Below are 56,128 nucleotides of genomic sequence, written 5' to 3' on the forward strand. Positions count from 1 at the left end.
TCCCGCCAGCACGTCGGTCGGACCTGATCCGGTCATGTCGTTACCTTCCTCGCGCGAACTCCGTCATGACCATGACGGGCCCGAAGGCGCCGAGGTAACCGTTCGGCATGCGGCCTGTTGTCGGCGAAGGAGCTGGTTCTCGGTTGTCGCCTGGTGCAGGGCGCCGACGAGGGCCTCGACGTCGGCTTTGAACCGGGCGATCTCCTCGGCGTCAGCTGCCCGGATGGCCTTGTTCGCGAGATCGGACAGCAGATGTTCAGCAGTTTGAGCAGTAGCGGGCCCGGGCGTCGTTCGATTCCGCGCTGGTGGTTGCTGTGTGGCTGCAGCTGTCATGGGGAGGCGGCGCGGCGGGCGTATGCGCGAGCGGCGCGGGCACGATCGCCGCAGCGGGTGGAACACCAGTGGCGGCGGCCGTAGCGAAGCAGGTAGCGGTTGCAGGGAACAGAGCCGCAGGCGGTGAGGCGGTCCGCGTCGGGGCCTGTGAGCAGGTCTGAGGCGTCAGCGGCGAGGGTGGCCAGGGCGTGGTCCACGATTGCGGTGGTGGGGTGAGGGCTGGCGCGGTAGGGGCCGGATTTGTCGTCCCACTGGAGCAGCGGGGCGGTGGGGACGCGGGTCATCGCGTCGTTGACGGCTCTGACCGCGGCGGGGAGGGCGGGCAGACCCTCATCGCGAGAGGCGAACAGCGACCTGATCTGCTCGCGCAGCGAGCGCTGACGGAGCGTCACCGGCGCACAGTGGCACAGCCCCGCTTCACGAAAATCTTGCCAGGGCCACGATTCTCCCCGGTCGCGTACGAGTGAAAAGGGACGCTTGATGGTGCGGTGAATCGTGGTGCCCGGCACTCTGCTGCTCTGCGGCGGTTCCGTGCTCTAGTCGAGTCAGGAGCGGTCAGTCTGACGGAGGTGGCCAAGGAGACGGGGCTGGACAGCAGGACGGTCCGCAAGTATGGGCTGATGTCCCGCCCCGCACGGGAGCTTCCACCGACCGGGGGAAGGGCCAAGTCCCTGCCGCCCTTCTCTCCGCCCCCACCGCACACATGGCCAGGTGCGCCCGCTGAACGCGGTCGTCGTGTCACAGCGGGGACGGCTGACCTGTCTGTTGTTCTGACCGAACAAGCGCCTGTCGAAGCGGCGCAGGTATGACGTGAGGAGCTGCCATGCGAGTGGCCGTGCTCGATGACGGTAGTCCCCTCGGTTCAGGGACCGTAGAACAGTTGCAGAATCACGGATTCGATGCCGCAGTGGTCTTCAACCCGCCAGGATTCGACTTCGTCACCCAGGCCGATCTGGCGGACAAACTCGCTGGCTGTTCCGTGGTGATCGACCTTTCCGGGCCACCAAGTCTTGGCGACGGCACGCTGACCGAGGAGTACGGCCTCGTGATCGACGAAGAGTCCCTCCTGTCACGCATCAGGCACTCGGCATCGATGCTGCTCACCGCCGAAGCTGCGGTCGGAGTGCACCACCATGTTGCCCTGTCCGTAGTGGGTGTCGACCGGATGGGAACGGAGGGGGCCTTCCGGGCCCTGCGATGGAAGGAACAGATGGTGGCGCGCTCCGGGGTCCCGTACTCCATAATTCGGTCCACCCAAGTGTTTGAAACGGTCGACGATGTCGCTGAGGCCGCCACTGAGGACTGGATCGTGTGGCTGCCGCCGGTTCGGACGCGACCGGTGGCAGGAGAGGAAGTGGCCACGCTTCTGGCTCACACCGCAGCGTTCTCACCGTTGCAGCGTGTGAAGGAGATTGCCGGTCCCGAACAGTTCAGGCTGGATACCTTCGTGCGGCAGGCGCTGACCGCGGAGCACGAGCACCGCCAGGTCTTCACCGACTGGCGCAGCACCTTCTTCGGTAGTCGGGTGCGCCGCGATGATCTGCTTCCGGTGCCGGACGCCTACATCGCACAGCGACTCTATGGGGAATGGCTCATTGACCGGATGGGGGAGAGGCACAGGACGTCCTGACCAGCGGGCGGTCGCAGTCGTGCACGAATCGGTGCTGGCGAGGGGCCGAGCACGACTTGCAGCGGTTGCCCGGTCGATTCGACACGGGCACCTACTCAAGAGCCTCGGGTGCGCAGCCGTGGGCGCCGTTAGTTCCCCCGCGAGCGAGCGTCGAGGCTCGTTCTGCCCGCTCGGTGGGCGAGAGGAGCCGACGCGGCTCTACTTCCTCGCGTCACCTGGCGCGATACAGCTCCCCGGCTGGCCTGCGGATCCGCGAAACGCCGACGAGCCGGTCGAGTGCGACCGGCTGCGACAACCGGCGCAGCACCTGGCAACCATCCCCCGCGGGCGGGAGCAGCTGAACCTGTTCATAAGACTGCCGCGGGGCTGGGAATATCCCGGCCAGCCGGGGGCAGGTGCGCGTCGGTCGAGTACCACGTGCACCACCGGGACCATCCCCACGGGCGCGGGGAAGCGAGCGGCGACCAGGTCATCGGCGGCGAGAAGACGGGGCATCCCCGCTGGCGCGGGGAACAGGGCATCAACAGCGTAAGCAGGGAGGTCCGGGCTGGGGCCACCCCTGGAATCGCCCGGAATCGAGGGGAGAGACCTGATGCTCACCGCTATGACTCTGCTGCTGGGGCTCATCGGCTACGCGCTGTTGTGCTGGGTGAAGCCGTTCGCGCCGTGCCGCAGGTGCCGCGGCCTGGGGCAGATCGAGCGCTTCCGGATGGCCGCCCATTCGTCGAGTGGACGGAGAGCGTGACCGAGTGGCATGGCGGCTGAGAAGCTGCCGACACCGACGCCCAGCACACCCCTAGCGGGGGCTGACAGACCGTTATCCGATGGCGAGCGCAAGAGGAAGGCCAGCGCCGCCATGGTGCCGTGACCGCACGCCGACGTCATCCCGGCCGTCACGCCCAAGAGCGAGACGCCGAGCGCGATGAGCACAGCCAGCAATGGTGCATGATGCCCCGCCAGGACCGGAAGCAGGTCAGCACGCACAACGCCGGGCTCGGGATCCGGGCCGCGCAGTTCATCGGCGGGGAGCTGGCCCTGTCCGCTCGAAGGATGGGAGGGCGGGATTGTGCATGGGCGGTGCGCCGGCACTCCGCTGGCGGGGATGGTGCAAGGGACGGCCGTCCTCGCGGCCGCCAGGACGGCGAAAGTCGGCCGCCGCGCGAACCGGACGCGAGTGCAAGGGCCGGGGCTGCCGCGGCTCCCCCTGCGGGAGGCGGCCCCGGGTCCGCAAGAAGACGCCTGCTCCGTGGTGGGCCGACGCCCAGCACGCCGGCACGCGGCAGATGACGGAAGCGTCCTCGGGGTCAGGGTGCCGAGTGACGCGTTGCCAGGGGGGCGAGTTCGACGACGACCGCGGTAGCTCGCCGGTTCTGAGGTGATGTGCAGGTCGGGGTCGTCGAACATGCGCTGCAGCCAGGCATGCCACTCGGGATTGTCGGTGGCCTTGTCCAGCGCGGTCCCCGGGTGATGCTCCTCAGAGGAAGAAACATGGGTGTCAAGGTGCGCCAGCGGCATGTGCCGCTCGTGGGGAAGGCCCGGACGACAACTCGATGCGCGGATGACTATAGGGCCATGTTTGTTGCAGTGGCCACGGAAAGGGTAACTGTTTCCGTCACACGTGTGTTGGGTCAGCGCTGTGTGGAAAGGGCATAACAGCCCGTTCAGAAAGGCAAGTTGCCGGAAAGTTCAGGTGGGGAGGGGTCGCCGCGAAGGTGAAGGGCCAGGCGTGATCCAGGGCATCCGGGGAGGAGTGCACCCGGGAGCGGGACGTCGGATTCAAAGACGATGTGGATTGCTATACACTCTTCACAGCGACTCCAGCACCGTGTGACACGCTTAGTCGCCGGTATGGGAGCGCTCGCCCACCCGCGGACCGTCCGTCAGGGGGGTGCGTGCCTCGGGCGCCTGTTCGATCCCCCGCGGGCAGGTGCCCGAGGCATCTTTGTGACTTTCAATGCACGGAGCCGAGGGGGCTCCGGTCAGGACTTCTGGGCGCGGTAGAGACCGCGGCCGGCTCGGCGTACGCGGGAGGTGCCGACCAGACGGTCGAGCGTGCTGCGCACCGCATTGATGCTCCCGGAGTCGGTGTCGCGGCCTAGCGCCGCGGCCACGTCGCGCGCGCGGACCTCCGCGTCACCGACGCCTGCGAAGTACTCCAGGATCTGTTCGGTGAGCGCGCCGTAGCTGCGCGATTCGTCGGCCTCCGCATGCGAGGAGGCCGTCGGCTTCTCCTTCTGGGTGGGCTCCGCCTGTCGCGGCGCGGACTGCTTTCGCGCCGTGCGGGCGGCGGGCGCGACGACCGGTGTGTCGGCCTCCGACTGTTCGGGCTGCTCGGCTGTTCGGCGGCCGGATGGCTCGGCCATGAGGACGGTCAGGGCGCTCAGGGCGCGCTGGACGGAGTCGAGGTGGGCGGCCACGGCGGCCAGTTCCCTCTCCAGTGCCTGCTTCTGAATCTCCAGGCGGGCGAGGTCCTCCTGGAGGCTCTCCGCAGTGACCTCAATCTCATGCGCTGCGCGAGTTGCCGAGACCATGTCTTCCTCTCATCCTCAACCCTCCGTGCCGCGCCTCGCTGAAGTCAGCTGCGGTGCCGCTCGGCTCGGACCCGGGGAGATGTGTGTGGGTGCATCGTATGTCACAGCGTACGAGGTTTGGACCCGGAAGATGCAAGAAGGTGATGCGAGGTCCCGTCCAGCCAGGGGACTACCACTGTCCTTTCACCCTTTCGTGAGCGGCACCTCAGCGGTGCGGACACGGTGCAGACAGGTCAGGTCGTGGGTGACCGGGCTCCGGGTCGGATAGGGGCGGAATCGGCCGTGGTCGGCGGGTGTTCCTCGGGAGTTCGGCCGGGTTCCCGTCGGGACTGCTCGCGAAGGTGGCGCAGTCGATGCGCCGATCGTTGGATGCGCGTGCCGACGTCGTCAAGAGCTTCTTGAAGGATGCGGATCCGCGCCTCGAAGTCCTGGCCCACGCGTTGTCCTCATTTCTCCTGCGTGGCGTCCCGGTTCCAGTGGCGGAGCTTGTCAGGGTTGAGGACCGCCCAGATCTGCACGACGCGGTCGCCCGCGACGTCCAGGCTGATGACCGCGGCGACCTCGTTGCCGTAGCGCACCACTAGCCCGGTGCGGCCGTTGACGGACTGGCAGTGCAGCGTGGTGCGGGGCCGGCCAGCTAGGAGGGCCAGTAGGCTGCGGGTGACGCGCCGTGCGCCGTGGACGGGCCGGGTCAGGGTTCTGACCTTGCCGCCTCCGTCGAAGAACACCGTGGCGTCCGGTGCCAGGAGGGACGTCAGGCGGGCAGGGTTCTCCGCCACGCAAGCCTGTCGGACCGCTCGCACCACACGGTCGTGCTGCTGTGGTGTCGTGGGGTGTGCCCACATGGTCCCAAGGCTGTGCCGGGCCCGGGCGGCGAGTTCGCCGCATTCCTGTTCCGTCTGTCCGACGATGGCGGCGACCGTCCGCGGAGCCATCCCGAACACGTCGTTGAGGACGAATGCCGCCCGCTCGGCCGGTGACAGCGTGTCCAGCGCCTCGAGGAGGGCCTGGCTCACCTCTTCGTCCAGGTCCTGAGGGGGCGCCGCGCCGACCGGGCCCGGGTGCGACCGCCCGGTCGGCGCCAAGCGCTCCAGACAGATGCCGCCGACGGTCGTCACCAGCCAGGACCGGGGTTCGGCGATGCGGTCCCTGTGGTCGTCGGACAGGCCGTACCAGCGCCGGTAGGCCTCCGCCACGACGCCGTCGGCGTCCTGGCTCCGGCCCAGCATCCAGTAGGCCACGTTGAGCAGTCGGCGTCGCTCGTCGAGCAGTTCCGCGATCGGTACCGTCTCGTCGTCCTGTACCCAGTCCATCTGGCATCACCCCTTCGCACAGCACCCGACAAGGCGGTGCCACCCCTGATTCCGGCCGATGTCCGCCGCGGCTCCCGAGAATGGGGCAGTCCGCTTCCGTCCGGCGGGTCCAACCGATGCACTGGTGACCGGACAGGAACATGTCGTGTGACACGGTTTCCCGGTCGTACGCAGCGGCGCCCCCCAGCCCGGCGGGCCGCGGTCGCCTTCGCGGCGGTCGTCAGAGCAGGAGGCTTTCCAGGGGCGTCTCGGGATCGGACAGGGCCGCGTCCGCCACGGAGGCACCGGACTCGACGAGGGCGCGGACGGAGTCGATGACGTTCCACACGTTCACACTCATGCCCGCCAGGACCCGGTCCCCGGACAACCAAAAGGCGATGAACCGCCGCTCGGCCGGGTTCCCGCGGAAGACGACGCGGTCGTAGCCGCCGGGCTCGGTGTACCCCGTGTACTCCATCCCGAGGTCGTACTGGTCGGTGTAGAAGTACGGCAGCCGGTTGTAGGCCGCCTCCTTGCCGAGCATGGTCAATGCCGCCGTGCGGGGCTGGTGCAGGGCGTTGGCCCAGTGCTCCACCCGCAGATGCCGGCCGAGCCGGGGATGGTAGGCGTTGGCGACGTCCCCTGCGGCGTGCACGTCCTGGGCCGAGGTGCGCAGACGCTCGTCGGTGACGATGCCGTTGCGCACCTCCAGTCCCGCCGCCTCGGCGAGCTGGACGTTGGGGGTGATGCCGATGCCCACCACCACGGCGTCGGCGCGCAGTCGGGTTCCGTCGGCGAGCTGGACGCCGTCGGCGCGGGTGCCGTCACCGGTGATGCGCTCGACGGCGGCGTGGGGCCGCAGGACGACCCCGTGATCCCGGTGCAGGTCGGCGAAGACCTCGGCCGTCTCCCGGCCGAGCACCTTCAGCAACGGCAGCTCGGAGTGCTCCAGGACGGTCACCTGCGCCCCGGCCGTCCGGGCCGCCGCGGCGGTCTCCAGACCGATCCAGCCGCCGCCGACGACCACGATCCGGGCCCCGGGGGTGAAGGCGTCCTTGAGCCGCTCGCTGTCTCCCACGCGGCGCAGGTACAGCACGTTGTCCAGGTCCGCCCCGGGCACCGTCAGCCGGCGGGGGGACGATCCGGTCGCCAGGAGCAGCTTGGTGTACGACATCTGCCGTCCGCCGGTGAGTTCGACCTGGCGGGTGTGTGCGTCGACGGCCGTCACGCGCGTTCCGGTCATCAGATCGACGTCGTGCTCGCGGTACCAGTTCTCGGAATGCACGAATATGGACTCGCGGTCCTCCTTGCCGAGCAGGTACCCCTTGGACAGCGGCGGTCGGATGTAGGGGCGCTCCGCTTCGTCCCCGATGAGGACGAGCGGGCCCTCGTAGCCCTGTTGCCGGAGTTCCTCGGCGGCCTTGCCCGCGGCGAGGCCGCCCCCGACGATCACGAACCCGTTTTCTCGCGACATGATTTTCCCGTCTCCGCTCGCGCGCACCGGACACTGATGTGCCCTCGTTCGGAGAGACTGTGAGAACCCGCAGGTTGTGACACCGGCCCGCGCCGCGGAGGCAGCGTGCGGGCCTGCGAGGGCAGAGCGGAGCGGTGCGACGAGGGCGCGGACGACGTCCGTGTTCCACGACCGTGGCCGAGGCGGTCCGCAGATCCGCGCCCCTCGTCGCTTGCCGGCGCGGGCTAGCGTCCGGTGCCCTGCGCCCAGTGCGCCTCGAGGGCGGCGGCCACCTCCGCGGGCCGCTCCAGCACCGTCCAGTGGTTGCAGTCGAGATGGAGGACGCGGGTGGCGCGCAGGGCGGCGCCGAGTTCATCGCCGAACTCGATCTGGCAGGCTGGGTCGCGCTCACCCCAGAACACCAGCGCGGGTGCGGTGACGTTCGACAGGGCCGGTTCCCACTCCGTCCCCATGGTCACGGCGGACCGGTACAGCCGCAGAATGCTGTCCTTCATCGGGCCGTCGACGTGCCGGACCATCTCCTCCACCGGTTCGGCGGGCGCGTCGAAGCCGTTCACCAGGTCCTTCGCGAAGGCCTCAGGGTCCAGTTCGGCCATGAACCGCTCGCCGGCGACGGGGTCCTGCCAGGTCTCGGCCAGCGGGTGCCAGGTGTAGCGGGAACTGATGGGTCCGTTGCCACCGGCCCAGGTGCGGACCAGGTCGGGCCGGAGGGAGGCGACGCGGGCGGTGAGGATGCAGCCCCAGTCGTGACCGACCAGGTCCACGGGCTCGCCGACGCGCTCGAGGCGTTCGACGAGCCAGTCGACGTACTCCTCCTTGCTGGAGCCGAAGCCGGTGGGGCGGGGGGTGCCGAATCCGGGCAGGTCCCAGGCCTCGACGTCGGAGCGGGTCAGGTGACGGCGTACGCCGTTCCACGCGCGGTGGGTGTCGGGAACGCCGTGGATGAGGATGGCGGGCATGGTCGGTACATCCCTCGTGATAAGGGCCGCGGCCGGGATCCGGGGAGGCTGTGCGGCCGCGGCGGGCCGGGACGACGAGCATCATGTGCTGCGCCGGATGCACCCAGCATAGTGGCACACAGTGTCACGGGCGTATGCCGCTCAGCGCGGTGGGAGGGGACGGCAGGCGGAAATCCCGCGCGCGGGCATGTGTTACCGGTCCGGGACCCACCTCCCGTCACAGGTGGGGCGCCGGACCTCTCATATTCACCCCGATGCCCGACGCGGGCGATCTCGCGGTGCTGACCGTACGACGCGCGTAACGGCGACTCGTTGCCCCCTCGACACGCTGTGACACACAGAACGCCGTCCCGGCGGCGATCCCAGTGTCACAGGCGCGGGCCCTCCCCTGTCTGTCCTTCTGCGAACCCTGCCGGGCCTCCTCGGCTGCGGTCCGCTCCACCACCGGCAGGCACACGGCGACGGCTCGCAACGACTGATCGTCGTGACCAGCGATCGCAAGGACCCACATATGTCGACCGTCGTCCCGTACACAGCGCTGACAGGTGTCTACACCATCGACCCGGCACACAGCACCATCGGCTTCTCCGTCCGGCACGCCATGATCGCGAACGTGCGCGGGCGCTTCGGCGCGTTCGAGGGGGTGGTCAAGCTGGACGGATACCAACTCAGCCGCTCCGAGGCCTACTTGAGCGTCCAGACCGGCAGTATCGACACCAGCAGCCCTGACCGGGACACCCATCTCGCGGGTCCGGACTTCCTCGACGCGGCCACCTATCCGTTGATGGTCTTCCGCTCCGCCAGCCTCGCCGACCGCGGAGACGGCCAGTTCCGTCTGATGGGCCACCTCAGGATCAAGGACGTCGAACTCCCTCTCCACATCCACCTCGCCTTCGGCGGGGCCACGCAGGACGAGAGCGGAGACCACCGTGTCGGCTTCTCCGGCACCGCCCTGGTGCGCCGCTCCGACTGGGGACTCGGCGGGAACACGAGCGACGAAACCGGCGGCGTCCTCATCAGCGACAAGGTCAGGCTCAACTTCGACATCTCCGCCGTCCGCCTCTCCCGCTCGTATGCCGCCTGACCTACGCCGCGCCACAACAGCGACCGTCCCGCGCGGTCCCCGCCGGCAGCGACGCCGGTGACCACAGGTCGGTCCGCAACCGCGGCCGCACCGTACGCACGAAACCCAGGTGAGACCCCCCATGAATCATCAAGACCCCACCGGCCAGACCCGGTTCCGCTCGATCACGACGATGGAGGACCTGCGAGAGCACCTGCAGTGGGCCATCGAGCTGGAACACGCCACGCTGCCGCCCTACCTCACAGCCCTCTACTCCCTCGACCCCGAGCGGAACGCCCACGCCGTCGAAGTGGTCAGCAGCGTGTTCGTCGAGGAGATGATCCACCTCGCGCTGGTGGCGAATCTCCTGAACGCGGTCGGCGGTCAACCTCGCGTCGACACCCCGCAAATACTGTCGCCGCATCCGCGGCCCATGCCGCACGCCGACCCCTCCATGCAGCTGTCCCTGCTGCCGTTCGGTCAGGAGGCGGTCACCATGTTCCTCCGCCTCGAACAACCCGCCCACCCGGGCGACCCGGCCGAGGGAGACGCCTACATGACGATCGGCCAGTTCTACGACGCGATCGAGAAGGGCCTGCGACACCTGTGCGCCCAGCTCGGCGAGGAACAGGTCTTCACCGGTGATCCCGCCCGCCAGGTGGCCGCAGGACCGTTCGGGCACACCGGCGGGCGGCTGGGCCCGGTCACCGATCTCGCCTCGGCGCTCTCCGCCCTGGAGGAGATCGTGGAGCAGGGCGAGGGCGCGGCCCGCGTCGACGTGTGGGACAGGGACATGGACATGTTTCACCCGCAGACCAAGGCGGTCTCGCACTACTACCGCTTCCAGGAGCTGGCACAGGGCCGGCGCTACCAGCCGGGGGACACACCGGAGACAGGGCCCACCGGCGAGACGCTCACCGTCGACCGCGCCGGGGTGCGCCCGATGCGGCCCAACCCGCGGCTGGAGGACCATCCGGAGGGCAGTGCGATCCGCACGGCGCAGGAGGCGTTCAACATCGCGTACGGCAAGCTGTTGCAGCTCCTGGAGCAGGCGTTCAACGGCAATCCCGCGATGCTCGGGGTGTCGGTGGGCACGATGTACGCGCTCAAGGGGCAGGCACAGAGCCTGATGTCGATGCCCGACGGCGAGGGCCTGACCGCGGGCCCGACCTTCGACTACGTCGCTCCGGAAGACCGCGGCTGACCCCCCCCGCACACATGGTGGCCCCCTGGACCGACGGTCCAGGGGGCCACGACGTTTGATGCGGGTCAGGGGGCGAAGCGTGCCTGCACCCCCTGACCCGCGGCACCGGTGGGTCAGCGCACGGTCCGAGCGGCTGCCTCAATCACCCCGGCGACGTCGGCGGGGTGGGAGACGCTCACGGCGTGCGATGCCCGTACGCGCGTGATGTGGGCGTGTGCGCGCTCTGCCATGAAGATCTGGGCCTGCGCCGGTATGTTGCGGTCCTGGGTGGCGACCACGGCCCAGGACGGGATGTTCTTCCAGCCGGACTCGGAGGCGTCGTCCGCCAAGGCAGCGTTGGTGATCGGGCGCTGTGTGACGGACATGAGGTCCGTGGTGTTGCGGGGGACGTCAGCGGCGAACTGCTGGTGGAACTTGCTCGGTTCGATCGTCAGGTCCGCGTCGCGGGAGCCGTCCGGCAGGGTGACCGGCACGGAGTGCAGGGCATCGCCGAGGGTGCTGCCGGGGAACTTGCCCGACAACTCGACGGCGCTCTCTCCCTCTTCGGGGAGGAAGGCGGCGACGAACACCAGGGCCTTGACGTTGTCGGCGTCGTGGGCGGCGTTGCTGATCACCGATCCGCCGTAGGAGTGTCCGGCCAGGACCACCGGGCCCTCGATGCCGGCCAGGACCTCTTTGAGGTAGGAGGCGTCGTTGTTCAGCCCGCGCAGGGGGTTGGCCGCGGCGACGACGGGATAGCCCTCGTGCCTCAGCCTCCTGATGACGCCGTTCCAGCTGGTGGAATCGGCGAACGCGCCGTGCACGAGCACCACCGTGGGCTTCTTCTCGCTGTCCGGTGCGGACGTGGTTCTGTCCGCGTGGGCGGGGGCGACTGCCGTGGCGATGAGGGCGGTGGCGACGGAGGCGGTGGCCAGGAGGGAGAGGGGGGTGCGGACCCGCTGGTAGGTGGAACTGCGGTTCATGGGAGGCCCTTTCGGGAAACGGTGTGCTGTCACCTTCAAGGACCGGGCGCGTGTCGCAAGCGTGACACTTTGTATCTTCTAGTACTTTTTGCTGGTGGAGTGATGTTCGCCGGTGATTCCCCTGTACTCCTGGACGGTGGGCTTGAGGATCTGTGTCCCCTCGCCGTAAAAGCCGCGGCTGAGCCGCGCCCGCAGCCGTCGCGCCCTGCCGCTCGCGTGGCCGTCTCCGTCGCGTTGTCCCGGGTCGAGGGGCCGGTACTGCTCGTGTGCCGTGAGGGCGTGGAGTTCGTAGGGGTCGAGGGGCTGGTGCACCTCTACGTACTCGCCGTGCGGCAGGCGCTTGATGATGCCTGTCTCGCGGCCGTGCAGGACCTTGTCGCGATCGCGTCGTTGCAGACCCAGGGCGATGCGCTGGGTCACGAGGAAGAGGACGACCGGTACGACGAACAAGGCAATGCGGACCGTCCAGGTGACCGTGTTGACCGACATGTGGAAGGTCACGGCGATGATGTCGTTCGCGGCTCCGAGCAGTGCCACCAGGTAGACGCCGAGCCATGCCACGCCGAACGCCGTGCGCACGGGCCGGTTGCGTGGGCGTTCCAGCAGGTGGTGTTCGCGGTCGTCGTCGGTGACCCACGCCTCGATGAACGGGTAGGCGCCCATGACGAGGAAGAACCCGAGGCCGGCGAGAAGAGGGATCAGATTGTCCAATGCCAGGGTGTGGCCCCAGAAGTTCACCTCCCACCCGGGCATGACACGCAGCAGCCCGTCTGCGATGCCCATGTACCAGTCGGGCTGGGATCCCGCGGAGACCTGATCGGCGCGATAGGGGCCGAACTCCCAGACGGGGTTGATCTGCGCGATCGCGGCGATGGTGAAGACGACCCCGGCGACCATGCAGAAATAGCCACCCGCCTTGACCATGTACACCTGCATCGGCAGGCCGACCACGTTTCGCTCCGTACGGCCGGGCCCCGGGTACTGGGTGTGTCGGTACCGGTGCCCGAGGAAGGCGTGGAAGGCGACGAGCGCCAGCATCAGCGCCGGAATGACCAGGACGTGGATCACGTGGAAGCGGGGCACAAGGTCGTGTCCGGGGAACTCGCCGCCGAACAGGAACATCGACAGGTAGGTGCCCACGATCGGTACCGACAGAAGTGTTCCGTTCACCACGGCGAGCCCGGTTCCCGACAGGAGGTCGCCAGGGAGGTCGTAGCCGGTCAGACCACCGAACATGCCGAGGACGAGCAGGGCGAAACCGGCCACCCAGTTCAGCTCGCGCGGCTTGCGGAAGGCGCCGGTGAAGAATACGCGCATCAGGTGGGCCAGCAGGGCGGCGACGAAGATCAGTGCCGCCCAGTGGTGGGCCTGACGGATGAGCAGGCCGCCGCGTACGTCGAAGGAGATGTGCATCGTTGAGTCGAACGCCTCGGACACCAACTGGCCACGCAGCGGTGCGTAACTGCCGTCGTAGACGACCTCGTTCGACGACGGGTGGAAGTAGAACGTCAGATACACGCCGGTGATGAGGAGGACGACGAAGCTATGGAGACAGATCTCGCCCAGCAGGAACGACCAGTGCTCCGGACGGGCCCTGCGTGTGCCGGTCGTGCTCGTAGGCCCGATGCCCATCCGTGTTCTCGCCCAGTCGGCGATTTTGTCACCGCTGCGGCTGCCCGCCGTGGTGACCGGTTCGATTGCGTCGCTCATGTCATTACCACCATCAACACGTCACCGGGAGCGCCTTGCGGCCGGGCCTGCGCAACGAAACGGTGCATGGCGACGAGTTGCCGCGCCGGGTTTCGTTGCCCTCATCAGAAGGGACCGAGAAAGTGGTGAAGTTGTGACATGGCCGTAAGACAGGATCATGCCGGGATTGTCCGGGTCAGGACGCCTTCGCAACTATCCGCTCGACGTCCTTACGCGCCGAGCCTCGTCGCGTCGCGCGGCGCTCGCTCTCCGTCGTGCCGCCCCAGATGCCCTCGACCTGCCCGACGTCCAGCGCCCACTGCAGACACCACTCCCGCACGGGGCACCGGGCGCACACGGCCTTCGCCTCGTCGATTTGGACCAGCGTCAGACCCGCGGTGCCGATGGGGAAGAACAGGTCGGGGTCGACCTCCCGGCAGGCCGCTCTCTCGCGCCAACTCATGGCAGCGTCTCCTTACTCGTCGCGGATGCCTCTCATGTATCTGACCGTCCGAAGGGAGTTCCTGTGACATTCCATGGCGGAGAGCAACGGTGTGAAATACAGTGTGACAACAGACACAATGTCTTGAGCGGGGCTCCGGGCCGTCGCACCATCTGTGAGTTGTGAACGCCACACAGGGCCCGAGGCCCCTACCCAGCCCAGCCGTCGATCCCCGGGACCCCCTCTCCCCGGGCACCCACACCCTCGTCGTCCAGCACGGCACGGCCGCCGTTGACCAGCGCTACCACGTCGCCGGAACCGGCCCGGTGTGCGTCGCCCACTCCGGAGGGCCGGGCATCGGCTGGGAATACCTGCGCATGCCCGAGCTGGAGCGCAGCATGACCGTCGTCTACCTCGAGCCGGTCGGCACGGGCGAGTCCGGCCGGTTGGCCGACCCACGCGACTACACCCTCGCCACCTACACCCACTTCCTGCACGCGGTGGTCGAGCAGCTGGGCCTCGCCGAGGTGGCCCTGCTGGGCCACTCCCACGGCGGCTTCGTCGCGCAGCGCTACGCCCTCGACCACCCCGAGCGCCTGGCGTCCGTCGTCCTGTACGACACCTCACCGATGACGGGAGAGGAGTTCTGGGCGGCCGCCGTGGCCAACATGGAGAGCTTCGTCCAGCGGCACGCCGACGAGCGGCCGGAAGTGGCCACCTACGTCGCGGGTCTCACCACGCGACTCGACCGGTCCGACGACGAGGGCGCCACGAAGGTGCTGCGCACCATCTCGCCCGCCTATTTCCACGACTACTGGGGCCGCGAGGAGGAGTTCGCCGCGGGGCGGGCAGCTCTGCGGATGTTCGCGGCACCGGCCTGGGGGGTGGAGCCCCCGTTCGACGTCCGCGAGGAACTGCCCCGGCTCACCGTCCCGACCCTGGTCCTGGTCGGCGGGGACGACTTCATCTGCGGGCCGCGCTGGGCGCACATGATGCACCAGCTCCTTCCCGACGCCAGGCTGGTGATCCTGCAGGAGACCGGCCATCTCGGGCACATAGAGCGTCCCGAGAGGTTCACGGCGGCCGTGCGCGACTTCCTCAGCGGATGACCGTGCGGGCGTCACTCTCGCCGATGAGGAAATGCCACAGGAGGGGATCCGCGTCCTGGGAGCCGAGATCGCGGACCGCGTCCCGGACGACCTGTTCGTAGCGGGACCCGGTACGGCGCAGCGCGGCGTGCCCCGCCGGGGTCAGCAGCACCTGCACGCCGCGCCGGTCGTGGTCGACGGCGCTCGAGATGATCAGGCCCTGTCGGCGCAGGCGTCCCATCAGCCTGCTCGTGGCGGACTGGCTCAGGCCGAGCCCGTGGGCTACATCTCCGAGCCGCATGGGTTCGGCGCCGGCGGAGGTCCTTCCCACGTAGCGCAGGGCCTGTACTTCACTCAACCCGAACCCGGTCTCCTCGCGCAGCCGCCGCTCCACCGTCCCCTGGACCCGGCGGTGGAGGCGATCGAGGGCGTCCCACCGGTCGGTCGCGCAGGACTGCGTGCGGTCGTCGGCAGGGTCGGTGCGCACCTCGCGCACCACGTCCCCGTGCGACGTGCCGGTCATGCGGTGGCCCGGTGGGAAGGCGCGCCGTCGCGTGCGGCCGTCCCCTCACCGGAGTACGGCGCGTCCTGGCCGGTCAGCACGTGCTCCAGGCGGTCGAGGTCTCCTGCGCGGGCGGCGGTGAAGATCGCTTGAACGAGCCGCCGATGGGTGGCCGCGTCCACGTGCTGCCGGTGCCGCCGGTTGTTCAGTCTGTCCTGCGCGCGGGAGACCTGCTGCCGTGCGTTCGCCACGGACAGGTGGAGCAGGTCGCCGATCTGGTCGTAGGAATAGCCGAACGCCTCGCGCAGCACGTACGCCGCGCGCTGGTTGGGGGTCAGGGTCTGCAGAAGCAGCAGGACGGCATGCTCCACCGAGTCCTGGCGTTCGGCCAGGGCCTCTGGTGTCATCCCGGTGTCCGTGGACTCCGGCAGCCAGGGGGTGGCACTGGACTCGCGGCGTCTGCGTGCCGACTGCAGCACGTTGATGGCGAGCCGGACTGTCGTCGTGCGGAGCAGCGCACCGGGGTCGGCGACGACGGTGCGGTCCGTGCCCTGCCAGCGCAGCCACGCCTCCTGGATGACGTCCTCGGCTTCGCCGGGATCTCGGAGGATCCGGTTGGCGATCTTGAGCAGTCCTGGCCGGACGCGGCCGAACACGAAGACCGCGTCGTTGAGTTCCACGGGCGCGGCAGTGATGGTCACCACCACCGACTGCGGGCTCTGCCGGGTTGCGATCACAGATGTGTCCACGATCGGCTCCTCTGTTGGCTGGGGATCGGCGGCTTCCCTCGCCGCCGACACCAACTTCGCGCCGACAAGGGCACTGCCGCGCCCCTGGTTGACCGTGGGGCACCCCGTGGTCGTACCGTGGCCGCTACGTGGCCAGGGCCTCCCACCCCCTGGTCGGCAGGCCCCGGGGCCCGCCACCCCCTGGCCCCGGACGCCCCGGGGCCTGCCCCCGCCCCCACGCCCCTGGGGCCCGCCCCCCGGCCCTCACGCCTCGGCCCCTGGCCGGGGCCGGACCTCAACGGGACCGGACCTCGACAGGGCCTGCCCCGGACGGCCCGGAGCCACGGGCCATGGTCAGAGGAGTTCGTGGGCGCACCGCGAGGCGGGGAAGCCGCCTGTGCGGCCAGCGCGGGCTCCCGACTGGGCGCGGCGCGGCACGCGGATCGCACCCTCGCCGACGGCGCCGCCCCGGGGGTCAGGCGGGGGTCGCCGCCCCGCCCGGCAGCACGGCGCCCAGCTGTTTGCGGGACCGGATCCCGAGCTTCGTGAACACCTTCCGCAAATGCCATTCGATGGTGTGCGGGCTGAGGAACAGCTGCGCGCCGATCTCGAGGTTGGTCAGCCCTTCGCCGGCCAGCCGGGCGATCTGGGCCTCCTGAGGCGTGAGCGGCTCGTCGGTGCCGGTGTCGCGCCTGCGCACCGTCTCCCCGGCGGCCTCCAGCTCCCGGCGGGCGCGCTCGGCGAAGGCCTCCGCGCCAGCCCGGTCGAGGATCTGGTGGGCGCGGGTCAGCTGGTCCCGGGCCTCGGCGCGGCGGTTCTCGCGGCTCAGCCATTCGCCGTACAGCAGCCGGGTGCGTGCGAGCGCCGTTCGCACCGGGGTGCTCTCCAGCCGGGCGATCGCCTCCCGGTACAGGGCGTCGGCCGTGTCCCCCTCACTGATCAGGGCACGCCCCGCCGCGGAAGTGCCCGTCGCCCAGGCCGTGCCACTGGCCTGGCAGATGGTCGCGAGGCGACCGGCGGCCTCGATGGCGAGTTCCCGCTGCCCGCTGCGGGCCGCCGCCTCCACAAGCTCGACCAGGGAGGAGAGGGCGAGCCCCAGCTCCTGCGGGTACTCGCAGCCCTTGGCGGCGGCGGCGCAGGCCTCTTCGTACCGCCCGAGGCCGTTGTACAGCACGGCCAGCGCCCACTGGGGAGCCGTGAGCGCCTTTCCCTCGCTGCTGAGGGTCCGGTCGCCGGTGATCGTCCCGATCGCCCGCAGCGTCTCGGTCTCGCGGCCGCGCCACGGTTCGATCACCAACGCCCCGTAGTGCGCGAGGAAGTGGCTGCCGGTGGCCTCGCCGATTGTCACCGCTTCCGCGGCGAGCGAGTCCGCGTCGTCCAGATCACCGGCGAAGACCCGGTTCGACAGCCGCAGCAGGAGCGCCGAGGGCAGCACGGACAGCGTTCCGGTCTCCCGTGCCAGACGGACGAGCTTGGCCGACAGGGTGCTCCAGCTGTCGAAGTCCCACACGCTGTGGGCCATGCGGCAGGCGAACGGGAGCCAGCCCAGCGACTGTTCCACCGTGAAGCCGCCGCACCGCAGCGTGTTCAGAGCGCGGCGCAGAATCGGGGCGCCCGCCGTGTAGCCGTCCGTGGTGGCCAAGGCCAGGCCGTCGAGGAAGAGGTCGGTGGGTCCGGGGTGAGCTGTCGGGGGCGCGGTGCGTGCGGCCCGGGCGACCTCCTCGGGACCGGGGCCGCTGGACACACGGCCCGCGGTGAGGGCCGCGTAGAACGCGTCCCGGTAGGTCTCGCGCGCGATGCCGGCGTCGAGCGGCTCGAACTCCCGGGCTGCCGTGAGCAGCAGCGGCACGGTGGCAGCGGCACTGCGGGATCCGAAGGTGATCTGCCCACGCAGCAGGCTGGCCTGGGCGTGTTGCAGATCGTCGAGCGCGCCCATCTCGGCCACGTTCAGCAGCTCGAGCGCGGCGTCGAACGCTCCGGCGAGGTACTTGGCCCGGGCCGCTGCCAGCGCTCTGCTGCGGCGGCGGGAGGGATCAGGTGTCAGCTCGGCCGCTCGTTCCAGGAAGGCCGCCGACGCGGCGATGCCGCCACGCGCCTGCGCGCGGTCGGCCGAGCGGGCCAGTTCGTCCGCCACGGCCTCGTCGGGCTCCGCCGCGGCGCGGGCCAGGTGCCAGGCGCGGCGGTCGGGGTCGGACCGCGCGTCCGTGGCCTCGGCCAGTGCCTGGTGCACCTGCCGGCGCTCGGCCGGTCCCGCCGCGCGGTAGACGGCCGAGCGCACCAACGGGTGCCGGAACTGGACCCGTGTGCGCACTTCCAGCAGGTTCGCGGCCACCGCGGGGGAGGCCTCGTTCATGGACACGCCGAGGATGTCGGCGGCGCGGCGGAGCAGTGAGACATCGCCGACGGGCTCGGCCGCCGCGAGCAGCAGCAGCCGCCGCGTCTGCGGGGGCAGTTCCTCGACGCGCAGGCTGAAATTGTGCTCGAGCCTGCCGATGAGCGGCCCCATCGACGGTGAGGCGTAGCCGCCCGCGAGTTCGGCCACGGAGGTGCTGCGGGGCAGTTCCAGCAGGGCTAGCGGATTGCCGCGCGCTTCGGAGAGAATCCTGCTGCGGACCGGCTCGTCGAACCGGCCGGGTAGCACCGAGGTCAGCAGGGCGCGGGCGTCGGGCTCGCTCAGCCCCCCGAGGGTGAGCTCGGGCAGCCCTTGCAGGGCGCGTTCCCCGTCCGCCTCGCGGACGGCGAAGATCAGCCCCACGCGCTCCGCCATCAGACGCCGGGCGACGAACCCGACGATCTGGGCCGAGACGCGGTCGAGCCACTGCACGTCGTCGACGAGACAGATCAGCGGCGTCTCCTCAGCGACGTCGGCCAGCAGGCTGAGGACCGCCAGCCCCACGAGGAACCGGTCCGGGGGAGTGCCCGCGCTGAGCCCGAAGGCGGTCTCCAGGGCCGTCCGCTGCGGATCGGGGAGGTGCCCGAGGCGATCGAGGAAAGGCGCGCACAGCTGGTGCAGGCCCCCGAAAGCCAGCTCCATCTCGGCCTCGACTCCCGCCGCGCGCACCACGGTGCAGTCCTCGGCGGTCTCGGCCACGTACTCCAGCAGGGCGGACTTGCCGATTCCGGCCTCACCGCGCAGCACGAGGACCGCGCTGTGGCCGTCGCGCACCTTGGCCAGATGCCGGTCCAGCACCGTTCGCTCGCTCTGCCGCCCGTGCAGGAAGCCTGGATTCTTGCCTTTCATGAACACCCCCGGCTGCGAGCGTATATATCTGGTCTTCGGCCACACAACTCATCTGCGCCGCTGGTCACCTCGTGGGTGAGACGCAGGGCAGTGGCGTCGTGTCGGGCCGTGGTGGAGCCGGGGCCGGGGCCGGCGGGCGTGTCCGGCGTATCCGTGGCCACCGCCGTCGCGTCAGAGAACGTCCTCGAACGCCGCAGCCTCGACGATCTTCTTCACGGTGGTCAGATAGCGGGCGGCGTCCGTGCCGTCCACCAGCCGGTGGTCGTAGGAGAGCGAGACGTGGACCAGTTCGCGGACACCGATGAACTCCTCGTCGCCGTCCTGTACGACCGCGGGCCGTCTGACCGCGGCTCCCACACCCAGGATGGCCGCCTGGTGCGGCGGGACGATGAGGGTGTCGAAGAGGGCGCCGCGTGTTCCGGTGTCGGAGACCGTGAAGGTGGCTCCTGCCACGTCCGCGGGCGTGAGTCGGCCGGCGAGGGCGTGGTCGGTGAGGTCGTGGACGGCACGGGCGATGCCGCTGACGGTCAGATCGCCCGCGCCCCGCACCACCGGAGTCACCGGCCCCTGGTCGGTGTCGACCGTGATGCCGACGTTCGCGATGTCGTAGTACGTGATGGTCGCGCCGCCCGCATCGATCCTGGCGTTGATGACGGGATGTGCCTTGAGCGCCTGGGCGGCGGCCAGGACGAAGAACGGCAACGGTGTCAGGGCGAAGCCCTCGCGGGCCATGTAGCCGTCCGCTGTCCGCCGCCACAGCCGCAGCAGGCCGGTGGCGTCGGCCTCGACGGTGGAGGTCAGCTGCGCCTGCTCCAGCAGCGCCTGCTTGAGACTGTCGCCGACGGCCTTGCGCAGCCGGGGGACGGCGGCGGTGTGCCCGCGCAGGGCAGCCGTCGGCGGAGCCGCTGCTGGCATGGGGCGCGGAGCCGGAGCGGCCGCGGGTGCCGGCATCGGGGCGTGTGCGGCGGCGGGTGCGGGGTGCGTCATCGGCGCCGCGGCGGTCGGCTGCGCGACCGGCGCCGATGAGGGTGCGGGCTGCGGTGCGGTCACCGGCGCGGCCGGGGCGGCGGTGACCGCGGTCGCCGCCGACGGTTCGGCGTCGGGCGGGCCGATGACGGCGAGCTCGGCGCCCACTTCGACCGTCTCGTCCTCGCCGACGACGATGGTCAGCAAGACTCCCGTGGCGGGAGCGGGGATCTCGGTGTCCACTTTGTCGGTGGACACCTCCAGCAGCGGTTCGTCTTCCTGGACGTGCTCGCCGGGCTGCTTCAGCCAGCGGGTCACGGTGCCCTCGGTCACGGACTCGCCGAGCGCGGGAAGGGTCACGGAAATAGCCATGGCGGCGTATGGCTCCTTCAGGTGTCCAGGCCGTAGTGCTTGCGGGCGCGGTCGACGGTGTCGGGGTCCACTTGTCCGGCCTGTGCCAGCCGGTCCAGGGCCGTCACGGTGATCGATTCGGCGTCCACGCGGAAGTAGCGCCGTGCGTCCTCGCGGGTGTCGGACAGGCCGAATCCGTCCGTGCCCAGTGAGTAGTAGTCCTGCTCGATCCACTGGCCGATCTGGTCGGGGACCTGGCGCATCCAGTCGCTGACGGCCAGGACCGGACCCGGCGCACCGGCGAGCGCCTCGGTCACGAAGGGCACACGTGTCTCGCCGCGCGTGCGGGCGGTGTCGGCGTCCATCGCGTCCCGGCGCAGCTCCGTCCAGGACGTCACCGACCAGACATCGGCGCGCACGTTCCAGTCGGCGGCGAGCAGTTCCTGCGCGTGCAGTGCCCAGTGGACGGCGGTGCCGGAGGCCAGGAGCTGCAGCCGAGGGCCGGACACGGCGGGGTCGCCGGGTCGGAACGGGTACAGGCCGCGGACGATGCCCTCCTCGATGCCGGGCCACGCGGGAATGGGCGGCTGGGGCTTCGGCTCGTTGTAGACCGTGAGGTAGTAGAAGACGTTCTCGGGCCGCTTCCCGAACATCCGGCGCAGGCCGTCGCGGACGATGACCGCGATCTCGAAGGCGAAGGCCGGGTCGTAGCTGACGGCCGCCGGGTTGGTGGCGGCCAGGAGGTGCGAGTGGCCGTCGCCGTGCTGGAGACCTTCGCCAGTCATGGTGGTGCGCCCGGCGGTGCCGCCGACGACGAACCCGCGGCCCATCTGATCGGCGAGGGCCCAGAACTGGTCGCCGGTGCGCTGGAAGCCGAACATGGCGTAGAAGATGTAGAACGGGATCATCGGCTCGCCGTGGGTGGCGTACGAGGTCGCGGCGGCGGTGAACTCGGCCATGGAACCGGCTTCGGTGATGCCCTCGATGAGGAGCTGCCCGGTCTCGCTCTCCCTGTAGTGCAGCAGCTGGTCGGCGTCGACGGGTTCGTAGGTCTGGCCCCGCGGCGAGTAGATGCCGGCCGTGGGGAACATCGACTCCATGCCGAAGGTACGGGCCTCGTCAGGGATGATCGGCACCCAGCGGGCGCCGATGCGGCCGTCCCGCATCAGGTCCTTCACCAGTCGGACCAACGCCATGGTGGTGGCGACCTCCTGGTGGCCGAAGCCCTTGAGCAGCGCCTCGAACGGCTGCGCGACAGGCTCCGGCAGCGGCTTGGCGATCACACGGCGCGCGGGGGCGGGACCGCCCAGCGCGGCGCGCCGCTCGCGCAGGTACCGCACCTCAGGCGAGTTCTCCCCCGGATGCCAGAAGGGGACGACGTCACCGGCGAGGGCGCTGTCGGGGATGGGCAGATCCAGCACGTCGCGCAGCTCGCGGAACTGCGCCATGGTCAGCTTCTTCATCTGGTGGTTGGCGTTGCGGGACTCGAACGCCGACCCGAGGGTGTGCCCCTTGACCGTCTGGGCGAGGATCACCGTCGGTGCCCCCCGGTGTTCGACGGCGGCCCGGTAGGCGGCGTACACCTTCAACGGCTCGTGCCCACCGCGGGAATTCTCGAAGAGGTCCACCACCAGGGCGTCGCCCAGGGTGGCGGAGAGTGCGGACAGGGCGTCTCCGACGAAGAAGTTCTTGCGGATGTAGGTGGCGTCCCGCGCGGCGAAGGTCTGCATCTGGGCGTCGGGCTCCTCACCCAGGCGGCGCACCAGGTCGCCGGTGGTGTCCTGGGCCAGCAGCGGGTCCCAGGCCTCGCCCCACAGGGTCTTGACCACGTTCCAGCCCGCCCCGCGGAACCGGGCCTCCAGCTCCTGCACGATCTTGGAGTTGGACCGCACGGGTCCGTCGAGGCGTTGCAGGTTGCAGTTGATCACGAAGGTGAGGTTGTCCAGACCCTCACGGGAGGCCAGCGTCAGGGCGGCTGTGGCCTCCGGCTCGTCCGTCTCCCCGTCGCCGAGGAACGCCCACACGCGGGAGGCGGAGGTGTCCTTGATGCCGCGGGCCTGCAGATAGCGGTTGAAGCGTGCCTGGTAGACGGCGCCAAGAGGGCCGAGGCCCATGGACACGGTTGGGAACTCCCACAGCCACGGCAGGCGCCTGGGGTGCGGGTAGGACGGGAGGCCGTGACCGCCGGCCTCGCGCCGGAAGCCGTCCAACTGCTGCTCGCTCAGGCGGCCTTCGAGGAACACCCGGGCGTAGATGCCCGGCGAGGCGTGCCCCTGGAGGAACAACTGGTCGCCCGAGCCGTCCTGTTCCTTGCCACGGAAGAAGTGGTTGAAGCCGATCTCGTACAGCCAGGCCGCCGAGGCGTAGGTGGAGATGTGTCCGCCCAGGCCGAGCCGGGAGCCGCGGGTGACCACGGCCGCGGCGTTCCACCGGTTCAGGGCGGTGATCCTGGTTTCCATGGCGATGTCGCCGTCGAACGCTGGCTGCGCGGCCGCCGGGACGGTGTTGACGTAGTCCGTGGTGAGCAGCCCCGGCACGGACAGGCCGGCGCGGGCCGCGTACTCGTGCACGCGCCGGATCAGGTACACCGCCCGATCGGGTCCGGCGTTGCGTATGACGGCGTCGAGGGAGGCCTGCCACTCGGCGGTCTCTTCGCGGTCACGGTCGGGAAGCTGGTCGAGCTCACTGCTCGACGAGGATGCGATGGGCCGGGACGGGTCACTCATGGGCGGCCTTCCTCAAGGCATGGGGCGGGGGAGACGGGAGGGGGTGGTGGATGCCGCGGGCCGTCGGACGGTGCGGCGCGGGTGGATCAGCGGTCTTTGAGCCACTGGGCCAACGTGTGACGGCCCGGATGGGCGTCCGGTCCGGGCATCAGGGTCCGCTCCCCGATCAGGGCACCGAAAAACGGCGTCTGTGCGTCGGCGATCACGGGAGTCACGCGGTCCTGGGCGGCGAGCACGTCGGAGGCGAAGTCCTCGAACGGTCGCTCCTCGGGTCCGGCGGCCTCCAGGACGCCGAACAGCGGCACCGCGACGGCGGCGTGGGCGAGGGTGCGGCGACGTCGCCGGCCGCGACCGGCCGCAGCAGCGGGGCTACGTGCACCCCGTCCGCGTGTACGCCCGCGCAGACGGCGCTCTCCCCGGACGCGAAGAACGGGGTGGCGCGCACCGGGGAATACGGCAGTGCGGAGCGGCGGACGAGGTCCTCCTGTGCGGCCTGGGCCCGGAGGTAACCCGAGGCGACGCGGCCGGCGCCCACGGCGGACAGGGCCACGTAGTGCTCGGCGCCGGCCTTCCTGGCGGCCATCAGGATGCTGCGGGTGGTTTCGCCGAAGAACGCCGTGCTGACGTCCTGCTGTCGCGAGGGCGCGTCGGTGACGTTCACCAGGATCTGCGCACCGCGCAGTGCTCGGTGCAGAGCGTGTGCGTCACCGGCGTTGACGCTCAGGGCGCGGGAGAGGGGCACCACCTGCGCCCCGTGGTCCCGCAGACGGGTGACCGATCTCGAGCCGATCCGTCCCGTGGCGCCTGCAACGACGACTTTCATGCGGTCTCCTTTGCCGGGGGCGGGACGGTCGGGCGTGACGGCCAGGACGTGCTGAGAGGGCGGCGGCGAGGTCGGATACGCCCGCGCATCCCGCCTTGTTGACCGGACGAAAGGTGTTGTTGTGACAAGCTGCCCGTTACCCGAACCTGGGTCGTCCCGACGGCGGGTGTCCCGCGACCACGACCGCGGGGAGGACGCGGGTGCCGCGGGACACCGGAGGGGTGGACCTACTCCACGAAGTAGGAGTCGTGCCGGTCGAAGAACGCGGAGCGCTCCTCCTCCGAGGCGTGCGCCAGTTGCGACACCTGCTCGAAGTACTCCTCGCGCGGCGCGCCCGGTGTGAACAGCAGGAGCATGTCCGCCGGTGCGTCGGAGTCGTTGCGGAAGGCGTGCAGCCCGCCTTGCGGCACGTGCAGGAAGTCGCCCTTGCGGGCGTCCACCCAGCGCACACCGTCGAAGACGCGCACGGTGCCGTCCAGGATGTAGAACGACTCCGAGATCCGCTTGTGGAAGTGCGTCTTCGGGCCGCCGGCCCGCGGCCTCATCTCGACGCGGTACAGCCCGAACTCGCCGCGGGTGGTCGCGGTGGTGGCCAGATAGTGGGTGGCGTCCTTGCCCGGCCCGCTCTCGCCGAGGTCGGGTGGGGTGTCGGCAGGCCGGAACACGGCGCTGACCTCGCCGTTGTCTCCGAAGTACTTCTGTTCCGGGTAGGGGTACGACATGGTGGTTTCCTTTCCTGAGGCAGTCAGGCGGCCGCGTGCCCGCCCGCACTCGATGTGACCGCTGGGCACGGTCCGATGTGACGTCGGCGCGGCGACGGGCCGCGGTGCCGCGCGGTCGGGTGTCAGCGGGTGAAGCAGTCGTGGCGGGGGTGTCCCCGTCGCAGGGCCCGTACGTCCCGTACCGCCGCGGCGAATGCCTCGGGGCGTTCCTGCGGCAGGTTGTGGCCGGCGTCCGCGACCTGAAGGTGCAGGCGGGGGCCGGTGAAGTGGTGAGCGGTCGATGCCCCGTCGGTCGCCGGGAAGTTGCCGTCGGCGGTGCCGTCCAGGGTGACCGTGGGGACGGTGATCGGAGGAAGGCCGGCGAGGCGGGCTTCCAGATCGGCGTACGCGTCCGCGCCCGGTGCCAGGCCGAGCCGGTGCCGGTAGGAGTGGATGACGACGTCGACGTAGTCCGGATTGGTGAAGGACTCAGCGGCCCGCTCCAGTTCGGCTTCGCCGAAGGCCCACACGGGGGAGTTGCGTTTCCAGATGACCCGGGCGACGCCCCGTGGATCGGCTGCCAGTCCGGTGCGGCCGCGCTCGGTGAGGAAGTAGTAGAAGTACCAGAAACCCGCCTCCAGTTCGGGGGAGATGGGGTTCATGGCGGCGCCGATGTCCTGGATCAGGTAGCCGTTGACGCAGACCAGGCCGAGGACCCGTTCGGGCCACAGCGCCGCGGCGACCGTGGCCGCGCGACCGCCCCAGTCGTAGCCGGCGAGGTAGGCCCGCTCGATGCCGAGGGCGTCCAGGAGCGCGATGACGTCGGCGCCCAGGGCCGCCTGCTGGCCGGAACGAGGAAGTGAGTCGGACAGGAATCTGGTGGGGCCGTGCCCGCGCAGGTGGGGGACGATGACGCGGAATCCGCCTTCAGCCAGCAGGGGGGCAACGTCCACGTAGCTGTGGATGTCGTAGGGGAAACCGTGCAGAAGGACGGCGGTGTCACCGTCGGGGGAGCCCGTCTCGTAATAGGCGACTTCGAGCACGTCGGTCGTGACGCGTCGCAGCGGAGCGAGCAGGGGCAGGGCTGACATGCGATTCCTCCGACGAAGAAGCGGTGGGGGAAGGGAGCCGCGGTTCCCGTCGGCCGCGGCTGGGGTACCGGGTGTCGTGGCCGGGCGCGTTATCGGGCCCGGCCGCCGCCGATCCCGGCCCTCGACGACACTGTGCACAGTGTGCATGAGAAGGTTGTTTTGTTAGTGTCAAGAGTGTTGGCGTCATAATGGCCACGCTTGTGCACGGCGTGATCTCCTCTCCACGGGGGACTGTCTCCCCGCACAGACCGGCCTCCGCCACCTGCTGTGACAGCGAAACAAGACCTGCTCAGCGCTGTGCGCGTCAGCGCCGGACGGACCCCGCGGTCCGTGACGGCCCGAGGACACGGGCGTCCCGGGCGCACACCCCTTCCGTGTCCGGTCCGAACGGACGCGGAACATCCGACCGACTTAGGTGATGACCATGGAAACCGAAAGTGTTCTGCATCCCAGCTTCCTCGTGCCCGTCGGGCACGTGGAGCCGGTGCCCCGCCGTATCAGGGGCGTGATCGGCGGTCGCACCGTCTTCGACACCCGGCGCGCCCTGTACGTCTGGGAGTGGCAGGCCTATCCGCAGTTCAGCATCCCGGTGCGGGACCTCGTCGAGGGCGTCCTCGACGACGAAGGGGTCGCCGAGGAGCATGGTGCGGGCACGGCGCACCGGCACACTCTGTCCGTGGGCGGGCACTCCCGCCCTGGCGCCGCCTGGGTGTGGGGGCAGGACGCCCCGGCGCCGCTCCAGGGCACGGTGCGCTTCGAGTGGCCGGCCATCGACTACTGGTTCGAGGAGGACGAACCCGTCTTCGTCCACCCCAGGAGCCCGTACTCGCGTGTGGACGCCGTGCGTTCCTCCAGCAGTGTCCGCGTGGAGCTGGAGGGTGTGGTCCTGGCGGAGGCGCCGGCGTGCGTCAAGCTCTTCGAGACCGGCCTGCCGACGCGCTACTACCTCGACCGCGCGCACGTCGACTGGACCCGGCTGCGGCGGACCGACACGGTGACCCGCTGCCCGTACAAGGGAACGACGAGCGGCTACTGGTCGTTCGACGGCGCCACCGCCGCCCACGAGGACATCGCCTGGGCGTACGACTTCCCGACCATCCACGCCAACCGCATCGCAGGCCTGACGGCCTTCTACAACGAGCACGTCGACCTCTTCGTGGACGGCGAGCCGCTGCCGAAGCCCGGCGCACTCCGCTCCTAGCCCCCGCTCCGGGGTCCGGTCCCGGGCCGTGTTCGACGGCCCGGGACCCTTCGGTGTCACACATCTGCTGCGGGCCTGGTCCCATGGTGTGAAAAGTCCTCCTTAGTCTTCAGAGAAGGAACACACCATGAGCGACATCGTTCTCGAGCCCGCCGCGCAGGATTTCGCCGACGCGACCGCCAAGCCGCCGCTGCTGTACGAGCTCGGGGTCGAGGGCGCGCGCAAGCTGCTCGACGACGTGCAGGCGCAGCCCATCGAGAAGCCCGGCGTGGACGAGAAGTGGATCACCGTTCCGGCGGAGGTCGGCGACGTGCGGGCGCGCATCCTCAAGCCCGTCGGCAGCACTGGCCCCCTGCCCGTCATCCTCTACGTGCACGGCGGCGGCTGGATCCTTGGCAACGCCGGCACGCACGACCGGCTCGTGCGCGAACTGACCGTCGGGGTGAACGCCGCCCTGGTCTTTGTCGAGTACGACCGCTCCCCGGAGGCCAAGTACCCGGTCGCCATCGAGCAGGCCTACGCGACTGCCCGGTGGATCACCACCGAGGGCGCCGGCGAAGGACTCGAGGCCTCCCGCCTGGCCGTCGCCGGTGACTCGGTCGGCGGCAACATGACCGCCGCGCTGACCCACCTGGCCAAGCAGCGGGGCGACGTGGCCTTCGTGCACCAGTCGCTGTACTACCCCGTCACCGACGCGGCCCAGGACACCGAGAGCTACCGGACCTTCGCGCACGGCCCGCATCTGACGGCCAAGGCCATGGAATGGTTCTGGGACGCCTACACCACCGACCCCGCCGAGCGCGCCCAGATCACCGCCTCGCCGTTGCGGGCGACGCTGGAAGACCTCCGGGACCTGCCGCCGGCGCTCGTTGTCGTCGACGAGAACGACGTACTGCGCGACGAGGGCGAGGCCTACGCCCGGAAGCTCATCCAGGCCGGTGTACCGACGACCAGCATCCGCTACAACGCCTCCCTGCACGACTTCATGATGCTGAACACGGTCCGCGGCACCCAGGCGTCGACCGCCGCGGTCGAGCAGGCCATCCAAGTGCTGCGCAAGGCTCTCGGAACCGACTGACACCGCACACCCGACCACATTCCCCCGGCACGTCGAAAGGCCATTTTCCATGAGTGCACACAAGCCCACCATCGTCCTCGTACACGGCGCGTTCGCGGACGCCTCGAGTTGGAACGGCGTCGTCGACAAGCTGCTCGCGCACGACTATCCGGTGATAGCCGTCGCCAATCCGCTGCGCGGACTGACCACCGACGCCGACTACGTCCGGCAGATCGTGACGTCCGTCGAGGGCCCCGTCGTCCTTGTCGGCCATTCGTACGGCGGGTCCGTCATCAGCAACGCGGCCAAGGGACTGCCCGAGGTCAAGGCGCTCGTTTTCGTCGCGGCGTTCCTGCCGGAGGAGGGCGAGAGCGCCGTCACCCTGTCGGGCAAGTTCCCCGGCAGCACCCTCGGCGACACACTCCGGCCCGTGCCGGTGACGCTGCCCGACGGCAGGCAGGTCATGGACCTGTACATCGAACAGGCCAAGTTCCACGATCAGTTCGCCGCCGACGTCCCCGAGGAGACCACGGCCGTCATGGCCGCGACACAGCGGCCGGTGGCCGATGCCGCGCTGGCGGAGGGCGCGTCCGCGCCCGCGTGGCGGGACATTCCCTCCTGGGTGCTGGTGGCGGACGGGGACCGGAACATCCCCCCGCAGGTGCAGACCTACATGGCCGAGCGGGCCGGGGCCTCGGTCATGAAGGTCTCCGCCTCCCACGCGGTCAGCGTCTCGCGCCCCGGTGACGTGGCCCGTCTGATCAACGAGGCGGCGCAGGCGACCGGCTGAGCGCCGGAGGCCCGCGCCTGACGGACGCGGCGTGCGGGTCCGGCTTCACGGCCGGACCCCGCACCCCGCGTTCTTGTGTGAGCCTGACGCGTCACGGCAGCGGTGCGGGCTCCGCGAGCAGCGTGGGCACGGTGATGATCGTGACGTCCTTGGTCAGCAGCCGATGGACGGGACAGCGTCCCGCGACCGTGAGGAGCTGGTCCCGCTGCGCGGGGGTCAACTCCCCGACGAGCCCGATGTTCTTGACCACCTGCCCCTGTGCGCCGAAGCGGACCGCGACGTCCACCCGGTCCAGCGGCCATTCGTGGCGCTGCGCGTAGGCCCGCACCGCCATGGACGTGCACGCTCCGAGCGCGGCCAGGAGGAGTTCGCCCGGGGTGGGGCCGGTGTCGGTGCCGACGGGCTCCGGCTCGTCGGCTGTCAGGCGGTGTGTACCGATCGCCACGGAGCGCGCGAGCTGCTTTCCTTCGGCCACGGTAACGATGCGCGTGTTCATGCTTGCCTCTCAGCCGAGGTACGGGCAGAGGCACGACTTGTGCCTCCCGAAGCTCAGACCGTGCGGGGCGCCCGACTGTGACGGCCGGCGTGCCTGTACCCGGCTGCAAGCAGGGGGTGCGGGGCGGCGGTTGCCGCCCCGCGGGTGATCAGGGGTGATCAGCGGGACTGGTCGGTGGGGCGTACGAGGATCTCGTTGACCGCGACGTGGTCGGGCTGTGTGACCGCGTAGACCACCGCGGCCGCGATGTCTTCCGGCTGAAGGGTTCGCATCGACTCGGCCATGGTCTTGACCGCGGCACGCCCGGTGGGGTCCGTGATGTGGTCGGCCAACTCGGTCGACACGAAGCCCGGCTCCACGACGACGACGCGGACCCCCTGCTCGGTCACCTCTTGGCGCAGCGCCTCGGCGAAGGCGTTGACGCCGAACTTGGTGGCGGAGTAGACCGCGGCGCCGGCCGAGGAGATACGGCCCGAGGTGGAGGAGATCTGGACCACCGCACCGCGGGAGCGCAGCAGGTGGGGCAGCGCGGCGTGCACCGTGTACATGGAGCCCAGCAGGTTGGTCTCCACCATGCGGGTCCATTCCGCGGGATTGGCGTCCAGGACGGGGCCGGTGAGCATGATGCCGGCGTTGTTCACGACGATGTCGAGGGTGCCGAAGCGTTCGACGGTCCGGTCGACGGCCTTGCGTACCGACTCGGGGTCGCTCACGTCCATGTCCAGGACGAGGATCTCCCCGGGCGCTTCCTGCGCCAGTGCTTCGAGCCGGTCGGTCCTGCGGCCACCGACGGCCACGGTGGCCCCCGCCTTGGACAGCGCCAGTGCGGTCGCCCTGCCGATGCCGGACGAGGCGCCGGTGACGAGGACGACCTTGGGGTCGAGAACGGAACTCATGTCATCTCCGAAAGAGGTGGTGGGGTGGGGCGGGCAGGCCGTGTCGTGTGCGAGGACAGGACACGCGGCCCGAGAAGTGACCGAGGGGTCATGTTGTGCCAGCGTAACACTGGAAATGACACATGATTCATGTTCGGTGTTAATGTTGTGACACGTAGTGGGAGGCGTCATGACCGGGAGAACAGCGGCAGTGCAGGCCAGGGCCGACAGTGTGCGCAATCGGCGGCTGCTCCTGCGAGCGGCCACCGAGGCCTTCGCCGAATGCGGGGTGGAGGTGTCGATGCACACGATCGCGCAGCGGGCCGGCGTCGCCAAGGGCACGGTGTTCCGGCACTTCCCGACGAAGGAAGACCTTCTCGCGGCGATCATGATGCAGCTGCTCGACCGGCTGCTCGAGACGGCGGACCGGCTCCTGCGCGCCGATGACGCCGGCCGCGCGCTGAAGGACTTCATGGGACACGGAATCGGCCTGCTCGCCGCCGACCGCGCGTTCTGCGATGTCATCGGCCGGCCCTCGCTGCAGCACGCGGACGTACGCGAGGCGATCGACCGGCTCTGCGACACGGTCGAGGACCTCACCGCCCGGGCCAGAGAACAAGGAGCCGTCCGCGGTGACATCACCGGAACCGACATCGTGCTGCTCCTCGGCGGCATCCACCAGACGGCCCAGCCGCTGCTGGACCGCGAACCGCGGGCGTGGGAACGCTTCCTGGAGATCGCGTTCGACGGACTGCGGGCCCGTGACCGGGCGGCCCTGCCCCATCCGCCCCCCGCCCGGCTGCGGATGGCGGACCCGTCGGGCGTCTCTGCACCGACGGGGAAGTGACACTAAGTGGCACATCATCGGTGTGTTGTGAAATCATGCCGCAGCTTCTGTCTCGATCAGGCCGGCCGACCAGCCGGGTACGGACGGGGGCGAGTAAGGTCTGAGTCATGCCGTCGCGGCGGCTGCGGCTTTGGACTCTCGTCGGCGTGGGGGTCGCTCCATGGATCATGTCGTTGGCGCGGTACCGCTCGCCGAGTCGCTAGACGAACGGCGGCACCTGCTGGACGTCGCCTGCCGCGCGCTCGGCAGCCGCGTCGCGTCCGAACGCGTCGTCGACGAGGCCTACCGGCGGTGGTACCGCCTCACCGATCCGGAGCGGGTCAGGATGCCGTCCCCCCGCGTCTGGCTCACCCAGGTCGTGGACGAGGCGTGTCTGATGCGACCGGCGCCGGCCTGGCCCGGCGAGGAGGAACGGGAGATCCAGGCCCGGCGGGCGTTGTGTGGCGAGGACGTGGAACCGGTCGAGCGGGCCCTGTTGAGTGTGGGTGCGCGGCGTGCGCGGCCCGTGTCGGCGCGTCGCGAGCATGAGATCACTGTTGCCGTGCGGCAGGCGTGCAGCGATCAGGACGGCCCCCGACTGCGGTCGCTGCTGGCCCCCGATGCGACGGCCTTCTTCGACAGCGGCGGCAAAATCCGGGCGCTGACCCGGCCCGTCCGCGGCGACGAGCAGGTCGCCCGCAGCCTGTTGGTCCTGCTGGCTGGACAGCGGCGTGTGACCCTGTGCACCGGATCGGTCAACGGGCGCACCGGCCTCGTCGCCCGGTGTGACAACCAGGTCGCCGCAGTGCTGACCCTCGACATCGCGGACTCGCTGGTCGTTCAGGTCTGGGCCGTTCTCAACCCCGACAAGCTGCGTAGCTGGAACTGTTCCCTTCCCGGGTGAGCTCACGTGCCACGGCGTCCACGGGACGCGAGGGCAGGGGCGCGCAGTGGGCGCGGGATCCGAGGAAGGCGGCGATCTTGTCGGGGGTGAACACCCACAGAACCCGGTGGATCCCCCGCCGTGTGGCGGCGATGGTCATGAAGGTGGCGGGCCGGCCGTCCCGGTACAGCAGAACCCCGGCGCGCCCGTTGGCCTGCACGGGTGCGATCTCGACCGTCGGCCAGAAGCGTGACGAGGCGGTCGACAGGTTCGCTACCCGGGCACGACCGACCACGGGTACGCGGGCCGCGCCGCGCAGCCCGTTGCCGTCGGACAGACTGACCGCGTCGGGCGTCAGGAGCGCTTCCAGCGAGGCCACGTCCCCTTCCTGGGCGGCCGCGACGAAAGCATCGAGCAGTCTGCGGTGCTCCTGGATGTCGACACTGTCCCGCTCGTCGTCCGTGAGATGCTTACGCGCCCTGCTCACGATCTTCCTGGCGTTGACCGGGGTGAGGCGCAGGATCTCCGCGATCTCCGAGTAGCCGTACTCGAAGGCCTCCCTCAGCACGTAGGCGGCCCGTTCGGTGGGTGTGAGCTTCTGCAGGATGAGGAGCAGGGCGAGTTCCAGGGCCTCGGCGCGTTCGGCGCCGGCCACCAGGTCAATGCTGGTGTCGATGGGCTCGGGCAGCCAGGGCCCGATGTAGGTCTCGCGGCGCACGCGGGCGGACTGCGCCACGTTGATGGCCAGCCTCGTCGTCGTGCTCGACAGGAACGCCGCAGGGCTGACCACCGCCGAACGGTCGGTCCGCTGCCAGCGCAGCCACGCCTCCTGCACGACGTCCTCGGCTTCCGTCGCGCTGCCCAGGACGCGGTAGGCGATACCGAAGAGCCGGGGCCGCAGTTCCACGAAGGTGGTGACGGCCTCGGCGAGGTTCCTGTCCGCGGGAGGTGCCTCTGTGGGGGATGCCTCTGGATACATGTCCCTCTGACTCCATTCCTCTGGGGCCCGGGTTGTCGGAATGTGGCCACGAGGCGCTCACAGACCCGGAGATCGTCTCCCCCTCAACGACCGAGGGACCAAGGACGCTGTGACAGTGCTTTTTTTGGAGCACTTGTCAGCGGAGTGGATGCGGCACCGGCCATGCGCGTGGCTGATCTACGGAGCCGTACAAAAAATAGGCCTGTCCTTCCACGGGGCGTGGAAGGACAGGCCCAGGAAGACGTGCCTACTGCTGCTGGGCGAGCCAGTCGACGAATCGGGTCTCGCCGATGCGGGCGTCCGGGCCGGGAAGCAGCGTGGTCTCCTGCAACTCGGCGCCGAAGTACGGGGCGTGCACGTCGGCGACGACCGTACGCGGGTCGTTCTTGGCGGCCAGGCCCTTGCGGATCAGCTGGTCCAGCTGGAAGGTGTCGGGACCGGCCACCTCGACCACACCGTTGACCGGCGTGCCCACGGCGGTGCGGCCCACGGTGGCGGCGACGTCGTCCGAATAGACGGGCTGGATCTTCACCGGGGCCAGCTTGACGGTGTCACCCTCGGTCGCCGACTCGGCGATGCCCTTCATGAACTCGAAGAACTGCGTGGCGTGCACGATCGACCACGGGATCCCGGATTCCTTGATCAGTTCCTCCTGCGCCTGCTTGGCACGGAAGTAGCCGCTGTCCTGGAGCCTTTCCGTACCCACCACCGACAGGGCGACGTGGTGGGTGACACCGGCGTTCGCCTCAGCCTTGAGGAGGTTGGTGGTGGAGGTACGGAAGAACTCCATGACGGCGTCGTCCGCGAAGGAGGGCGAGTTGGAGACGTCGATCACGACGGCCGCGCCCTCCAGCACCTCGGCCAGGCCCTCGCCCGTCAGCGTGTTGACGCCGGTGTTCGGGGCGGCCGCCACTGCCTCGTGGCCGTGTTCGTTGAGCTTGCTGACGACCTTCGAGCCGATCAGCCCGGTGCCGCCGATCACTACGACCTTCATGGGGACATTCCCTTCACTCATTCTCATCTGGCGCCTGCACGAGGTATGACCGGGAATTGATCGGCGCTGTGACACCTTTCTCGAAATTCCGGAAATCATCTCTCGGGCAGGGTGATTCCTATTCGACGAGCTTTCCGTCCGCCGAGACGTCCTCCATCAGGGCCGCGATCTCGTCGGGGACAGGGCTGATGGGCTCGCGGGTGATGCCGTCGGTCGGAGACCAGACGAGGTTCACCTGCAGCGCGGGATCCATGTCGGGGTGGTCGCTGCGGTTGTGGCATCCGCGCGTCTCGCGCCGCTCCAGCGCCGCTTCCAGTGTGGCCCTCGCCGCCAGTGCCGAGGACTTGAGGTCGAAGGCGTGGGCCAGGTCCTGGAAGCCCGCGATGTCCGGATGGACGCCGACGTCCTCCATGCGCTTCTCGATGGCGTCCAGCTCCGCCAGCCCGGTGCGCAGCCCCTCCTCGTCGCGGACCACGCCCGCGTGCTCGGTCATGGTGTTGCGGATCGCGCGCTGCAGGGCGCGCACGTTCTCAGGTCCGTCCGCGGCGAGCAGGTCGTCGACCTCCGCACGCGCCTGGGCCACCGCGGCGGCCGAGCGCGGCTGCGCGGTCAGGGACTCCGAGTAGGCGGCGGCCGCCTGTCCGGTGATGCGGCCGTACACCAGCAGCTCGATGAGGCTGTTGCCGCCGAGCCGGTTGGCGCCGTGCAGTCCGCTGGAGGCCTCACCGATGGCGTACAGGCCCCGCACGTCCGTGCTGTGGTCCTCGGGGCGGACCCACACACCGCCCATCGAGTAGTGCGCGGTGGGCGCGACCTCGATGGGATCCCGGGTGATGTCCAGCATCTGCAGGTCCAGCAGTGTCTGGTAGACGCGGGGAAGCCGGTTCATGATGGTCTGCCGGGGCAGGTGGGAGACGTCGAGCCACACCCCGCCGTTGGGTGTGCCGCGGCCTTCCTTGATCTCGGTGTAGGAGGCGAGAGCGACCCGGTCGCGTGTGGACAGCTCCATGCGTACGGGGTCGTAGCGGTTCATGTACCGCTCGCCGAGCGCGTTGCGCAGGATGCCGCCCTCGCCGCGGGCTGCCTCGCTCACCAGGGTCCCGGCCGCGTTCTCCGGCTCGATGATGCCGGAGGGGTGGAACTGGACGAGTTCCGGGTCGCGCAGCCGGGCTCCGGCCTCCGCGGCCAGCCGGAAGGAGTCGCCGGTGTTCTCGTCGCGCCGTGAGGAGGTGCGCCGCCAGATCCGGGTGTGGCCGCCGGCGGCGAGGATGACGGCGTCAGCGTGCACGAGGTAGCGCCTGCCGTCGGCCAGGCCGAATCCGTAGGCGCCGAAGACGGCGCCGTCGTGGACCAGGAGACGGGTGATGTAGACGTTGTCGAGCACCGGTATGTCCAGCTGGTTCGCGCGCCGGATGAGCGTGCGCTGGATCTCCAGGCCCGTGTAGTCGCCCGTGAAGGCGGTGCGGCGGAACTTGTGGGCGCCGAAGAAGCGCTGGGAGATCCGGCCGTCCTCCTCCCGGGCGAAGGCCATGCCGTAGCGCTCCAGGTCGTCGATGCCGAGGGCGGCTCCCCGGGTGACGATCTCGGCGGTGCGGGGGTCGCCGAGGAGGTAGCTCTCCTTGAGGGTGTCGGCGGCGTGCTGCTGCCAGGTGTCCTCGGGGTCCATCGTGCCCAGGGCCGCATTGATCCCGCCGGCGGCGAGAGAGGTGTGGGTGTCCTCCTTGGGGCGCTTGCCGACTGCGAGGACATCGACGCCGGCCTCGGCCAGCTCGATGGCCGCGCGCAGGCCCGCTCCGCCGGTGCCGATCACCAGCACTGTGGTGGAAAGACGTTGTTCGGTGGCAACCACGATTGCTCCCATCGCTCGGGGTGGTCACCTGCTACGACCAGGTGGAGTGACGGTTTGTGACACCGCCGCCCTGGCCCGGACCCGCCTATCGGTGTCACACCCCGGCGGCCGGGTCGGTCATACCGCACACCGGCCGGGCGCACGAAGGCCGTGCGGTCTGCAACCGCCGACCGGCGAAGGGGAGGTGGGGACGATGACCTACGTCATTGCTGAGCCGTGCGTCGACGTCAAGGACCGGGCGTGTGTGATCGAGTGCCCAGTCGACTGCATCTACGAGGGCGAGCGGACGCTGTACATCAATCCCTGGGAGTGCGTCGACTGCCACGCCTGCGAGCTGGTCTGCCCGGTCGAGGCCGTCTTCCACGAGGACGACCTGCCGGCACGGTGGGCGCAGTACCGGTCCGTGAACGCCGAGTACTTCCGTGACGCTCCGGGGGAGGGCACCGGGCGGGCCGCGCGGGCCGACCATCCGGTGGTTGCGGCCCTGCCCCCGCAGCACCCGGTCAAGAACGACCTGTCCGGATTCGCCGCCCGCAAGGAGGAGGCCGTCGACGCCGACCTGTGGTTCCCGTGGTGAACCGCCCGGGCCCGGTGCGGCGGGCCCGGGCCCGGTGCGGCGGGCCCGGGCCCGGGGCGTGCGGCGGACCGGCGGGGTTTGCACCCAGGAACGGCGTGCAGGGGTGCGCGTCAGGCCCCCAGGGACAGGACGTAGGGGTTCAGTTTGACCGGGTTCATCACCCACATGATGCGCTCGATGCCGGCCTCGGACGCGTCCACGCACAACAGGGCCACCGGGGCGTTGTCCCGTGCGACGAGCACGGCGGGCCGGCCGTTGGCCTCGACGAACCGGGTCTCGGCATCCGGCCAGAACCGCGGGGCGAAGGCAGCTAGGTAACGCGAGACGTGATCGCGGCCGATGACGGGGATCCTGGACGCGCCACGGATGCCGCCGCCGTCCGAATAGCTGACGACGTCCGAGGTCAGCAGGTCCTCCAGGGTGGAGAGATCTCCCGTGCGCGCGGCGGAGAGGAAGCCTTCGAGCAGACGCCGGTGTGCCGCGGGGCTGACGCGCTCTTTGCGCTCGGCGCCCAGGTGCTTGCGCGCCCGGCTGACCAGCTGCCGAGCGTTCGCGTCGCTGGTCTCCAGGATGTCGGCGACCCGCTGGTAGGGGTAGTCGAACGCCTCCCGCAGCACGTAGGCGGCGCGTTCGATCGGGTTGAGCTTCTCCATCAACAACAGCACCGCCAGCTCGACCGCCTCGGCGCGTTCCGCCCCCAGGTGCGGGTCCTGGGTGGTGTCGACCGGCTCGGGGAGCCAAGGCCCGACGTAGGACTCCCGGCGTACCCGCGCGGACTGGGCCAGGTTGATCGCGAGCCGGGTGGTGACCGTGGTCAGGAAGGCGGCTGGTTCATGGATCTGCGCGCGGTCGGTGTTCTGCCATCGCAGCCAGGTGTCCTGGACGATGTCCTCGGCCTCGACGGCACTGCCGAGGATGCGGTATGCGATGCCGAACAACCGGGGTCTGGCCGAGAGGAAGTCGTCGAGACCGCGGTCGAACGTGTCGGGGTGGGCGCCAGCGCGCATGGGTCGTCCCTTCTGGCTTTGCGCCCTACATGCTACGCGCGAGGGGGAAGGGTACGCGCTGCGGGCCGCATCTGCTCACGCTATCTCTTTCGCGATCCTCGGTCACACGGTGGCAATCGTCGCGCCCGATCCGCCAGATTTGCCCCCAGGACCGCTGCCCGCCCCATGCTTCCGGAAGACCGCGGTCGACGGGTGAAAGGACTGTGTGAGGAGGCTGGTTGTCACACATGCGCCGGGTTCCCGGTCACCAGTGACGAACGATGTTCACGCCTACGGAAGGTGCAACACAGTGTCGGACAACATGACAGCACACGACCCCTCCGGCCACGGCCACCTCGGGCACGGCGACCAGGAGGGGACCGCCGGCTGGATGACGGCGGCGAAGGTGCTCCAGGACGCCGCACCGATCACCGTCCCGGAGGGGGCGTCGGCGATGACCATTCTGGTCGAGTGGGAGCCGGGCGACCCGGGCACGCCCCCGCACCGGCACTCCGGCCCCGCCTTCGGCTATGTCGTCGAGGGCGCGGTCCGTTTCGAGCTCGAGGGCGAGCCCGAGCGCGTGGTGGAGGCGGGCGGCACCTTCTGGGAGCCCGGCGGAGACGCCATCCACTACCAGGACGGCAACGCGCTTTCCGACGCGCGGACCCGGTTCGTGGTGACCATGATGTGTGCTCCGGGCAAGCCCATGCTGGAACTGGTCGACGAGAAGGAACTGGCGGAGCGCGCCCACCTGCGGGCACCGCGCCCCACCGCCTGACCGGGCACGGACCCGGCATGGGCACGCCCGTCGTCCTGGTGCACTGCCTGCTGACGCTGCTGTTTGTGGCGGGGCTCCTGCATGGGCTGGCGCGGGGCGTCGGGTCCCCCAGGACCGGGTTCGGTGTCCGGGTGGACCGGCTGTTGGCCGCCGCTATGGCCGTGTCTATGGCGGCGATGCCCTGGATCGACGTCCGCGCGGGGCCCGCTGCCGTCGCCGGCGGTGTTTTCACCGCCGGCGCGGTGTGGTTTCTCCTGCCGGTCGGTGGTCGGGAGGCAGGGAGGAGGGCGGCGATGACCCACCGGCTGGCGCACGCGGCCGGTATGGCCGCGATGGCCTGGATGCTGCGCGTGCCGCACACCGGGACCGGACCGGCGCACGCACACCTCGGGTCGGCTGCGCACTCCACCGGGCCCGGCGTTCTGGGCGCTGGTGTCCCCCTCGGCGGCTCCGTGGTCACGCTGTCGCTGGCGTCCTGTCTGCTGGCGTATGCGCTGTGGTCGCTGACCCGCCCCATGCCCTCGCTGCGCTCGGCCGTGAGCGCGGCGCGCCGTGCCGCGGCGGCGACACCGTCACGGCACGTGAGTGAAGGGGCGATGGCGCTCGGGACGGCCGTGATGCTGGTCCTGCCCCACTGAGCGCGGGAAGGAAAAACGGGCGCGCGCCCGGCACGGCGAAGGCGCGGTGGCCCGCGGTTATGCGCTGAGTGACCGCGGACCACCGCGCCGGACGGTCGGAGCGACGGACGTCGCCCTACCGAGGGGCGGGCGCCGTTCACGGTAGGCCCGCGCCGAGGGGGCGAGCGCCGTTCAGGACGGGCCCTGGTACACCGCCTTGCTCCGCATCAGGAAGTCGGAGAGATAGCTGTCGTGGGGGACGCCCGGCGACATCCAGTGGGTCGGCTGATCGCCGAAGTACACGTTGGCGATGCTGGGTTCCGCGACCATGGCCTCCCACAGGTCCCGGTCTCGGGTCAGTGCCGACAGCACCAGCGTGTTGCGCAGCGGCGCCATGCCGTCCGCGCGGGTCCAGGGGGCGATCCACACGCAGGGGAAGGGCAGTTCGGTGCGCAGTTGAGGGGCGCGGGCGCTCGCGGTCTGGTGCACGGCGGGGCGTAGCACGGCGCTGCCGTCTCCGAGGTCGTCGGCGATCCCGTCGCCGCCGAGCCAGGCGTGCGTCCCGGCCGCCACCATTTTCAGATACGCGCTGAGGGCTTGCGCCGGCTCCTTCGGACACACCGGTAGACGGGCCCGCTCGTCTTGCGGGGGAAGGCTGGGCAGGACGTCCAGACGTGCCGCGAGGGCTTCGGCGAGCGGGGCCGGGTCGCCCTCGACGAGGATGGCGGTGGCGTTGACGCACGCGGTGCCGCTCTCGCCGGCGACGGACGCGACGAGGGCGTCCAGATGGTCACGCCAGTCGGTGTCCGCGGTGATGAGGATCTTCGACCGTCCCGGCCCCTGCGGCAGGATCCTCGCGTCGTGCGCGTACTTGGTCACCACGTCGTCGCCGCCGTAGACCACGGCCCGGTCCGCGCCGTGGACGAGCGTGTCGGCGGTCGCGTGGTCGGTGGGCAGCAGCATGAGCTGGTCGTCCCGGATTCCCGCCTGACGCAGTGCCGCGACGAGCCGGTAGGGGGTAAAGGGCTCGCGCCGGGACGGGCGCACGGCGACGCGGTAACCCAGCGCCAGTGCCTCCAGCCAGACACGGTGTACGCCGGGATGGTTGCCGGACGCGTTGACGGCGAACACGTCGCCCTGACGCGCCCACACCGTGTGCGTCTCATGCAGGACGGCGTCGCTGAGGTCGCGGGCGGCGCCGCGCGGCCTTCCACGGTCGGCGGACGAGGCGGCATGCCGAACGAAGTGCGCCGTGCCCCGGGTCGCGGCGCGCACCACGGCGAGCGGCGTGCCCGAGGTCCGGCTGACGTGACGTTCGTATTCCCGGACGCTCAAGCCCCCCACGGTGCCCGCGGCGAAGGCCTCCCCGGCGGTGGTGAACACGGTCTCCAGGTCGGCCACGGCGATCGGCGGCGCTTGGCGTAGGGCGCCGATCGCCCGAGCCACGTACAGCGGGGGAACCAGACTCAGCCGCGCGATCGGTGCCCCGGCCACGTCGGTCACCGTGCTCTGCACACGTGTGCGGTAAGTGCCCCGCGGGCCCAGGGCGTCGAGGTGCAGCGGCTCGGTGGTCGGTACGGGGGCCATCAGTAGACCCCCTCGATGACCGTCTCACCCTCGACCGCAGGAACCGGCGCGACGTCGGCGACGGCGTCCCCGGCGTGGCCGTCAGCCGCGCGGACCCGCAACGCGGTGTCCCGTTCTCTGTTGTTGGGGATCAGCATGGACTTGCTGACGTGGCTCACCACCACCTGCCCCCGCTCGCCCTCCGCCACCTGTTGCCCGGTGTCGGGATCCACGATGCTCAGGAAGACGTACGGCGAGACGGGGTCGAACACACACGGCTCCGACGCCGTGAGACCGACCCGCTCCAAAAGCGCGGTGAGCATCATGGTGTTGCCGTACATGCCAATCAGTGGCACGTCGGGAAACACCTCGGTCCGCAACAGGTCCCGGGTGTCGGGATCCATGTGGGTGCCGCCCCAGATGATTGCCTGGGCTTTGCCGTTGATGACCTCCACGAGGTCGCTGTCCCGGGCGAAGCGCTCCAGCATCGGGGTGGTGGCGGCTATGACACCGATGTCCTGGCCGAGCAGGATGCGCCGGCACTGGTCCACGAGATGGTCGGTGTAGGCGTCGACCTCGTCGCGACGGCCCGCGGCGACGAGCTTCTTGACCCAGCGGGGATCCATGTCGACCCCCAGCCCGGGGCTGCCGAGACCTGCCGCGGCACGTTGCAGCACATCGCCGACGAGGTGCGGGCCGGTCGGCGCCACGGTCAGCCACAGCGCGCCGACCGGCAGTGCGTGGTCCCGGAGCCGGCGGGTCACCTGCTCGCTGCCGTGCCGCGCCCAGTCGTCCATCTGCACGACCCGCTTGGGTGCCCCGGTCGTGCCGCCGCTCTCGAACACGTGCAGCGGTCGGGCCTGCGGACCGTAGCCGCGGGGGACGAGATCGGACACCTGCACATCGCGCAGCTCGTCCGTCAGATCGGGAAAGAGCGCCAGATCCGCCACGCCCTTGACGTCGTGGCGGGGGTCGAAACCGAGCCGGTCGACCCGTTCCAGCCAGTACTGGGACCCCGTCTCGGGAGTGAAGTGCCACTGCATGGCCGCCCTGACGTAGTCGTCGGGGTCCACCCCGTCGAAGGGTCCGGCGTCCAGAACGGTGAATGAGCCAATCGGCATGGAATGCCTTTCTCGAAGTCGTTGAGGGCGGACGCGTGAGAGCGGCGCGTCCCGGGCGGTCCCGCGGGCCCGACCCGCTCCCGCAGAGGAGACCGAGGGGTGCAGGCGTATGTGACAGCCCCGCGGAAAGGCGGCAGCGCCCCTGGCACGCAGCACACGTCACAACGGCCCGTGTCTCCCGGTCTGATATCTGGGCCAAAGCCGACCGGCGGTGCGCCGAAGGCGAGGGAGAGGGACATGCGACAGGGACTGCGGATCGTGCGCGTCGACCAGGACGACGAGCCCCGTGTGGCCGCTCTGCACCGCCGGTGCTCCGCCGCCGCCCGGTGGCATCGCTACCACCGGGCCATGGGCGACCCCGACACCTACCTGGGGCCGCTGCTGTCCCGACCCCACTCGGTGCACCTGGCGGTGCAGGACTCGCGGGAGCGGCTCGTCGCGATAGGGCATCTGCTGTCGGACGGCGGTGACGCCGAGGCAACGCTGCTGGTGGAGGACACCTGGCAGAACAAAGGGCTGGGCACCCGGCTCCTGGAAGAACTCGGCTGGTTCGCCGTCGTGTTGGGCGTACCTGATGTCTACGGGGTCATCCACCCCGACGACGCCCGCATGGCGGCCGTGCTGCAACGCACCGGCGTTCCGCTGCGCATGGTCCTGGAGACGGGCAGTGCGACGACGGTCCGGGCCCGGACGCAGGACATTGGCCTCGCCCTCGCCTGCTCGCCAACGCGACGTGGGTGGTGGCAACGCGGTGCTGGAAAGCACCTTGTGTGGGGGTCGTCGGCACGTCCGTGGGCCCCTTGGGCTGGAGTTCAGCGGGTTCTCCGGCGCTCCTTCGAGGAAGCGTCGCCTACTTGCTGAACCCGCACAGTGCAATACGTGTGACAACATTGAACGAGATAGTGTTTCGGCTGTCGCTCGACGGCGGGTGTTTCTCCCCGCGGTTCGATGTGGGCGGCTACGAGCGAGGGGATTGCCATGGCCGAGCTGTTCTATGACACCGACGCCGACCTGTCCATCATCCAGGGCCGCAAGGTCGCGGTCATCGGTTACGGGAGCCAGGGTCATGCCCACGCGCTGTCGCTGCGTGACTCGGGTGTGGACGTGCGCGTGGGGCTGCACGAGGGTTCCAAGTCCCGGGCGAAGGCCGAGGAGCAGGGCCTGCGTGTGGTGACGGTGAGGGAAGCCGCCGCCGAGGCCGACGTCATCATGATCCTCGTCCCAGACCCGCTCCAGGGCGACATCTACGAGCAGCACATCGCCCCGAACCTGAAGGACGGCGACGCGCTGTTTTTCGGGCATGGTTTCAACATCCGCTTCGGCTTCATCAAGCCCCCGGCGAACGTGGACGTGTGCATGGTCGCCCCCAAGGGCCCGGGCCACCTGGTGCGTCGCCAGTACGAGGAGGGCCGCGGCGTTCCGTGTCTGGTGGCGGTCGAGCAGGACGCCACAGGAAACGCCTTCCCGCTGGCCCTGTCGTACGCCAAGGGCATCGGTGGCACCCGTGCGGGCGTCATCAGGACGACCTTCACCGAGGAGACCGAGACCGACCTGTTCGGTGAGCAGGCCGTGCTCGCCGGTGGAGTGTCAGCCCTGGTCAAGGCGGGCTTCGAGACGCTGACCGAGGCGGGCTACCAGCCGGAGATCGCCTACTTCGAGTGCCTGCACGAACTCAAGCTCATCGTCGACCTCATGTACGAGGGCGGCCTGGAGAAGATGCGCTGGTCGATCTCCGAGACCGCCGAGTGGGGCGACTACGTCACCGGCCCGCGCATCATCACCGACGCCACCAAGGCCGAAATGAAGAAGGTCCTCGCCGAGATCCAGGACGGCGCCTTCGCCGAGAACTGGATGGCCGAGTACCACGGAGGTCTGAAGAAGTACGCCGAGTACAAGCGGCAGGACTCCGAGCACCTGCTGGAGACCACTGGCAAGCAGCTGCGCAAGCTGATGAGTTGGGTCAACGACGAGGAGCGCTCGTGATTGCGTGGGCCGGCACGGAAGGGAACCGGTGACGGTCTCATGACGACACTGAATGTCACCCTGCTCGGCGGGCTCCGCGAGATAGCCGCCGTACCACTGCCCGCGGCGGAAGCCGCGCACGGCACACGGTCGCTGCGCCGCTTCGTCCTGGAACTCCACGTGCCGCACGAACGGCAGCCGGCACTGGATGCCGAACTGCAGGCTGCCGCCGCGCCGGACGGGACGTACCTGCAAGGCACCGATGCGATGTGGCGCGTGGTGGAGGGCTGGACTGTCGTGGCCCACGGTCTGCGGGCCGGGATCCACCGGTATCGGGTGGAGATCGAGGAGGTGGAGGACACCGCGCAGGCCGACACCCGCGCTGTGGGCGAGGGCGCGTCAGCCGAGGCGGGCAAGCTGCCCGCCGGCGAGAGCACCGGCGTCATGCAACTCAAGCTGGCCGTCCTGGTACTGCCCGTCTCGGACGTCGACCGGGCGAAGTCGTTCTACGAGGCCGTCGGGTTCCGACTGGATGCCGACCATGCCATCGACGCCTCCTATCGCGTGGTGCACATGACGCCCCCGGGATCGGCGTGCTCGATCCTGTTCGGGACCGGAGTCACTACGGCCGCCCCAGGCTCGGTGCGGGGGCTGCACCTCGTCGTCTCCGACATCGAGCAGGCCTGCCGGGAACTCGACGCGAGGGGCGTGGCGACCGGCGGAATCTTCCATGACACGAGCGGTGTGTTCCACCGCAGCACCGATGAGAAGCGGGTCGAGGGACCCGACCCGCAGCGTCGTGACTATCACTCCTACGCCGAGTTCAGCGACCCGGACGGCAACGAATGGGTGCTTCAGGAGGTGCCGGCGCGGGCCTGAGAGGCTCGTGCAGTGTTCAACCGCGAGGGAGGGCGTCCTCCGGGGATCCGGAGCGACGCTCACCTGCGCCGTGTGTCGTCGCGGTGCCGCGCAGGGTCTGGAGGGACTCGGCGATCGACGCGATACGTGTGTTCACGACGTGAACGGCCTCACGGAGCTGGCGCAGCCGCCCCTCAAGAGCCGTCGCCTCGGCCGTGAGCGACGCCGCGACCGTGGCGGGGTCCGCCTGTAGATCAACACCTTGGGACATCTTCCCGGTCCTCCTCGGATCGTGTCGGATACCAATCCCCGTACTGACCGGACAGGGGGCGCGCTTGTGACAGCCGGAGGCGTTGTACCCACAGTGGGGCGGGTGACCCGGGGCGGGGTGGGCTCGGGCTGACACGTCCTGGGCTCAGCAGGCTTCCAGGGCGAAGTCGCCCAGGATGTGCTGTCGTATTCGCCGCACCTCGGCGCGATCGGGTTCCACGGGCACCTGGCGGCGGGCGTCCCGCTCGGGGGCGCTGTCGGCCCGGCGCACCGCTGCGCACAGGGCTTCGGCGCTGTCCGGCGCCTCGCCGACGACGTAGTACAGCCAGACGATCCGGGAGTCGTCCGACCGGCACGGCAGCCCGACCAACCAGGTGCGGGAGTCTCCGGGTGTGCTGAACATGAGGTCTCATCTCCGTTCTCTGCCGGCGGCGACGGCGGCGGAAGTGGGTGGGGCTCCGCGAGGAGTTCCGCCCTTTCTTCACTGACTGGACAGCGCCCCGGTTCGTGACAGCGAATCGGCCTGTTGCAGCCTTCCCCCTCAACTGCCGGGACGCGGCTCGTGGATGGAGATCTAGGTGTCACAGATACGTGTGCGTTTCTGTCTCATGAGCGAACAGATCGGGCCAGGCAGGAGAAAAGGTGTGCGTTCCGCGAGCCGCCGACACTCGTGCGTGGAGCCGCCATCGATTCTCGCCGCACGGAAGACCACACATGAGCATCCCCATTCCGCGGCCGGACGTTCCGGCCGTCGATCGCTGTGCAGGACGTCGGGCTCGCGAGGCCCGTCCCCGTGGGGACTTCTCCTTCTGCCGCGACCTCCGCGTGGTTCTGCTGTCCCAGGACGAACAGGACGCGGTCCACGTCCGGCGGCTGCTTCCGGACCGGCTGGCCGATGCGCTGGTTTGGCACACGAGCGTCGAGGAAGGATGCCGCACGTCCGGCACCCACGGCCCGCTGTGCGTTCTGGTGGGCGGCACACCGGCCGGACGGACCTTGGCCGACGTCGTCACCCGGGTACGCCGCCACGCGCCCGACGCGGCCGTGCTCGTTCTTGAGGGCACGTATGCGTCCCACGCCTTCCGCTCTGTCGCCGGCTCGGTGCAGGGCCGGGCCGATCACCGCCGCAGCGCTCCCGACGAGTTCTGCCGGAAGATCTGGGTGGCGCTGCAACGTGCCGTCGCGGGGCGCACCGTGGCGGGCGAGGAGATCGCGCGGGACAACGCCCTGCTGGAACGGGGCCTGTTGCCCGACCTGACGCTGCAGGCAGACGGCTTCACGACCGCCTTCCACTACGCGCCGGGTCGCGCGCACACTTTGCTGGGCGGTGACTTCTGCGATGTGGTGCGCGGCGACGACGGCAGCGCCCACGTGGTCATGGGCGATGTGTCCGGGCACGGTGCCGCCGCGGCCGCCCTCGGTGTCCACCTGCGCCTCGCATGGCGCACGGCCGTGCTGTGCGGGCAGAGCCAGCTGGAACAACTCCATCTGCTCGAACGCATCCTGACCGAGGAACGAGCGGAGGAGGAGACCTACGCGACCGTGGTGTCCCTCGTCCTGTCGCCCCACGGCCGCACCCTGCGGACGGTCACCGCCGGCCATCCGGGCTTTCTGCACCGGCACAGGGGAGAGGTCCGTTGGGTGGAGCCGCCGCCTGGTCTGCCGCTGGGACTCTTCCCCGGGCAAGGGGACTGGCGCGAGGCCGAGATGGCGATGCCGGACGGGGACGGCATCGTGCTGTTCACCGACGGACTCTACGAAGGTCGTACGGCCGGCGGACGGCTCGGGGAGGAGGGCTTGCTGAGGCTGGCCGGTCGGCTCGCGCATCTGGAGGAGCAAACGTTCGTCGACGCCTTGGTAGGTGGCGTATCGCTGCTGGCCGCCCCGTTCGGTGGGCTACGGGACGATGTGGCGGTGCTTCATCTGTCCTGCGACGGAGGGGGCGGGGGTTGATGTTCTGCCGACCCGCAGGACCGGCCCGGCCTACGGACGAAGCCGGTTCCCGCCGGGGAAGGGGCGGGAACCGGCTGGCAAATGCGCCCCGGCCGGGGGATCTCGGCGCTCGACCTAGTCGAAAGCCCGGTGATGGGCGAAGCGCGACACCAGCGGCGGCTCCATCAGCCAGCCGTGAGCCCGGCCGTGAGCCCGGCCGTGCCGTGCGTTAGAGGTATCGGCGGTGTCGCGCAGCAGGGCGAAGGCCAACGCCGCGCCGATGGCCAGCAGGCCCGCGCACAGGGGCATGGCCCGGTTGAACGCCGTGTCGAAGAAGTTGGGGGAGCGGTAGGCGTCCGGGCTCATGCCGACCAGCAGCGGCAGTGCGGCCACGGAGACCAGCCCGGCCGCGCGTGCGGCCGCGTTGTTGATTCCGCTGGCCAGGCCCGCGTCGGCGGCCTCGACCGAGGCCAGTAGCGTCACGCTCAGCGGAGCGACCATGATGACCATGCCCGTCCCCATCACGAGCAGGGCGGGCAGAACGTCGGCGAAGTAGGAGGCGTGCGTGCCCACCCGCGCCGTCATCACCATGCCCGCCCCGCAGACCACAGGGCCGACGGTGAGCGGGATGCGCGGTCCCAGGCGTTGGGCGAGCGTCCCGGAGCGGGCGGAGAACAGCAGCATCAGTACCGTGCTCGGCAACATGGCGGCGCCCGCCGCCAGTGCCGAGTAGCCGGCGACGATCTGCAGTTGCAGGGCGGTCAGGAAGAAGAACCCGCCCAGCCCGGCGTAGACGCACAGGGTGATCAGGTTGATGGCCGTGAACGGCCGCGACGAGAAGATCGACAGGGGCATCATCGGGTCGCTGCTGCGCCGCTCCACCAGCAGGAACGCGGCCCCGGCCGCGATACTGCCCGCGGCCGCGGCAAGGGCGACGGGCCCGCCGGAACGGGCTTCGGTCAGCGCGTAGGTGGCCAGAGCGAGCGTCAGCGCGCCCAGCGCCGCACCGGCGAGGTCGAAGCCCCGCCGGGACGGGGTGTGGGTACCGGCCGGGACGGTGGGCTGCTGAGGCCTGCCGACGGACTCCGGGACGTGGCGCATTGCCAGGGGCACGCACAGCAGCGCCGGGGGGATCGTCAGCAGAAAGGTCCAGCGCCAGCCGGGGCCGTCGACGAGCCACCCGCCGAGAAACGGCCCGAGTGCCGCCCCGATGCCGCCGAACCCGGACCACAGGCCGATGGCGCGCGGCCGGTCGTCCGGGTGGAAGGAGGCTTCGATGATCGCCAGTGAGCCGGGGGTGAGCAGCGCTCCGCCGACGCCCTGGAGCGCGCGGGCGGCGATGAGCGTGGTCGTGTCGGGAGCCAGTCCGCACAGCAGGGACGCCGCAGCGAACCAGATGATGCCCAGGACGAAGATCCGGCGTCGGCCGAAGCGGTCGCCCAGGGATCCGCCCAGCAGGATGAGTCCCGCCAGGGTCAGCATGTAGGCGTTCACGGTCCACTGGAGTGCGGCGAGGTCGGCGTCGAAGTCATCGCCGATGTGCGGCAGCGCGACGTTGGTGACGGTCGAGCCGAGCAGCACCACGCTGGAGCCGAGGACGGTGGCCAGAAGGGTCCATCTGCCACGGGCGCTGGCGATGCGCAGGAAGGCCTGGTCGCTCGGGGCGGGGGAGGGGTGCATGTCGTCTCCTTGGGACAGTGGGCCAGGAGGCGGCCGGTGCGTTCGTGCCGGGCAGCGGGTGCGGCGGGTCGGTCTGCTCATGTACGCACGGGTGCGCTGGGTGGCGCTTCGCGTATGCCCGGGGTGCGGTGGTTCGCGGGTGGGTCTTCGCGTGGGACCAGGGGTGCTGCGGTTCGCGGTGTGGCGTCGTGTGGAAGCAGGGTGTCCGAGGGTCCGTCTCCCGCTCGGTGGGCCGGGGCGAGCGGGAGACGGACGGTGGGCGTCCGGCGGGCCGGAGCGCGCGGGTCAGCCGAACATGCCGGGCTTGTAGCCGCCGGCGGGCTGTTGGTTGATGACGTTGATGCGGTTGTAGGCGTTGATGATCGCGATCAACGAGATCAGCGCGGCGAGCTGGTCCTCGTCGTAGTGCTTGGCGGCGTTGGCCCAGGCCTCGTCCGACACCCCGCCCGCCGCGTCGGCGATGCGGGTGCCCTGCTCGGTGACCTCCAGCGCCGCGCGCTCGGCGTCGGTGAAGACGGTGGCTTCGCGCCAGGCGGCGACCAGGTGCAGCCGCTGCTGGTCCTCACCCGCGGCGACGGCGTCCTTGGTGTGCATGTCGGTGCAGAACCCGCAGCCGTTGATCTGGCTGGCCCGGATCTTCACCAGTTCCTGGGTGGCGACGGGAAGCGCCGAGTGCACAGCGGCCCCGGCCGAGTTGAGGTGCTTCATGACCTTGCCCGCGAGAGCGTTGCCGAAGTAGTTGATGCGCGCGTCCATGTAGGGATCCTGAGAGTCGAGTGATGGGAGATGAACTGACGTCAGATTGCTGCGGTTTCGGGGCCGTGGGCTCCGGGCTCGCCGTTACTGCTTGCTGCTCCAGTCGGCGAAGTGCGTCTCGCCGAGCTGTGCGTCGGGGCCGGGCAGCAGGTCGGACTCCTTGAGGGCGGCGCCCCAGTAGAGACCCTTCGGGTCCGTCACGACCGTGCGGGGGTCGTTGTGGGCCGTGAGGCCCTTGCGGATGAACTCCTCCAGGGTGAAGGTGTCGGGGCCGGCGACCTCGACGATTCCGTTGACCGGAGTCCCGACCGCCCTGCGGCCGACGGCCGCGGCCACGTCGCCCGAGAAGATGGGCTGGATCTTGATGGGGGCGACGGACACCGTTTCGCCGCTGGTCGCCGAGTCCGCGAGGGTCTTGGCGAACTCGAAGAACTGCGTGGCGTGGACGATCGAGTACGGCACTCCGGAGTCCCGGATCATGTCCTCCTGGACCTGCTTGGCCTGGAAGTAGCCGGACTGCTGCAGGCGGTCGGTGCCCACGACGGACAGAGCCACGTGGTGTGTGACGCCGGCGGCAGCCTCCGCAGCGAGCAGGTTGGTGGTGGAGGCGCGGAAGAACTCCATCACCGCGTCGTCGTCGAAGGAGGGGGAGTTGGAGACATCGACGACGACGGAGGCGCCCTTCAGGACGTCGGCCAGGCCTTCGCCGGTGACCGCGTTGACTCCGGTGTTCGGGGAGGCTGGCACCGCCTCATGACCGTGCTCGTTGAGCTTGGAGACGACCTTGGAACCGATGAGTCCGGTTCCGCCTATCACTACGACCTTCATGGACTTTCCCTTCACTGATCTCGCACGGTGCCCGGTGGGTCTGCGGCGACCTCGTCCACGGCACCGGCCGCGATGGCTCGTACCCTCCTGACCAGGCGACCCCGGCATCTGTGACAGGGCGGCGCATCAAGATTTCGCGCCGCTGTCGATCGCTCTCACACGGCGGGTCCGGCATCGTCGGACGCGTCGCGCCACGGCTCGGTGATTCCGGTCGGCGCGGCCAGGGGTGTGCGGCGCCCGCTGGTCGTCGCGGACCACACCATGGCGTCCGCCAGGGCGGGCGCGGCGCCGGGGCGGTCGGACCGGTGATGGCAGTCCTGGGGCCCGAGCCGCTCCCGCGCACACTGGAGGGCCGCGCGGGTGGCGAGTACGGCGGATCCGAGGTCGTAGGCGTGCGCCAGGTCCGCGAAGCCGCCGATGTCGATGTGCACGCCGATGTCCGCTGTCCGGGCCTTGATCTCGTCGAGTGCGGTCAATCCCGCGACGAGTCCGACCTCGTCCCGGACCACGCCGGCGTGGTCCGTCATCAGGCGCCGTACCGCGCGCTGCAGAGCGCGGGCGTTGTGGTCGCCGTCGGCGACTACCAGGCGGAGCACGTCGGCTTCCGCGGCGCGGGTCGCGGCGGGTGAGTGGCGTGGACCGGTGAGTGTGGCGGAGTACTCCACCGCGGCGCTCCCGGCGATCCGTCCGTGGGTGAGGACTTCGGAGAGGGAGTCTTCTTCCGGCCGGTGCGGGCCGCCGGCTGCTTCCCCGACCGCGAAAAGCCCGTCCACGTCGCTCGGCCTCGACCCGGATGCCGCCCAGGGAGATGCAGGCGGTCGGCACGACGTCGACGGGGTCGCGGGTGATGTCGAGCATCTGCAGTTCCAGTAGCGTCCGGTGCAGGTGCGGCAGCCGTGCCAAGACCGTGTCACCGGCAGGTGGGACAGTTCCAGCCAGACGCTGCCGGACCGGGAGCCGCGGCCTTCCTGGATCTCGGTGTAGGACGCACGTGTGACGGTCTCCTGGGCGGAGAGCTCCATCCGCTCAGTGTCGTAGCGCGTCATGAACCGCTCGCCGAGGTTGTTGAGCAGCACGCCGCCCGCGTGACGTGCGCTGTCGCTGACCGGCATGCCGGCGGCGTGGTCCGGCTCGATCAGCCCGAAGGAGTGGAACTGCACCAGGTCGGGATCGCGCAACCGGGCACCGGCCTCGGCGGCCAGCCGTAAGGAGCCGCCGGTGTTCTCGTGGCGGCGCGAGGACGTGTGCCGCCAGATGCGCGTGTGCCCGCCGGTGGCGAGGATCACCGCGTCGGCGTGCACGAGGTAGCCCGAGCCGTCGACGAGGCCGAATCCGTAGGCGCCGAACACCGTTCCGTTGTCGACCAGCAGCCGGGTGACGTACACGTGCGGCAGGACGGGGATGGCGAGTTGCCGCCCGCGCAGACGCAGGGCCCGGTGCAGGTCCGGGCCGGTGAGCCGTGTGGTGGACGTGCTGGCGGTGCGGCCGGGGCGCCTGCCGCGGGGCTCGACCCCATCGATGGGCTGCGCGGCGGCGCGTGGCGCGATCCGCTCGCCAGGCAGAGCGGCCCGTAAGTGGCTCTGCCGCGACGTGTCAGCCGAGTGCCGCTCCCCGGTGTCGCCAAGGCGGGCAGGGGCGGGCGCCCACTCGGCATCGTCCCACGCCGCGCTGGCCGGGGGCGTCTTCGCGGGCCCGTTGGGTGACCACGACGACCGCGACACCGGCCTCGGCGACTTCGATGGCCGCTCGGAGGCCTGACGCACCGCATCCCACCACAAGGACGGACGTGGTGAGCTGGCGTCCGAGCGAAGACATGGGTCCTCCTACGACAGCGAAGGAAAAGGATCATTGGTTGGGATCGACCGGACAGGACCCCGATTTGTGACAACCTCAGCGTGTTTTCGGGCGTGGAAGTAGTCACACTGTCTGTCCGCACCGCGAGGGAGGGGCCGCCGGGTATCGTGACAAGGATTCTTCCGAACACCGCTGTGGGAGCACTGTTGTTCCCCCGGATCCCGCCGAGGAGCCGAGTCGCATGATCGCCAGCCCGCTTCCCGCTCTGGTCGGCCGGCAGCGTGAGTGCACGGCGCTCGACAACCTGCTGGCCGGCCTTCGGGCCGGCGGTTCCCGCGTCATGGTCGTCCGGGGCGAGGCGGGCATCGGCAAGTCGGTGCTGCTGGAGTACATGGCTGCGCAGGCGTCCCGGGTGCAGGTGACCTGGGCGCGCGGTGTCGAGGCCGACATGGAGCTCCCTTACGCGAGCCTGCACCAGGTGTGCGCGCCGTTCCTGGACGGTGTCGAAGAACTGCCGCAACCCCAACGTGACGCCCTGCGCGTGGCATTCGGGACGGCGGTCGGCGATCCGCCCGACCGTTTCCTGGTCGGCCTCGCCGTGCTGACCCTGCTCACTCGCGCCTCAGAGCCCCGGCCGGTGCTGGTGCTGGTGGACGACGCCCAGTGGCTGGATCAAGTGTCGTTGCAGACACTTGAGTTCGTGGCCCGGCGACTGCTCGCGGAGCCGGTCGCCATGGTCTTCGCGGTCCGCGACCCCGAGGGGCAGTCCGCGCTCGCGGGCCTGCCGGCGCTGCAACTCAGCGGACTCGACGCCGCTTCGGCCGGGGAACTCCTGGAGGGAGCTGTGGGGGGACGGTTGGAGGAGCGGGTCCGGGACCGGTTCGTGGCCGAGACACACGGCAACCCGCTGGCGCTGCTGGAATTCTCCCGCGGCCGCAGCGCCGCCGAACTGGCCTACGGCGTCGACGCGTCGAGTGCCCCGGTCGTCCAAGGGCCGGTGGCCGGCCGCGTCGAGCGTGACTTCGCCGGGCGGCTCGGTGCGCTGCCGGCCGCGACCCGCACCCTGCTGCTGATCGCTGCGGCGGAACCGGTGGGCGACGTGCGCCTATTGATCCGCGCGGCCGCTTCCCTCGGCATCACTCCGGACGCCGCACCGGCCAAGGCAGCTGGCCTGATCGAGTTCGGCGAGCCCGTACGGTTCCGGCACCCGCTGGTCCGTTCGGCGGTCTACCACGGAGCCGAGCCGGAGGATCGACGTGCGGTGCACCGGGCCCTGGCCGAGGCCACGGACCCCCTCCTGGACCCTGACCGGCGCGCCTGGCACGCCGCGCAGGCGGCCGACGGGCCGGACGAGGAGGTCGCCGCAGGACTGGAGCAGGCCGCCGACCGCGCCCGGCAGCGCGGGGGCATCGCGGCCGAGGCGGTTCTGCTGGAACGCGCGGTGGAGGTGACGCCCGATCCCTGGCCGCGAGGGCGCCGGGCACTTGCCGCGGCCGAGGCGCACTTCTCGGCCGCCGCGCCCGAACGGGCCACGGAATTGGCCGCGGTGGCCGACCTGTATCCCCTCAGTGTCCTGGACCGGGCCCGCCTGGCACGTCTGCGGGCCAGAATCCTGTTCGCCCGCAGCCGCAGCGACGAGGCGGCACCACTGCTCCTGAACGCGGCGGCACAGTTCACCGCGGCCGGATCTCCCCTGGCGCGGGAGACGTACCTGGAGGCGATTAGCGCGACCATCTTCGCCGGCCGGGTCCATGGTCCGACAGGCGCCCGCGCCGCGGCGATCGCGGCTCGCGCGTCCGGGGCGCCCTCCTCGGGCTCCAAGGCCGCGGACGCTCTCTTGGACGGTGTGGCGGCCCTACTCGCGGACGGCTCGGAGACGGCTGTCCCGGCCCTGCGCGAGGCACTCGACCTGCTCGAGCACGAAGAGCTCCGCACGCGAGAGGCGGCCGTACGGTGGCTGCTTCTGGCCCCGGTCGCGCTTGAGTCGTTCATCCACTGGGCCTGGGACCTGCATGCCTGGGACACACTCTCGACTCGCGCAGTGCGTCTGGCCCGCGACATCGGAGCACTCGGCAGCCTGCCGCCGGCTCTGATCTACGCGGGAGGGGTGCACATCCACTACGGCGACTTCGCCGAGGCCGACCGGATGATCGACGAGGCCGACGCGATCGCCACCGCGACCGGCCACGCCCCGCACAAATACGCCACGCTCGTCCTGGCCGCGTGGCGGGGTGAGGCGGATGTCGCCGCCGGCATCATCGAAGAAGCCAGGGAGCGCGCCGTGCAGCGGGGCGAAGTGTCCCTGCTCGGTGCCATGGGCTACATCCAGGGCGTGCTCTTCAACGGATTGGCCCGCTACGAAGAGGCGATCGAGGCCGCCCGCACTGGTATTGAGCACGACGGGTTCAACTTCACTGGTCTGTCGCTGGTCGAACATGTGGAGGCCGCGACGCGTTGCGGTGAACTCGACCAGGCCCGCGCCTCGCTGGCCCGCCTTACCGAACTCACCCGCGCCGCCGAATCCGGATGGGCGCGGGGTGCGAGCGCACGCAGTGAGGCGCTGCTGGCCGACGGTGAGGCGGCCGACCGCCTGTACCGCACGGCGATAGAGGAATTCGGCCGCGGCGGGGTTGTCGTGGAGGTGGCACGCACCCACCTGCTGTACGGCGAGTGGCTGCGGCGCGCCCAGCGCCGCGCGCAGGCTCGCGAGCATCTCCGCACGGCTCACGACATGTTCGACGCGATGCCGGCGCAAGCGTTCGCCGAACGGGCCCGCCGTGAGCTGATCGCCACTGGCGAGCAGGTGACCGCGCGGGAGACCACACCTGCGAACGCTCTCACACCGCAGGAGTCGCAGGTCGCAGCCCTCGCCGCCGACGGCATGACGAACGCGCGGATCGGCGCGGAGCTGTTCATCAGCCCCCATACCGTGGAATGGCACCTGCGGAAGGTCTACGTGAAGCTCGGCATCAGGTCCCGTCGAGCCCTACCGGACGTCCTCGACAGCGCGCGGGCGCGGTGAGTTGGAACCGACAGCCATCACGAATCCGCGGGGGCCGCGCACCTATGGGGGACGGCATACAGTGCCTAGATCCGGTGCACCCGGTCCAGCCGCACCGGGTCGGTCAGTGCCTCGCGCAGGCGAGGAACGAGGTCGGCTTCGCCCCACCTCGTTCGGCACGCCCCGTCGTACGCTCGCCACATCCGTCCTCTTGCAGTCCGTACTCCCGTCGGACTTGGTTGGCTCGTGGCGGAGTCGATCGGGACGGCCCTCGGCACCACGCTGCTCGAACGCGCCGGAAGGCCTGTGACGCACAACTGGGGCACCCTACTGGCCACAGTCGGCATAGGGGCGGCCGTCTCCCTCGGTGTCACCCTGTTGACCCTGCCGGCCTTGTGGCGTTCGACGCGACCGCAGGGACTACGTCACGAGTGAATCGCTCCCGGCCGCGTCACGTGTAAGGACTTCAGAAGACGGCGATGATCCTCGCTCCGGAGGACAGCCATGGCCGCAGAACGCCTGCCGCAATCACAACGCACACTGTGATGTGCAGAACCACCAGATGAGGGAGACAGTGGCAATGGTGGATCCGGCGAGCCCGATCAGAACGTCGAACAACGGGACACGAAGCACTGAGGCTCCGCGGGAACTTGGCGTCATGGCCTCGGTGTTCGCCAACTTCCGTCAGTACCTCATGGGATGGGGCACACAGAGCCGAGCGGGCAACACCGTCGACCGGTTCCGCAGCGGGCTTGCCACCCCGCAGTTCAACGGCGTCGTACGCGTACGGTCGGTGTCCGCGGATGGGGCGGACGTGACGGCCGTCCGCAAGGAGTTCGCGAACGTCCCCTGGTGGTGGTGGGTCGGACCCGACAGCCCCGAGGACACCGCCGACGTCCTGCGGTGCTGCGGTGGACGAGAGCTCACGGCCCTCCCCGTGATGGTGCTCCCGCTCGACGAACCGGCCGACCCGGGCACCGTCCCGCACACCGCTCCCACCGGTTTGCGGGTGGAACCGGTCCGGGACGATGAACGGCTGGCCGAGTTGGCCCGGACATACCGGGTGTCGATGGGTATCGAGCCCGGGCTGGAGGCCGAGATGGTGCGCATCGAGTCGCGGCGCGAGGACAACGCCGACATCATCCGGCTGGCCGCCGTGCTGGACGGCCGAGTGGTCGGGACCACCGTGGTGATCACCGCCCACGGGGTGGCCGGGATCTTCCTCGTCCACGTGGCCGAAGCACATCGCCGGCGGGGCGTCGGTGCGGCCCTGACGGCCGCCGCGCTCCAGGTGGGGTGGGAGCGCGGGATGCGCTGCGCCGCGCTGGTGGCCAGCCCTGCGGGCGAACCGTTGTACCGACGTTTCGGCTTCACGACGACAACCGAGTACCGGCTGTTCGCCTTCCCCGCCTGAGCTGCAGCCGGCCCGGACGCGGAGTACGCGCTGCCCGTCCAACCTGCACGCCGGCGCCGCGGGTGAAGAGGGCGCGCACGTAGCCCTGGCAAGCGATCGGCCACCGTGTCACACGGAGTGCCGACGACCGGTCTAGAGGATAAGGACCGAGAGGAACAGAGGACACCGTGCGTGAGATCTTGATCGTGGGCGGCGGGTACGCGGGCTTCTACACCGCGTGGGGCCTGGAGAAGAGGCTGTGG

51 protein-coding genes and 1 pseudogene (2 of these 52 running past the window's edge) are annotated in these 56,128 nt (G+C 70.1%); 19 read left to right on the plus strand and 33 right to left on the minus strand.

Features of this window, described 5'->3' with window-relative positions; genetic code table 11:
* Positions 1-36, minus strand: partial view of a sigma-70 family RNA polymerase sigma factor gene (locus tag M2157_RS48015; protein ID WP_280868635.1) — the 5' portion only. The gene continues 846 nt to the left of window position 1, outside the view; the window shows 36 of its 882 coding nt (coding positions 1-36); it begins with the start codon at positions 34-36; its stop codon lies beyond the left edge, outside the window.
* Between the two features lie 293 nt (positions 37-329).
* A pseudogene (locus M2157_RS48020) lies at positions 330-716 on the minus strand (ABATE domain-containing protein); the annotation flags it as partial.
* 440 nt (positions 717-1,156) lie between these two features.
* Between M2157_RS48020 and M2157_RS48025 the strand changes: the two are divergent.
* On the plus strand, positions 1,157-1,963 hold the full coding sequence (locus M2157_RS48025; protein WP_280868636.1) for a hypothetical protein: 807 nt from the start codon (positions 1,157-1,159) through the stop codon (positions 1,961-1,963).
* Positions 1,964-2,593: 630 nt separating this feature from the next.
* On the opposite strand, the gene M2157_RS48030 is transcribed toward M2157_RS48025, so the two are convergent.
* From M2157_RS48030 to M2157_RS48050, 5 genes are all read right to left on the minus strand, one after another.
* Positions 2,594-2,893, minus strand: a complete 300-nt coding sequence (locus M2157_RS48030; RefSeq protein WP_280868637.1) for a hypothetical protein — start codon at positions 2,891-2,893, stop codon at positions 2,594-2,596.
* Positions 2,894-3,942: 1,049 nt separating this feature from the next.
* Complete coding sequence (locus M2157_RS48035; RefSeq protein WP_280868638.1) at positions 3,943-4,494, minus strand: hypothetical protein; 552 nt, start codon at positions 4,492-4,494, stop codon at positions 3,943-3,945.
* Positions 4,495-4,940: 446 nt separating this feature from the next.
* Complete coding sequence (locus M2157_RS48040) at positions 4,941-5,807, minus strand: sigma factor (protein WP_280868639.1); 867 nt, start codon at positions 5,805-5,807, stop codon at positions 4,941-4,943.
* A gap of 220 nt (positions 5,808-6,027) precedes the next feature.
* Entirely contained in the window at positions 6,028-7,260 is a 1,233-nt protein-coding gene (locus M2157_RS48045) for an FAD-dependent oxidoreductase (RefSeq protein ID WP_280868640.1), read from the minus strand.
* Positions 7,261-7,484: 224 nt separating this feature from the next.
* On the minus strand, positions 7,485-8,219 hold the full coding sequence (locus tag M2157_RS48050) for an alpha/beta hydrolase (protein WP_280868641.1): 735 nt from the start codon (positions 8,217-8,219) through the stop codon (positions 7,485-7,487).
* A gap of 511 nt (positions 8,220-8,730) precedes the next feature.
* On the opposite strand from M2157_RS48050, the gene M2157_RS48055 reads away from it, so the two are divergent.
* Positions 8,731-9,303 (plus strand): YceI family protein, encoded by a 573-nt coding sequence (locus M2157_RS48055; protein WP_280868642.1) that lies wholly within the window; start codon positions 8,731-8,733, stop codon positions 9,301-9,303.
* A 121-nt stretch (positions 9,304-9,424) separates the two neighbouring features.
* Complete coding sequence (locus M2157_RS48060; protein ID WP_280868643.1) at positions 9,425-10,486, plus strand: ferritin-like protein; 1,062 nt, start codon at positions 9,425-9,427, stop codon at positions 10,484-10,486.
* Positions 10,487-10,599: 113 nt separating this feature from the next.
* Here the strand turns inward: M2157_RS48060 and M2157_RS48065 are convergent, their stop codons facing one another.
* The 3 genes from M2157_RS48065 to M2157_RS48075 all read right to left on the minus strand — a co-directional run bounded on the left by M2157_RS48065 (position 10,600) and on the right by M2157_RS48075 (position 13,600).
* Complete coding sequence (locus M2157_RS48065; protein WP_280868644.1) at positions 10,600-11,448, minus strand: alpha/beta hydrolase; 849 nt, start codon at positions 11,446-11,448, stop codon at positions 10,600-10,602.
* 78 nt (positions 11,449-11,526) lie between these two features.
* On the minus strand, positions 11,527-13,158 hold the full coding sequence (locus M2157_RS48070) for a ubiquinol-cytochrome c reductase cytochrome b subunit (protein ID WP_280868645.1): 1,632 nt from the start codon (positions 13,156-13,158) through the stop codon (positions 11,527-11,529).
* 175 nt (positions 13,159-13,333) lie between these two features.
* Complete coding sequence (locus M2157_RS48075; RefSeq protein WP_280868646.1) at positions 13,334-13,600, minus strand: WhiB family transcriptional regulator; 267 nt, start codon at positions 13,598-13,600, stop codon at positions 13,334-13,336.
* A gap of 161 nt (positions 13,601-13,761) precedes the next feature.
* Here M2157_RS48075 and M2157_RS48080 point away from each other — a divergent pair, with 161 nt between their 5' ends.
* On the plus strand, positions 13,762-14,688 hold the full coding sequence (locus M2157_RS48080; protein ID WP_280868647.1) for an alpha/beta hydrolase: 927 nt from the start codon (positions 13,762-13,764) through the stop codon (positions 14,686-14,688).
* On the opposite strand, the gene M2157_RS48085 is transcribed toward M2157_RS48080, so the two are convergent.
* The 8 genes from M2157_RS48085 to M2157_RS48120 all read right to left on the minus strand — a co-directional run bounded on the left by M2157_RS48085 (position 14,678) and on the right by M2157_RS48120 (position 25,796).
* Positions 14,678-15,190, minus strand: coding sequence for a MarR family winged helix-turn-helix transcriptional regulator (locus M2157_RS48085; protein ID WP_280868648.1), 513 nt, complete (start codon positions 15,188-15,190; stop codon positions 14,678-14,680). The two genes, M2157_RS48080 and M2157_RS48085, sit on opposite strands and share 11 nt — an antisense overlap.
* Entirely contained in the window at positions 15,187-15,918 is a 732-nt protein-coding gene (locus M2157_RS48090) for a sigma-70 family RNA polymerase sigma factor (protein ID WP_280868649.1), read from the minus strand. Before M2157_RS48090 ends, M2157_RS48085 begins: the two co-directional genes overlap by 4 nt.
* Before the next feature lie 454 nt (positions 15,919-16,372).
* Entirely contained in the window at positions 16,373-19,138 is a 2,766-nt protein-coding gene (locus M2157_RS48095) for a LuxR family transcriptional regulator (RefSeq protein WP_280868650.1), read from the minus strand.
* Between the two features lie 171 nt (positions 19,139-19,309).
* Positions 19,310-20,476, minus strand: coding sequence for a 2-oxo acid dehydrogenase subunit E2 (locus M2157_RS48100; RefSeq protein WP_280868651.1), 1,167 nt, complete (start codon positions 20,474-20,476; stop codon positions 19,310-19,312).
* A 17-nt stretch (positions 20,477-20,493) separates the two neighbouring features.
* A complete protein-coding gene (aceE, locus tag M2157_RS48105) occupies positions 20,494-23,181 on the minus strand; it encodes a pyruvate dehydrogenase (acetyl-transferring), homodimeric type (RefSeq protein ID WP_280868652.1) in 2,688 nt (895 codons plus the stop codon).
* Positions 23,182-23,392: 211 nt separating this feature from the next.
* Positions 23,393-24,004, minus strand: coding sequence for an NAD(P)H-binding protein (locus M2157_RS48110; RefSeq protein WP_280868653.1), 612 nt, complete (start codon positions 24,002-24,004; stop codon positions 23,393-23,395).
* 227 nt (positions 24,005-24,231) lie between these two features.
* The gene (locus M2157_RS48115) at positions 24,232-24,726 is read right to left on the minus strand and encodes a cupin domain-containing protein (RefSeq protein WP_280868654.1); all 495 of its coding nucleotides are present in this window, start codon (positions 24,724-24,726) and stop codon (positions 24,232-24,234) included.
* A 122-nt stretch (positions 24,727-24,848) separates the two neighbouring features.
* Positions 24,849-25,796 carry an alpha/beta hydrolase gene (locus M2157_RS48120; protein WP_280868655.1) on the minus strand — a complete coding sequence of 316 codons (948 nt, stop codon included), beginning with the start codon at positions 25,794-25,796 and terminating at the stop codon, positions 24,849-24,851.
* A 424-nt stretch (positions 25,797-26,220) separates the two neighbouring features.
* On the opposite strand from M2157_RS48120, the gene M2157_RS48125 reads away from it, so the two are divergent.
* The 3 genes from M2157_RS48125 to M2157_RS48135 all read left to right on the plus strand — a co-directional run bounded on the left by M2157_RS48125 (position 26,221) and on the right by M2157_RS48135 (position 28,844).
* Positions 26,221-26,997, plus strand: a complete 777-nt coding sequence (locus M2157_RS48125) for a DUF427 domain-containing protein (RefSeq protein WP_280868656.1) — start codon at positions 26,221-26,223, stop codon at positions 26,995-26,997.
* Between the two features lie 127 nt (positions 26,998-27,124).
* Positions 27,125-28,075, plus strand: a complete 951-nt coding sequence (locus M2157_RS48130) for an alpha/beta hydrolase (RefSeq protein ID WP_280868657.1) — start codon at positions 27,125-27,127, stop codon at positions 28,073-28,075.
* A gap of 49 nt (positions 28,076-28,124) precedes the next feature.
* Positions 28,125-28,844 carry an alpha/beta hydrolase gene (locus M2157_RS48135; protein WP_280868658.1) on the plus strand — a complete coding sequence of 240 codons (720 nt, stop codon included), beginning with the start codon at positions 28,125-28,127 and terminating at the stop codon, positions 28,842-28,844.
* A gap of 91 nt (positions 28,845-28,935) precedes the next feature.
* Here M2157_RS48135 and M2157_RS48140 read toward each other — a convergent pair whose 3' ends face one another.
* Together M2157_RS48140 and M2157_RS48145 are read right to left on the minus strand one after the other, a co-directional pair.
* Positions 28,936-29,340 carry an OsmC family protein gene (locus M2157_RS48140; protein ID WP_280868660.1) on the minus strand — a complete coding sequence of 135 codons (405 nt, stop codon included), beginning with the start codon at positions 29,338-29,340 and terminating at the stop codon, positions 28,936-28,938.
* Between the two features lie 158 nt (positions 29,341-29,498).
* Positions 29,499-30,236 carry an SDR family NAD(P)-dependent oxidoreductase gene (locus M2157_RS48145; protein ID WP_280868661.1) on the minus strand — a complete coding sequence of 246 codons (738 nt, stop codon included), beginning with the start codon at positions 30,234-30,236 and terminating at the stop codon, positions 29,499-29,501.
* 169 nt (positions 30,237-30,405) lie between these two features.
* Between M2157_RS48145 and M2157_RS48150 the strand changes: the two genes are divergently transcribed.
* The gene (locus tag M2157_RS48150; RefSeq protein WP_280868662.1) at positions 30,406-31,062 is read left to right on the plus strand and encodes a helix-turn-helix domain-containing protein; all 657 of its coding nucleotides are present in this window, start codon (positions 30,406-30,408) and stop codon (positions 31,060-31,062) included.
* A 160-nt stretch (positions 31,063-31,222) separates the two neighbouring features.
* The gene (locus tag M2157_RS48155) at positions 31,223-31,945 is read left to right on the plus strand and encodes an RNA polymerase subunit sigma (protein ID WP_280868663.1); all 723 of its coding nucleotides are present in this window, start codon (positions 31,223-31,225) and stop codon (positions 31,943-31,945) included.
* Here M2157_RS48155 and M2157_RS48160 read toward each other — a convergent pair.
* The 3 genes from M2157_RS48160 to M2157_RS48170 all read right to left on the minus strand — a co-directional run bounded on the left by M2157_RS48160 (position 31,899) and on the right by M2157_RS48170 (position 35,746).
* Positions 31,899-32,903, minus strand: coding sequence for a sigma-70 family RNA polymerase sigma factor (locus M2157_RS48160; protein WP_280868664.1), 1,005 nt, complete (start codon positions 32,901-32,903; stop codon positions 31,899-31,901). The two genes, M2157_RS48155 and M2157_RS48160, sit on opposite strands and share 47 nt — an antisense overlap.
* Positions 32,904-33,150: 247 nt before the next feature.
* The gene (locus M2157_RS48165; RefSeq protein ID WP_280868665.1) at positions 33,151-33,897 is read right to left on the minus strand and encodes an SDR family oxidoreductase; all 747 of its coding nucleotides are present in this window, start codon (positions 33,895-33,897) and stop codon (positions 33,151-33,153) included.
* 118 nt (positions 33,898-34,015) lie between these two features.
* Entirely contained in the window at positions 34,016-35,746 is a 1,731-nt protein-coding gene (locus M2157_RS48170) for an FAD-binding protein (protein ID WP_280868666.1), read from the minus strand.
* A 193-nt stretch (positions 35,747-35,939) separates the two neighbouring features.
* Between M2157_RS48170 and fdxA the strand changes: the two genes are divergently transcribed.
* Entirely contained in the window at positions 35,940-36,323 is a 384-nt protein-coding gene (fdxA, locus tag M2157_RS48175) for a ferredoxin (protein WP_280868667.1), read from the plus strand.
* Between the two features lie 110 nt (positions 36,324-36,433).
* Here fdxA and M2157_RS48180 read toward each other — a convergent pair whose 3' ends face one another.
* On the minus strand, positions 36,434-37,330 hold the full coding sequence (locus M2157_RS48180; protein ID WP_280868668.1) for an RNA polymerase sigma-70 factor: 897 nt from the start codon (positions 37,328-37,330) through the stop codon (positions 36,434-36,436).
* 370 nt (positions 37,331-37,700) lie between these two features.
* Here M2157_RS48180 and M2157_RS48185 point away from each other — a divergent pair, with 370 nt between their 5' ends.
* Positions 37,701-38,087, plus strand: coding sequence for a cupin domain-containing protein (locus M2157_RS48185; RefSeq protein WP_229878697.1), 387 nt, complete (start codon positions 37,701-37,703; stop codon positions 38,085-38,087).
* 17 nt (positions 38,088-38,104) lie between these two features.
* Positions 38,105-38,725 carry a DUF5134 domain-containing protein gene (locus tag M2157_RS48190; RefSeq protein ID WP_280868669.1) on the plus strand — a complete coding sequence of 207 codons (621 nt, stop codon included), beginning with the start codon at positions 38,105-38,107 and terminating at the stop codon, positions 38,723-38,725.
* A 171-nt stretch (positions 38,726-38,896) separates the two neighbouring features.
* On the opposite strand, the gene M2157_RS48195 is transcribed toward M2157_RS48190, so the two are convergent.
* The gene (locus M2157_RS48195) at positions 38,897-40,291 is read right to left on the minus strand and encodes an aldehyde dehydrogenase family protein (protein WP_280868670.1); all 1,395 of its coding nucleotides are present in this window, start codon (positions 40,289-40,291) and stop codon (positions 38,897-38,899) included.
* On the minus strand, positions 40,291-41,391 hold the full coding sequence (locus M2157_RS48200) for a phenazine antibiotic biosynthesis protein (protein WP_280868671.1): 1,101 nt from the start codon (positions 41,389-41,391) through the stop codon (positions 40,291-40,293). The genes M2157_RS48195 and M2157_RS48200 overlap by 1 nt, the downstream gene beginning before the upstream one ends.
* A gap of 237 nt (positions 41,392-41,628) precedes the next feature.
* Here M2157_RS48200 and M2157_RS48205 point away from each other — a divergent pair, with 237 nt between their 5' ends.
* The 3 genes from M2157_RS48205 (at position 41,629) to M2157_RS48215 (ending at position 44,232) form a co-directional block, all read left to right on the plus strand.
* Complete coding sequence (locus M2157_RS48205; protein WP_280868672.1) at positions 41,629-42,252, plus strand: N-acetyltransferase; 624 nt, start codon at positions 41,629-41,631, stop codon at positions 42,250-42,252.
* 117 nt (positions 42,253-42,369) lie between these two features.
* The gene (gene ilvC, locus M2157_RS48210) at positions 42,370-43,374 is read left to right on the plus strand and encodes a ketol-acid reductoisomerase (protein ID WP_280868673.1); all 1,005 of its coding nucleotides are present in this window, start codon (positions 42,370-42,372) and stop codon (positions 43,372-43,374) included.
* Positions 43,375-43,797: 423 nt separating this feature from the next.
* The gene (locus M2157_RS48215) at positions 43,798-44,232 is read left to right on the plus strand and encodes a VOC family protein (RefSeq protein WP_280868786.1); all 435 of its coding nucleotides are present in this window, start codon (positions 43,798-43,800) and stop codon (positions 44,230-44,232) included.
* Positions 44,233-44,248: 16 nt separating this feature from the next.
* On the opposite strand, the gene M2157_RS48220 is transcribed toward M2157_RS48215, so the two are convergent.
* Together M2157_RS48220 and M2157_RS48225 are read right to left on the minus strand one after the other, a co-directional pair.
* Positions 44,249-44,482 carry a hypothetical protein gene (locus tag M2157_RS48220; RefSeq protein WP_280868674.1) on the minus strand — a complete coding sequence of 78 codons (234 nt, stop codon included), beginning with the start codon at positions 44,480-44,482 and terminating at the stop codon, positions 44,249-44,251.
* A gap of 144 nt (positions 44,483-44,626) precedes the next feature.
* Positions 44,627-44,884 carry a hypothetical protein gene (locus M2157_RS48225; RefSeq protein ID WP_280868675.1) on the minus strand — a complete coding sequence of 86 codons (258 nt, stop codon included), beginning with the start codon at positions 44,882-44,884 and terminating at the stop codon, positions 44,627-44,629.
* 422 nt (positions 44,885-45,306) lie between these two features.
* Here M2157_RS48225 and M2157_RS48230 point away from each other — a divergent pair, with 422 nt between their 5' ends.
* Complete coding sequence (locus tag M2157_RS48230; RefSeq protein WP_280868676.1) at positions 45,307-46,434, plus strand: PP2C family protein-serine/threonine phosphatase; 1,128 nt, start codon at positions 45,307-45,309, stop codon at positions 46,432-46,434.
* 114 nt (positions 46,435-46,548) lie between these two features.
* Here M2157_RS48230 and M2157_RS48235 read toward each other — a convergent pair whose 3' ends face one another.
* The 5 genes from M2157_RS48235 to M2157_RS49210 form a co-directional block, all read right to left on the minus strand.
* Positions 46,549-48,093 (minus strand): MFS transporter, encoded by a 1,545-nt coding sequence (locus M2157_RS48235; protein ID WP_280868677.1) that lies wholly within the window; start codon positions 48,091-48,093, stop codon positions 46,549-46,551.
* 285 nt (positions 48,094-48,378) lie between these two features.
* Complete coding sequence (locus M2157_RS48240) at positions 48,379-48,849, minus strand: carboxymuconolactone decarboxylase family protein (protein WP_142146753.1); 471 nt, start codon at positions 48,847-48,849, stop codon at positions 48,379-48,381.
* Between the two features lie 84 nt (positions 48,850-48,933).
* Entirely contained in the window at positions 48,934-49,677 is a 744-nt protein-coding gene (locus M2157_RS48245; RefSeq protein WP_280868678.1) for an SDR family oxidoreductase, read from the minus strand.
* A gap of 155 nt (positions 49,678-49,832) precedes the next feature.
* Complete coding sequence (locus tag M2157_RS48250) at positions 49,833-51,239, minus strand: FAD-binding protein (RefSeq protein ID WP_348541854.1); 1,407 nt, start codon at positions 51,237-51,239, stop codon at positions 49,833-49,835.
* A 31-nt stretch (positions 51,240-51,270) separates the two neighbouring features.
* Entirely contained in the window at positions 51,271-51,492 is a 222-nt protein-coding gene (locus M2157_RS49210) for an FAD-binding protein (RefSeq protein ID WP_348541848.1), read from the minus strand.
* 220 nt (positions 51,493-51,712) lie between these two features.
* Here M2157_RS49210 and M2157_RS48255 point away from each other — a divergent pair, with 220 nt between their 5' ends.
* The 3 genes from M2157_RS48255 to M2157_RS48265 all read left to right on the plus strand — a co-directional run.
* Positions 51,713-54,493 (plus strand): LuxR family transcriptional regulator, encoded by a 2,781-nt coding sequence (locus tag M2157_RS48255; protein ID WP_280868680.1) that lies wholly within the window; start codon positions 51,713-51,715, stop codon positions 54,491-54,493.
* 637 nt (positions 54,494-55,130) lie between these two features.
* A complete protein-coding gene (locus tag M2157_RS48260) occupies positions 55,131-55,886 on the plus strand; it encodes a GNAT family N-acetyltransferase (protein ID WP_280868681.1) in 756 nt (251 codons plus the stop codon).
* A 167-nt stretch (positions 55,887-56,053) separates the two neighbouring features.
* Positions 56,054-56,128, plus strand: the beginning of a protein-coding gene (locus tag M2157_RS48265; RefSeq protein ID WP_280868682.1) for an NAD(P)/FAD-dependent oxidoreductase. Its footprint extends 1,284 nt past the window's final position; only the first 75 of its 1,359 coding nucleotides appear in the window; the start codon lies at positions 56,054-56,056; the stop codon falls past the right edge of the window.

Source organism: Streptomyces sp. SAI-127, assembly GCF_029894425.1.
Classification (GTDB): Bacteria; Actinomycetota; Actinomycetes; order Streptomycetales; family Streptomycetaceae; genus Streptomyces.

Coding starts and splice junctions, on each gene's coding strand:
- M2157_RS48025 (WP_280868636.1), top strand. CDS start 1,157: ATGCGAGTGGCCGTGCTCGATGACGGTAGTCCCCTCGGTTCAGGGACC.
- M2157_RS48035 (WP_280868638.1), bottom strand. CDS start 4,494: ATGGTCTCGGCAACTCGCGCAGCGCATGAGATTGAGGTCACTGCGGAG.
- M2157_RS48040 (WP_280868639.1), bottom strand. CDS start 5,807: ATGGACTGGGTACAGGACGACGAGACGGTACCGATCGCGGAACTGCTC.
- M2157_RS48045 (WP_280868640.1), bottom strand. CDS start 7,260: ATGTCGCGAGAAAACGGGTTCGTGATCGTCGGGGGCGGCCTCGCCGCG.
- M2157_RS48050 (WP_280868641.1), bottom strand. CDS start 8,219: ATGCCCGCCATCCTCATCCACGGCGTTCCCGACACCCACCGCGCGTGG.
- M2157_RS48055 (WP_280868642.1), top strand. CDS start 8,731: ATGTCGACCGTCGTCCCGTACACAGCGCTGACAGGTGTCTACACCATC.
- M2157_RS48060 (WP_280868643.1), top strand. CDS start 9,425: ATGAATCATCAAGACCCCACCGGCCAGACCCGGTTCCGCTCGATCACG.
- M2157_RS48065 (WP_280868644.1), bottom strand. CDS start 11,448: ATGAACCGCAGTTCCACCTACCAGCGGGTCCGCACCCCCCTCTCCCTC.
- M2157_RS48070 (WP_280868645.1), bottom strand. CDS start 13,158: ATGAGCGACGCAATCGAACCGGTCACCACGGCGGGCAGCCGCAGCGGT.
- M2157_RS48075 (WP_280868646.1), bottom strand. CDS start 13,600: ATGAGTTGGCGCGAGAGAGCGGCCTGCCGGGAGGTCGACCCCGACCTG.
- M2157_RS48085 (WP_280868648.1), bottom strand. CDS start 15,190: ATGACCGGCACGTCGCACGGGGACGTGGTGCGCGAGGTGCGCACCGAC.
- M2157_RS48095 (WP_280868650.1), bottom strand. CDS start 19,138: ATGAAAGGCAAGAATCCAGGCTTCCTGCACGGGCGGCAGAGCGAGCGA.
- M2157_RS48100 (WP_280868651.1), bottom strand. CDS start 20,476: ATGGCTATTTCCGTGACCCTTCCCGCGCTCGGCGAGTCCGTGACCGAG.
- aceE (WP_280868652.1), bottom strand. CDS start 23,181: ATGAGTGACCCGTCCCGGCCCATCGCATCCTCGTCGAGCAGTGAGCTC.
- M2157_RS48110 (WP_280868653.1), bottom strand. CDS start 24,004: ATGAAAGTCGTCGTTGCAGGCGCCACGGGACGGATCGGCTCGAGATCG.
- M2157_RS48115 (WP_280868654.1), bottom strand. CDS start 24,726: ATGTCGTACCCCTACCCGGAACAGAAGTACTTCGGAGACAACGGCGAG.
- M2157_RS48120 (WP_280868655.1), bottom strand. CDS start 25,796: ATGTCAGCCCTGCCCCTGCTCGCTCCGCTGCGACGCGTCACGACCGAC.
- M2157_RS48125 (WP_280868656.1), top strand. CDS start 26,221: ATGGAAACCGAAAGTGTTCTGCATCCCAGCTTCCTCGTGCCCGTCGGG.
- M2157_RS48130 (WP_280868657.1), top strand. CDS start 27,125: ATGAGCGACATCGTTCTCGAGCCCGCCGCGCAGGATTTCGCCGACGCG.
- M2157_RS48135 (WP_280868658.1), top strand. CDS start 28,125: ATGAGTGCACACAAGCCCACCATCGTCCTCGTACACGGCGCGTTCGCG.
- M2157_RS48140 (WP_280868660.1), bottom strand. CDS start 29,340: ATGAACACGCGCATCGTTACCGTGGCCGAAGGAAAGCAGCTCGCGCGC.
- M2157_RS48145 (WP_280868661.1), bottom strand. CDS start 30,236: ATGAGTTCCGTTCTCGACCCCAAGGTCGTCCTCGTCACCGGCGCCTCG.
- M2157_RS48150 (WP_280868662.1), top strand. CDS start 30,406: ATGACCGGGAGAACAGCGGCAGTGCAGGCCAGGGCCGACAGTGTGCGC.
- M2157_RS48155 (WP_280868663.1), top strand. CDS start 31,223: ATGGATCATGTCGTTGGCGCGGTACCGCTCGCCGAGTCGCTAGACGAA.
- M2157_RS48160 (WP_280868664.1), bottom strand. CDS start 32,903: ATGTATCCAGAGGCATCCCCCACAGAGGCACCTCCCGCGGACAGGAAC.
- M2157_RS48165 (WP_280868665.1), bottom strand. CDS start 33,897: ATGAAGGTCGTAGTGATCGGCGGCACCGGGCTGATCGGCTCGAAGGTC.
- fdxA (WP_280868667.1), top strand. CDS start 35,940: ATGACCTACGTCATTGCTGAGCCGTGCGTCGACGTCAAGGACCGGGCG.
- M2157_RS48180 (WP_280868668.1), bottom strand. CDS start 37,330: ATGCGCGCTGGCGCCCACCCCGACACGTTCGACCGCGGTCTCGACGAC.
- M2157_RS48185 (WP_229878697.1), top strand. CDS start 37,701: ATGACGGCGGCGAAGGTGCTCCAGGACGCCGCACCGATCACCGTCCCG.
- M2157_RS48190 (WP_280868669.1), top strand. CDS start 38,105: ATGGGCACGCCCGTCGTCCTGGTGCACTGCCTGCTGACGCTGCTGTTT.
- M2157_RS48195 (WP_280868670.1), bottom strand. CDS start 40,291: ATGGCCCCCGTACCGACCACCGAGCCGCTGCACCTCGACGCCCTGGGC.
- M2157_RS48200 (WP_280868671.1), bottom strand. CDS start 41,391: ATGCCGATTGGCTCATTCACCGTTCTGGACGCCGGACCCTTCGACGGG.
- M2157_RS48205 (WP_280868672.1), top strand. CDS start 41,629: ATGCGACAGGGACTGCGGATCGTGCGCGTCGACCAGGACGACGAGCCC.
- ilvC (WP_280868673.1), top strand. CDS start 42,370: ATGGCCGAGCTGTTCTATGACACCGACGCCGACCTGTCCATCATCCAG.
- M2157_RS48215 (WP_280868786.1), top strand. CDS start 43,798: ATGCAACTCAAGCTGGCCGTCCTGGTACTGCCCGTCTCGGACGTCGAC.
- M2157_RS48220 (WP_280868674.1), bottom strand. CDS start 44,482: ATGTCCCAAGGTGTTGATCTACAGGCGGACCCCGCCACGGTCGCGGCG.
- M2157_RS48225 (WP_280868675.1), bottom strand. CDS start 44,884: ATGTTCAGCACACCCGGAGACTCCCGCACCTGGTTGGTCGGGCTGCCG.
- M2157_RS48235 (WP_280868677.1), bottom strand. CDS start 48,093: ATGCACCCCTCCCCCGCCCCGAGCGACCAGGCCTTCCTGCGCATCGCC.
- M2157_RS48240 (WP_142146753.1), bottom strand. CDS start 48,849: ATGGACGCGCGCATCAACTACTTCGGCAACGCTCTCGCGGGCAAGGTC.
- M2157_RS48245 (WP_280868678.1), bottom strand. CDS start 49,677: ATGAAGGTCGTAGTGATAGGCGGAACCGGACTCATCGGTTCCAAGGTC.
- M2157_RS49210 (WP_348541848.1), bottom strand. CDS start 51,492: ATGTCTTCGCTCGGACGCCAGCTCACCACGTCCGTCCTTGTGGTGGGA.
- M2157_RS48255 (WP_280868680.1), top strand. CDS start 51,713: ATGATCGCCAGCCCGCTTCCCGCTCTGGTCGGCCGGCAGCGTGAGTGC.
- M2157_RS48260 (WP_280868681.1), top strand. CDS start 55,131: ATGGCCTCGGTGTTCGCCAACTTCCGTCAGTACCTCATGGGATGGGGC.